This is a genomic window from Citrobacter sp. XT1-2-2, assembly GCF_023516235.1.
Taxonomy (GTDB): domain Bacteria; phylum Pseudomonadota; class Gammaproteobacteria; order Enterobacterales; family Enterobacteriaceae; genus Citrobacter; species Citrobacter werkmanii.
This window is the reverse complement of record NZ_CP097324.1, coordinates 4,310,238-4,367,908: the sequence shown is the minus strand read 5'-3', so window position 1 is coordinate 4,367,908 and position 57,671 is coordinate 4,310,238. Positions and strand designations below refer to the sequence as shown.

The window sequence follows — 57,671 nt, the reverse complement described above, 5'->3', positions numbered from 1 at the left end:
GTCAGGGGCGCGTACTGTCGATGCTGCCCGCCATGCTGCTCTATTTGCTGTTCTTCCTGGTCCAGACATCCCTGAAGTCGAACGGCGGCAAAGGTAAGCTGGATCCGGTGTTCTGGATGTGGACGGTTAACCTGGCGTATCTGGCGCTGGCGATTGTACTTAACCTCTGGGATACGGTGCCTATGCGCCGCTTGCGTGCCCGTTTTATGCGTAAAGGAGCGGTATAATGCAGCCCTTTGGTGTACTTGACCGCTATATCGGTAAAACCATTTTCACCACCATCATGATGACGTTGTTCATGCTGGTGTCGCTCTCCGGGATCATCAAGTTCGTCGACCAGCTGAAAAAAGCCGGGCAGGGGAGCTACGATGCGATGGGCGCCGGGCTGTATACCCTACTCAGCGCACCAAAAGATATCCAGATTTTCTTCCCGATGGCGGCGCTGCTCGGCGCGTTGTTGGGGCTGGGCATGTTGGCTCAGCGCAGTGAACTGGTGGTAATGCAGGCTTCCGGCTTTACCCGTATGCAGGTGGCGCTGTCGGTGATGAAAACCGCGATTCCGCTGGTGCTGTTGACGATGGCCATCGGTGAATGGGTGGCGCCGCAGGGCGAACAGATGGCGCGTAACTATCGTGCCCAGCAGATGTACGGTGGCTCGCTGCTCTCTACGCAGCAGGGTCTGTGGGCGAAAGATGGTGACAGCTTTGTCTACATCGAGCGGGTGAAAGGCGACGCCGAGTTAGGCGGAATTAGTATCTACTCCTTTAACGATAAGCGTCGTTTGCAGTCCGTTCGCTATGCTGCGAGCGCGACGTTTGACCCGGAGCAGAAGGTGTGGCGTCTGTCGCAGGTGGATGAATCTAACCTGACCGATCCAAAGCAAATCACTGGTTCGCAGATGGTGAGCGGGACCTGGAAAACTAACCTTACGCCGGACAAGCTCGGCGTCGTCGCGCTGGATCCTGATGCGCTCTCGATTAGCGGTCTGCATAACTACGTGAAGTATCTGAAGTCGAGCGGCCAGGACGCCGGACGTTACCAGCTCAATATGTGGAGCAAAGTCTTCCAGCCGCTGTCAGTGGCGGTCATGATGCTGATGGCGCTGTCGTTTATCTTTGGCCCGCTGCGTAGCGTCCCGATGGGCGTGCGCGTGGTGACAGGGATTAGCTTCGGTTTTGTGTTCTATGTGCTGGACCAAATCTTTGGCCCATTAACGCTGGTGTACGGCATTCCGCCGATTATCGGCGCGTTGCTGCCTAGCGCCAGCTTCTTCCTGATAAGCCTGTGGTTGATGCTGCGTAAGTCGTAATATCCGCCCCTCCCGTAGTGCGGGAGGGGCATTTCACTGCTAGCGTTTTCTGCCGCCCATCAAACTTCCCAACATGCCGCGAATTATCTGATTAGTGACCTGTCGCGCCGCGCTTTTCGCCACGCTCTGTACTACGCCATCGCGCTTACCGCCGCGTGGTCCGGTGCTGCCAAACAGAATATCTTTCAACCCCCCGAGAATACCGCCATCCACGTCGATCGCTTTCCCGTTGGCGGGAGGCGTATTTTGCTGCTCGGTGCTGGCCTGTACGCCTTGCTGTAAACGCTCATAGGCGGACTCACGGTCGACCTCTTCCTCATATTTTCCATACAATGAGGAGTGATTAATCAGCCCGTTGCGCTCGTCGTCGGTTACCGGTCCCATGCGCGAGCACGGCGCAATTACCATCGCCCGTTCCACCACTGAGGGGCTACCTTTGGCATCGAGGAAGGAAATTAGCGCTTCGCCGGTACCCAACTCCTGAATGGCTTTTTCAGTATCAAATGCCGGATTGGCGCGCATAGTTTGCGCCGCGGTTTTCACCGCTTTTTGATCTTTCGGCGTGAAGGCGCGCAGGGCATGTTGCACGCGGTTCCCCAACTGCCCGAGTACGTTGTCCGGAATATCGGACGGGTTTTGCGAAACGAACCACACGCCGACCCCTTTCGAGCGGATCAGGCGGATCACCTGTTCAATTTTATCCAGCAATACCTGCGGGGCGTCGTTGAACAACAAATGGGCTTCGTCGAAGAAGAACACCAGTTTTGGCTTCTCCAGATCGCCGGCTTCCGGCAGTTGTTCATACAGTTCGGAGAGCATCCACAGCAGGCTGGCGGCGTACAGTTTGGGCATCTGGTACAGCTTCTCGGCGCTGAGGATGTTGATTACCCCTTTACCGCTGGCGTCAGTGCGCATCCAGTCTTTGATATCCAGCATCGGCTCGCCAAAGAAGTGCGCCGCTCCCTGTTGTTCCAGCGACAGCAGTCCGCGCTGGATAGCGCCCACCGAGGCGCTGCTGATGTTGCCGTACTGGTTCTGGAACGATTTAGCGTTATCGCCGATGTACTGCGTAATGGCCCGCAGATCTTTGAAATCGAGCAGCAACAGACCCTGGTCATCGGCAATACGGAAGATAATATCCAGCACGCCGGACTGCACATCGTTGAGGTTCAGCAGACGCGCCAGCAGCAGCGGCCCGAGGTCAGATACTGTTGCCCGCACCGGGTGGCCTTTTTCGCCGAAGATATCCCACACCGTGACCGGATTCGCATGCGGTTGCCAGTCGGTAATGCCGATGTTTTTCAGGCGGGCGAGCAGCTTTTCAGAGGCTTGTCCTTCCTGCGCTACGCCGGTTAAGTCACCTTTTACGTCGGCCATAAATACCGGCACGCCAATCTCAGACAGCGATTCGGCCAGTTTCTGTAGCGTGACGGTTTTACCGGTCCCGGTCGCGCCGGTAATCAGCCCGTGACGGTTGGCCATGCCTGGGAGTAAAAACAGTTCGGTGTCCGGCGTGCGGGCGATTAGCAGGGGTGCGCTCATTGAGATTTCCTCCATTTATCCTGCCTGGAGTATAGGCAATATGAATGAAAGAAAGTATGAGCAAGGGAGATAAAAAATCTTAAAGCGTATGGCCGTGATAAATCTGATACCCCAAATCCACGGTGTTGTGGTTATGGTCGTTGTTCTTGATTTTGCTCAGCAACATCTGCGCCGCCATACGGCCAATGTCGAAACGCGGGGTGATCACGCTGGCGAGGCTTGGGATCATCTGCCGCCCCATTTCCAGTCCGTGAAAACCAGCAATCGAGATCTGTTCCGGAACGGCCAGCTCGCGTTCGCGGCACAGCAGCAGCGCGCCCATCGCAATATCGTCGTTGGTGCAAAAGACGCCGTCTAAATCCGGATGCGCGGCGAGCGCGTCCCGCATCATCTGGGTGCCGAGATGAATGGACGAAATAGAACGCGGATTAACGCGCAGTGGCGACAGACACCGCCGCGTCATGGCATCACAATAACCGCGATAGCGCTGTTCATCGCGGACGTCGTCTTTCGAACCCAGATAGAGGATTTTGCGGCGCGGGCGTTTATCCAGCATGGTGCTGACCATATCAAACGCCGCCTGACGGTTATCAAAGCCCACCTCCATGTCCAGACGGTCACCCTGAATATCCATCAGCTCGACCACCGGAATATTGGCTGAACGCAGAAATTTAACCGTGCGCAGAGTGTGATATTTCTCGGACAGAATAATGCCGTCGATATTGTACGACAGCAGGTTGATCACCGACTCTTCCTCGGATTCCCGGTCATAATTGTAGTTGGCGATCAGCGTCTGATAGTTATGGTCCGAGGTGACCGACTCAATACCGGCCAGAATGTCAGCGAACAGCTGGTTTTGAAACGAGGGGATCAGCACGCCGAGCGTATAGCTTTGCGCATTCAGCAGCATCGCGGGCGCGCGGTTGGGGATGTAATTAATCTCCTCCATAATCTGCGCAATGCGTTCACCGGTTTCCTTTGCGACCTTTTTCGGCGAGCGAATGTAGCGGCTCACCGTCATTTTGGTCACGCCCGCCAGTGTGGCGATATCTTGCAAAGAAATTCTGTGGTTCCTCATTTTCTCTCCCGTGCCGGGGAGCGCTGACCTGTGCTCCCCGGTGATGACCGTCTTAATGCAGGATGGCGTTCAGCGCCAGTACGCCCAGCAGACCCATAATGGAAATCAGCGTCTCCATCACCGTCCAGGTACGCAATGTTTCCCCAACGCTGAGATTAAAATAGCCTTTAAACAGCCAGAATCCCGGATCGTTAACGTGGGAGGCAATCACGCTGCCCGCGCCGGTTGCCAGCACCATCAGCGCCGGGTCGGCGTGAGTAACGTTAATAATCGGCAGCACCACGCCTGCGGTGGTGATCGCCGCCACGGTCGCAGAACCGAGCGCGATACGCAGCAACGCGGCGACCGTCCAGCACATCAGCAGCGGAGAGAGCGACGTGCCGGTCATCAGGTGCGAGATATACTGCCCCACGCCGCTGTCGACCAGTACCTGCTTAAACGCACCGCCGCCGGCAATGATGAACACAATCATCGCGATTGCGCCGATAGAGTCGCCAATGATATCCATAATTTGCTCGATCGTCCGTCCGTTACGTCGACCAAGGGTAAAAATGGCCAGCACGATGGCGATAAACAAGGCGACCGCAGGGTTGCCGATAAACTCAAAGAATACACGCACGCTGTTGGACTTCGGCAGCGTAATTTCACATACCGCCGCCACCGCCATCAGTATGACCGGGATAACCGCCGCAAAGATACTGTTCCAGAACGACGGCATCTCTTCTTCGGTGAACAGATGCGGGTTGAATAACCCTTCCGGCGGCGCTTTCTCAAAGCGGGTCAGCAGTTTAGAAAACAGCGGCCCGGCGACAATTACCGTCGGGATGGTAATAATAAAACCGTACAGCAGGGTGGTGCCGAGATTGGCCTCGAAAATGGTGGCAATCGCGGTGGGGCCCGGATGCGGCGGCAGGAAACAGTGGGTTACGGACAGCGCCGCCACCATCGGCACGCCGACATACAGCAGCGGCAGACCGGAAGAGGCCACCACCGTAAATACCAGCGGCAGCAGCAGAACAAAGCCGACTTCGAAGAACATCGCCAGACCGACGACGAGACCGGTGATCACCAGCGCCCACTGCACACGTTTCTTACCGAACGTGTCAATCAGCGTGGTGGCGATGCGCTGGGCTGCGCCGGTATCGGAGATCAGCTTGCCGAGCATCGCGCCAAACCCGAGGATCATCGCCAGCCCGCCGAGCGTACCGCCGATCCCATTTTGTATAGAGTGCAGAACGGCCTGAGCATCCATCCCTTCGGCAAAACCGACAACCGCCGCCACCAGGACCAGCGCAATAAAGCCGTTAACTTTAAAGCCAATCATCAGGACCAGAAGCAGCGCGACGCCTGCCGCAATTATTATTAATGGCATAATCGTTTCTCTTATATCCCCGTCATACTTCAAGTTGCAGGTGTGTTGGCTGCGCTCACTCACCCGAATCACTTACTCGAGTAAGTGATTCGGGTTCATTCACTTGCCGCGTTACTCGACCTGCGGCCTCGCCCCTTCGGGGCCAGCGCAAGCGCTGTTCAAAATGCTTTTGGCATTTTGTCCTGCAACTCGAATGATTTCGGGTGGGTGCCAAAATGCAGCGCCTGGGCGCTGCGTGATGTTGCGTTGTGTTGTATCAGACGGCGACCAGCATGCCGCCATCGACGAACAACAGGTGACCGTTTACAAAATCGGATGCTTTGGAAGAGAGAAATACCGCCGCGCCAATCAGCTCCTGCGGATCGCCCCAGCGCGCGGCTGGCGTACGTTTGCACAGCCAGGCGGTAAAGGCTTCATCCTCGACCAACGCTTTGGTCATCTCGGTTTTGAAGTAGCCCGGCGCGATACCGTTGACCTGGATATTGTGGCGCGCCAGCTCAACGCACATTCCGCGGGTGAGCATTTTTACCGCGCCTTTGGAGGCAGCGTACGGCGTAATGGTGTCGCGGCCCAGTTCGCTCTGCATGGAACAGATGTTGATGACCTTCCCGGCCTGGCGCTCCACCATGCGGCGAGTGACCGCCTGCGAGACCAGGAACACCGCCGTCTGGTTAACGGCAATCACATCGTTCCAGTCCTGTTCCGGGAACTCGGTAAAGGGATGGCGGCGCTGGATACCGGCGTTATTCACCAGCACATCAATTTGGCCAATGTCTTTTTCGATATGCTCGATGGCGGCATCAATGTCCTGTTTCTGCGTAACATTAAATGGCGCGGCAACGGCGCGGATCCCTTCCTGCTGCAGTTTGGCGACGGCGGCCTCCGCGCGCTCTGGCGTAATATCATTGGCGATAATCTGCGCGCCATATTTACCCAGGCCGGTCGCCAGTAAATAACCAATACCCTGAGCCGAACCGGTGATCAGAATGTTTTTGCCGTCCAGTGAAAAAAGATCGTTCATCATGTTATTCCTTATTTTGTTTCTGCAAAAACGAGCTGGACCTTTGCCGCCTGGGTTTTGTCCCCGGCGAAGATCAGCGCTTGTTCAAGCTCGGTAAATGGATATTCGGCGCTGAGTAACGGCAGCGGATCGATAACGTTATTTGCCAGCCACGACACCGCGGTGTTGAACTCGGTGGCAAAGCGGAACGAACCTTTGAGCGCGATCTCTTTGCCGATCAGCATCATCATCGGGAAGTCCGGCACCGCGCCGCCCATGCCGACCTGCACCATCACGCCTTTTGCGCGGGTCACTTCCAGACAGGTGGTGATTGAGGACGGATGACCGGAGACTTCGAAGCTAACGTCGAAGTAGCCTTTCTCTTTTTTCCACTCCTCGAGCGAGTCCTGCTGCGGGTTAATCAGCGTGTCGGCCCCCATCTGCTGGGCCAGCGACAGCGAACGCGGGCTGATATCAGCACAGACAATTTCTGCCGCACCGAGCGTTTTTACCGCGCTGACGATCAGGCAGCCGATAGGACCGACGCCGGAGATAAACACGCGCTTGCCCTGCAGGTCGCCCGCTTCATGCGCGGCGTGGATCGCGACCGCTAACGGTTCGGCAAAGGCCATGACTTTTTCATCGGCCTCTTGGGGGTAGGGAATACACTGCGCGGTATCGACGGTTTTAAACCGGGTAAAACCGCCGTCGACATGGGGAAAATACATGGCGCTACCAAAAAAGCGCATTTCCGTGCACTGGTTTTCTTCATGTTGCAGACAATATTTACAGTGGCCGCACGGCTTCGACGGATTAATCGCCACTGACTGACCTTCATGTAATTCTTTGGAGTCGCTGTGCACCACTTTACCAATAACTTCATGGCCTAAAATCATCGGCGCTTTAACAGTGAAATTACCGACTTTTCCTTCCTGATAATAATGTAAATCGGACCCGCAAATACCTCCGCGGGTAATTTTTACTAGTGTCCCTTTATTATTCCACTCAATATTCTGGTCGGTAATGGCAACAGTTTTCTTACCCGCGACAACGCAGGATTGGGTTTTGACTTGCATAAATGCCTCACTGGTCAGGTAGTAACCTCGACAGCATTTAAGCGGTTTTAATTATTATTATTTGTGAAGTAAGTCACGCTGGAAAATTGTTACACTACAATGTTACGCATAACGTGATGCGCCTTGTAAATCTGTGTGGTCGTGCCGAAAAAAGGTGAATTCTGCAATGTGCAAGGCGTAGTATCGCCTCATGGAATATAAATCTGGAGTTTTTTGATGGCCGGGGAAAGTTATATTTTGATGGGCGTTTCGGGGAGCGGTAAATCTTTAATTGGCAGCAAAATTGCCGATGTATTATCGGCTAAATTCATTGATGGCGACGATCTTCATCCAGCCAAAAATATTGATAAAATGTCTGAGGGTATTCCATTAACCGATGAGGACAGGCTTCCCTGGTTAGCGCGATTAAATGATGCCTCATACAGTTTATATAAAAAGAATGAGACCGGATTTATTGTCTGCTCATCATTAAAAAAACAGTACCGCGATATATTGCGGCAGGGCAGCCCGAATGTGCATTTTCTGTGGCTGGATGGTGATTACGAGACCATTCTGGCACGTATGCAGCGTCGGGCAGGGCATTTTATGCCGGTGGGCTTGTTAAAAAGCCAGTTCGACGCGCTGGAGTGTCCGCAGGAAGATGAACGCGATATTGCCCGCATCGATGTGAACCATGACATCGAGCATGTGACGGAACAGTGCCGCAAGGCGGTGCTTGCGTTTCGTAGCGGGCAATAGGCCCAGCCCCTTGCGGGACTGAGCCCTGCATCAGAAGTCGGCTTTCAGCACCACGCGGTAGCGGGCTTTGCCGTCGCGCACGTGCTGGATAGCGTCGTTAATTTGCGACATCGGGTACAGTTCGGTAGTCGGCGACACCTTGCTGCGCCCGGCAAACTTCATCAGTTTACGCAGCTCGAAGGGCGTACCGGTCGCCGAACCGGAGATGCTACGATCGCCGGCAATTAAGGTAAATGCCGGCACCGGCAGCGGTTTCAGCACCGCACCGACGGTATGGAAGTTACCGCCGTAAGCCAGCGCTTCAAAATAGGGCTGCCAGTCGAGGTCGACGTTAACCGTGTTAATGATGAGATCGAACTGGCCCGCCAGCGCTTTTAGCGCATCCGGATCGCGGCTGTTGACCACCTTATCCGCTCCCATCGCCAGTACCTCCTGCTCTTTCGCCGGATTGGAGCTGAACGCGGTCACCTCGCAGCCCATCGCGTGTAACAGTTTAATGGCGATATGCCCCAGGCCGCCGATGCCGATCACCCCGACGCGGCTGGTGGCAGTGATGTGGTGCATCAGTAGCGGTTTGAACACCGTGATACCGCCGCACAGCAATGGGCCAGCCGCCGCCAGGTCGATGCTTTCCGGCAGCGGGATCACCCACTGCCAGTCGGCCCGCAGCTTCTCGGCAAAGCCACCGCGATTGAGAATCGTGGGAACGGAACCTTGCAGGCAGTTAATCTGATTACCGCTGATACAGGCGTCGCAATGCCCGCAGCTGCGCGCCGTCCAGCCAACGCCGACGCGCTGGCCAACTTTCAGACCCTTATCCTGCGCCGCGCTGCCGAGCGCCGCCACGCGACCAATCACCTCATGCCCGGCAACCAGCGGATACTGAGAGAACCCCCATTCGTTGTCGATCATCGACAAATCGGAATGGCAGATACCGCAGTAATCGACCTGTACCTCGACATCTTCCGGCTTAAGCTTGCCCGCATCATATTCATAGAGTTCGAGTTCGCTGCCCGCCGATTTTGCGGCGTAGCTTTTTATCATCGACATCGTGTTTCCCTCAGTGTGGTGTTGAATTGGAAGTGTAGAGCATGGGGAAACGGGACGCTTCGCAGAACGGGGGCTTAAGGAGGTTATTGCGGGGGCTAAACCGTGATGTTGATTGCAGCTCCGAAAGGTAATGCTGAAATTTTCAACACTTAGCGAGCCAGACACACGCTGACGCTTGCATGGTGGCGCATGACAGGTATAATCCACAACGTTTTCCGCATCCCTTCCGTGCCGGAGTGGCGAAATCGGTAGACGCAGTTGATTCAAAATCAACCGTAGAAATACGTGCCGGTTCGAGTCCGGCCTTCGGCACCAAAAGCATGTAAATGGACCTCAACTGAGGTCTTTTTTTATGTCTGAACTCCGCGCTACACAAGTCTTTTCCAGCTTTTTTCCCCAACTGAAGTCAACCTGAGTCCACCCACATCAACAAGCTTGTGAGTATACTAATGAGTATATTTGCCGATTCGATATTGCTTGTATACTCACGAGATACCAATGGAAGGAGGTCCATTATGGCCCTAACGGATACTAAAGTTCGTTCTGCAAAACCTGAAGACAAAGAGTATTCACTTGTTGACGGCGACGGCATGCTCTTACTTGTAAAACCTAACGGCTCTAAGTATTGGCGATTTCGTTTCCGTTTTGGTGGTAAACAACATTTGATGGCATTCGGTGTTTACCCGGATGTTTCGCTGGCTGATGCCAGGAAGAAAAGAGAAGAGGCCAGAAGGTTGGTAGCTGCTGGTATCGATCCTCGTGAGCATAAACGTGCTGTGAAAGAAGAGCAGGCGAAAGAGATTATTACTTTCGAGAAGGTTGCCAGAGAGTGGCTCGTGACCAACCAAAAATGGTCGGAAGATCATGCTAATCGCGTTAAAAAGAGCCTAGAGGACAATATCTTCCCGGCAATTGGTGCTTGCAACATTGCTGAACTGGGTACCCGTGATCTGTTAATTCCAATTAAAGCCGTAGAGATATCTGGACGTCTTGAAGTGGCTTCCCGTCTTCAACAGCGCACCACGGCTATCATGCGTTATGCAGTGCAAAGCGGGTTGATTGATTACAACCCGGCGCAAGAGATGGCTGGGGCGGTTGCTTCCAGTAATCGGCAACACCGTCCGGCGCTGGAGTTAAAGCGCATCCCTGAATTACTTCAGAAAATAGATGACTACACCGGCAGGCCACTAACCCGTTGGGCAACCGAACTCACTCTGCTTATCTTTATTCGCTCCAGTGAGCTGCGTTTTGCTCGCTGGTCGGAGATCGATTTCGAAACGTCAATGTGGACGATCCCGCCTGTGCGAGAGCCTATTCCCGGCGTGAAACATTCTCAAAGAGGGTCAAAAATGCGTACACCTCATCTGGTGCCGCTTTCAAAGCAGGCGCTGGCGATCCTGAAGCAAATAAAACAGTTCTGTGGCGAACATGAGCTGATCTTTATTGGCGATCATGATCCGCGTAAGCCAATGAGTGAAAACACCGTAAACGGTGCGCTACGGGTCATGAGATATGATACTAAGGTTGAGGTTTGCGGGCACGGCTTCCGCACAATGGCCTGTAGTTCGTTAATTGAGTCAGGACTATGGTCGAAGGATGCGGTGGAAAGGCAGATGAGCCATATGGAACGCAACACAGTACGAGCAGCTTATATCCATAAGGCGGAGTTTATTGACGAACGTAAGCTGATGCTGCAGTGGTGGGCGGATTTTCTGGATGCGAACCGGGAGAAGGGGATTACGCCGTTTGACTATGCAAAGCTTAGACGGTGATCAACAATGCCTTCTTCTGCAATGTATGCATCGTTCTATATATACAAGGAGCCACTCGGCCTTGATAGAGACACAGCTTGCTCATGTGGATAAGAATGCGATTCGCGGTACGTACAACCATGCGCATTATCTAGAGGGAAGACGGGAGATGATGCAGTGGTATGGAGATCACATTGATGGGCTTGCTAGCGCTGAAAACGTATTTGCTGGCTCGTTTAACAAAAAAGCATAAAAATTTTTTGGGCCTCAGCAATAGCTGGGAAAGGAGATTACTTTATTTGAAAAGTCAGAAATGCAAGATAATTATCTTTATAAAACAGCTTGTTATAGGGAGTTTTTTCTTACCTTATTATTCTATTTTATTGCTGACTACAGTTCATCTCTTGTCTGTAGAAGGAATACTGTAGATAAAATGCTATTGACGATACTCTATTTTTACTTCATGATGCTTCTACCAACTCACTTTTACTACAGTATCAAGTGTACAGACAGTGATGTGAGTGGTGCGACAGGAGGCAACCTGTCGCGTTGACTCAAACCCAAAGCGTCTAAAACTAGGATTGGAGGTCGTTCATATGGCAGTTTATCAAATTTCTTATGATCTGCAAAAGCAGATTATCACATTTCGCGTAACAACTGAATCACGCCAAGCAGGACCTGATGCTAACTCCATGACTTTACATGGATCATTGTCTCTCACCAAATTGCTGAGCAAATTCGCGAAAATGTTCTGGTTATGGTGGTGATTTAGTAACAAGAGTTAAAGCGGCAGGAGTGAGCACGGATTATCAACGAAAGGGCCAGAATGGGTTCAAAACCCCCGGCCCTTGAATCCTACTTGACGACAAGTGCATCAGGAATGGTGCACCTAACCGAGGTCTTTATGCCAACAACGTTAATAAAGTTAGGTGATGTCGCTACTATCCGGTCTGGCTATACATTTCGAGGGGCGATAGAGCCAGTACCTGACGGAGATGTACGCATATTACAAATTAAGGACCTCGAGCTGGATTGGCAGAGAGATTATGAAGCTTTACCGGCGATTAGTTGGGAGCAACGTGTTGAGCCGCCTTTCCTCAGACAAGGTGAAATTGTCGTTGCCGCCAGGGGGAACCGGAACGTCGCGGTTGTCTGTAGCAGTGACATCCCAGTGGTAGCTACCAGCCAGTTTCTGATCGTTACCCTTCGAAGGGAAGAGCGCGAGATAGCTCCTGAATACCTGTGTTGGGTACTTAACCACCCGATGACACAACAGATGTTTAATCGCAGTGGTACAAACATCCAGCTTATTACTAAAGCAGCATTGTTGGATGTGGAGATTCCTGTTCCATCTGCGCATACGCAACGACAACTTATTGAGCTTCAACGAGTCTGGCAGGAAGAAGATAAACTTATCAGTAAGTTACAAAATAATCGCCACCAACTTGAGCTTGGCATTTTGCAAAAATTACTTAAGGATAAATAGGTTATGAGCAACAAAATAGATCAAGACCGTATTAACAGGGTGCTATGGGGCATGTGCGATATCTTCCGTGGCACTATCAGCCCTGATACCTATAAAGACTTCATCCTTACTATGTTGTTCCTGAAGTACATTTCTGATGTGTGGCAGGATCACTATGATGGATACAAAAAAGAGTATGGTGACGAGCCGGAACTGATCGAAGAAATGATGAAGAACGAACGATTCGTTCTGCCAAAAGAGGCCAGTTTTTATGCGCTGTATGAGCGTCGTAATGAACCTGGTAACGGCGAGCGTATCGACGAGGCCCTTCACGCGATTGAAGAAGCCAATGGTACTAAGCTGAAAGATGCAGGGAAAAGCGTTTTCCAAGATATCTCTTTTAACACAGATAAACTAGGTGAAGAGAAGCAAAAGAACGGGATTCTCAAAGACCTGCTAGTGGAGTTCGCTAACCCAGAGCTGAACCTTAAGCCTAGTCGCGTGGGCGGGCTGGACGTAATCGGTAATGCGTATGAATACCTGATCGGAAAGTTTGCTGCAAACAGTGGTCAGAAGGCGGGTGAGTACTATACCCCACCGGAAGTGTCTGAACTTATGGCTGAACTCTTAGAGCCACGACCGGGAGATACTATTTGCGATCCCGCCTGCGGTTCTGCGTCCTTACTGATGAAATGTGGTCGTAAGGTAGTGCAGCATCATGGCTCCAAACAGTATGAACTCTATGGCCAAGAAGCCATCGGTTCAACCTGGTCATTGGCGAAAATGAATATGTTCCTGCATGGTGAGGATAACCACAAAATCGAGTGGGGCGACACCATTCGTAATCCGAAGTTGTTAGATAAGAATGGCGATCTAATGCTGTTTGATGTGGTTACCGCTAACCCGCCTTTCTCGCTGGATAAATGGGGGCATGATGAGGTAGAAAACGATAAATTTGGTCGTTTTCGTCGAGGTTTGCCGCCAAAAACTAAGGGTGATTTTGCTTTTATTCTGCATATGATCGAGACCATGAAGCCGAAAACGGGGCGTATGGGAGTAGTGGTTCCACATGGTGTGTTGTTCCGGGGTTCTAGCGAAGGTAAGATCCGCCAAAAGCTGATTGAAGAAAATTTGCTTGATGCAGTGATTGGGTTACCTGAAAAACTGTTTTACGGGACGGGTATTCCAGCTGCAATTCTGATCTTTAAAAAGCAGAAAGTAGACGATAACGTGTTGTTTATCGATGCCAGCCGTGAGTTTAAACTGGGTAAGAATCAAAACCAGCTCACTGGTGATAATATTCGTGACATTGTTAGTGCTTATCGAAATGGTGATAATATTGATAAGTATGCCCATATTGCCAGCCTGCAAGAGATCCGCGATAACGACTACAATCTGAATATTCCCCGTTATGTCGATACCTTTGAAGACGAAGAGCTAATTGATCTAATGATTGTACGTGCCGAGCGCGAGCAACTTAAAGGACAGATGGCAACGTTGGAAATAGAAATGGCTAAGTATCTGGAGGAACTAGGATATGGTGCCTAAGGGATGGGGTATTTTCATGCTAAGTGAAATTTGCAGTAAGCAAATTTCATATGGAATTGTTCAGACGGGGGACAACTTACCTAAAGGTATTCCTTGTCTCCGAGTTATTGATTTAACTAAAGATTACATTAATCTTGATGATATGATCAAGACCTCATTAGAAATTCATCAGGCTTATAAAAAAACAATCCTCGAAGAGGGGGATATTGTGCTGGCCCTACGTGGTGAGGTGGGGCTGGCTCATCTTATTGATGAAAGTCTTTCTGGCATTAATATCACTAGAGGATTAGCTAGAATAGCAGCAGACAAAAGTAAAATAGTTCCAGAGTTTCTTTTATGGGCGCTGCGCTCAACAAAATTCCGAACTGACTTGATGCGCAGAGTAGGGGGGTCCGCTTTACAAGAAATTTCTCTTTCAGAGTTGAGAAAAGTCGAAGCATTAGTGCCACCATTATCAGAACAAAAGAAAATTGCTAAAATCCTTTCTACTTGGGATAAGGCAACCACAATTACTGAGAAACTGTTAAGCAATAGTCAGCAGCAGAAAAAAGCACTGATGCAGCAACTACTCACAGGAAAGAAACGCTTGGAGGGGTTCAATCAGGCGTGGAGTACAGTTAAAGTAAGTGAAATGGGAAGTATTTTTTCCGGAGGTACGCCGGATACTACTGAGAAAGAGTATTGGAACGGGAATATTAGCTGGTTAACACCTACTGACGTGACATCCCTGAAGAGTCGATATGTGTTTAGTACAAATAAGACAATATCAGAAAAAGGTTTAAAAAACAGTTCGGCCAAGAAGCTTCCCAAGGGAACATTACTTATTTGTACAAGAGCAACTATTGGTTCGATGGCTATTTCTACAACAGAAATAACTACCAATCAGGGATTTAAGAATCTAGTTCCTAACTCTAATTTTTCTGTTGATTTTCTTTACTATCTTTTTAATTTCAATGTTAAAGAGTTAGTTAGGAAGTCGTCTGGTTCGACATTTTTAGAATTGTCAAAATCGGATTTTGAAAAATTGACCTTTTTATGTCCATGCTTAGATGAACAACAAAAAATTGCTTCTGTCCTGATTGTGGTTGATAACCTGATTGCGGTACAACAACAAAAAATTAGCTACTTAAAACAAGAAAAAAAGGCGCTGATTCAGCAATTGCTCACGGGTAAACGCCGGGTGAAAACGGATGCGGCGTGACGGATAAACATCTACCTCAAATCCCAGTGGGTGAGTTCCTGCTGTTTCAAAGTGACGATGGCCGCGCCCCCGTGTTGAGTGTCGTTTTCAGTCAGACACGCTTTGGCTTACTCAGGCAGAAGAGGTAATCAAGAAAATGGCGGATAATAAAACCCAAGCTGAATATGACCTTTTTGCCTAACAACAGCGTCGTTTGAAAGCAGCAGAAGGGGAGGCAGGATATTACAGCGTTGCTGCAGTGGAAGGTCGATCCTAAAGATAAGGGAGTAAAATGAGCACCCAATATGCCCCAAAATTTCAGGAAGAATACAGTGCTAAGCTTCCGGCTTTGGCGCTGCTGACTAACCTTGGCTGGTCTTACCTTTCTCCTGAAGAAGCTCTGGCTGCCCGAGCAGGCAAACCTGATCAGGTTTTGTTGACGCACCTGCTCAGGGAGCAACTGGCAAAGCGTACTTTTACGTATGGTGGAAAAGAATATTCTCTTTCCGACAAGGCTATTGATAATCTGATTGCTGAAGTCAACAGCCCTGCCTTGAATCAGGGGCTACTCACTGCCAATGAGCGTCTCTATAACCATTTGATGTACGGTATTTCCGTTACCGAGTTTATCGATGGTAAAAAGGCAAACCCAACCATTGCCTTAATTGATTGGCACCATCCAACGAATAACAGTTTTGTTTTTACTGAGGAATTCACGGTAACGCGTGCTAACGGCGTTGAATCACGTAGGCCAGATATCGTCTGTTTTGTGAATGGTATTCCATTGGTGGTCATTGAAGCCAAGCGTCCGGATGGAAACGCAAAAAAAATGCCAACCATTGGTGAAGGGATATCACAAACTCTCCGTAACCAGCGCCACGATGAAATTCCACGCCTGTTTGTTTACAGTCAGTTACTGTTGTCGATTAATGGCCATGATGGCCGTTACGGTACCTGTGGAACGTCGGCTAAATTCTGGGCCACCTGGCGTGAAGAGGACCTTTCTGATGCTGAAATGTATGTCATCAAGAATCAAAAGCTTCTGCCTGAACAGCTAGATAAGCTATTTGGTCATCGACCAGTAGCTGTTGGGGATTGGTTCCAAGGTTTGGTCGCTGCGGGAGAGTTGGCTGTGACCGGGCAAGATAAGCTGTTAATCAGCCTATTATTGCCTGAACGTCTGCTGGACATGATTCGCTTTTATACGCTGTTTGATAAAAAAGTCGGCAAGGTTGTTGCTCGCTATCAGCAAGTTTTTGGTATCAAACGCTTGATTGAGCGTATCAATACCAAAAGACCTGATGGTAGCCGTGAAGGTGGCGTTATTTGGCATACCACCGGTTCGGGTAAATCGTTGACGATGGTATTTCTGAGTAAAGCGCTGATCTTGCATGAAAGCTTAAAGCAATGCCGCATTGTGGTAGTTACCGACCGCGTCGATTTGGAAAACCAGCTTAGCCGTACCTTTATCTCCAGTGGAGAGCTCTCTGGGAAGAGGGACAAGTCAGCGGCGATCGCGACATCCGGCAGGCGTTTGGCAGAACAAATTGGTAAGGGCACTGAGCGTATTATCTTCTCGTTGATCCAGAAGTTTAATACCGCCATCAGGCAGCCTGAATGCATCAATACCAGTTCAGATATTATTGTGTTGATTGATGAAGGCCACCGTAGCCAGGGGGGTGAAAACCATATCCGCATGATGCAGGCGTTGCCGAAAGCCGCATTCGTTGCTTTTACTGGTACTCCATTGCTGAAAGATGATAAAACGACCAATAAATTTGGTTCTATCATCCATGCTTATACGATGCAGCGAGCAACGGATGATAAAGCCGTAACGCCACTACTTTATGAAGAGCGCATTCCCGATCTGGATGTGAATGAACGTGCTCTCGATAGCTGGTTTGAGCGAATCACCGAAGGATTAAGCGACCAGCAAAAAACCGATCTTAAACGCAAATATGCAAGTAAAGGGCAGATCTACACCGCAGACGATCGTATTCGTCTGATTGCATTAGATATTGCCAATCACTTCGTGAAAAACATCGACGAAGGTTTAAAAGGTCAGCTTGCTTGTGACAGTAAAGCCGCTGCCATCAAGTACAAGAAATATCTGGATGAGGTCGGGCTGTTTGAATCCGCGGTGGTGATCAGCGCCCCTGACACTCGTGAAGGTAACACCGAAGTTGATGAATCTACCACACCTGAAGTTGTTAAATGGTGGAAAGAGAATGTCGGTCAACAGGATGAACAATCCTACACCAGAAATGTGATAGACCGCTTTGATAAAGACGATTCGCTGAAATTGCTGATTGTGGTCGATAAGCTGCTAACCGGCTTTGATGAGCCCAAGAACGCAGTGCTTTACATCGATAAGCAGCTCAAAGGACACAACCTGATTCAGGCGATAGCACGAGTTAACCGTTTGCACCCTAAGAAGAAATTCGGACTGCTCATTGATTATCGCGGCATTCTTAAAGAGCTGGATACCACCATAGAGAAGTACCAGAAACTCGCATCCCGCACCCAGGGTGGTTACGAGATTGATGATCTTGCCGGGCTCTATAATCAGATGAGCACCGAATACAAACGTCTACCGCAGCTTTATAAAAACCTGTGGGCGATTTTTGACGGTGTGAAGAATAGGCAAGATACCGAGCAACTGCGTCAGGTATTGGTACCACGCATTGAAGAAAAAAATGGCGAACTGGTAGATGTGCACCTGAAAATACGTGAAGACTTTTACGAGGCACTGACTGAATTTGCCAGTTGCTTAAAAGTTGCATTGCAATCAGCCACCTTCTTTGAAGACAAGAGCTTTAGTGAAGATGATCGCCGTCATTACAAAGAGACGGTGATGCAGTTCTCCAGTTTACGCCAGTTAGTGCAGCAAGATGCCGGTGAGCGTATCGACTATGATGAATATGCCGAGCAGGTCAAAAAGTTACTCGATAAGCATGTTGTTGGTGTAGAAGTTCGGGAACCTGATGGTGTTTACGAAGTAAACAAGATGGGACAAGCGCAGCCAGAAAAGTGGAGCGAAGATAAAATCCGTAACGAAACCGACATCATAAAAACGCGTGTTACTCGTATGATCGAACAAGAACTGCGTGATGATCCCTATGCGCAGGAGGCATTCTCTAAGCTATTACGGCAAGCTATCGAAGAAGCTGAGAAGTTATTCGAGCATCCGCTCAAGCAATATATGCTTTTCCGGGAGTTTGAAGAGCAGGTGCAGGAACGCCGTTTGAATGATATTCCAGATGCATTCGCCGGTAACCACCATGCTCAGGCTTATTTTGGCGTATTCAAGAAAATTCTGCCAGAGGTCTTCTCGATTACCGATTCGCAAGTTCAGGATAAGTGGATAAAACTGGCGTTTGATGTGGATCGTTCAGTTGAAACCTCGGTGGCCGAAAACTCGATAAACCCGCAGAACATTGAAGCAGATATCAGGAAAAAGCTGCTGCCATTGATGTTTAAAGAATGCAAAGCTATTGGCGGCGGTATGGACCAGGCGAAGAAGATCGTCGAGATGATTGTACAAATTACCCGTGTCGGATTGAGTGGAGTGTAAGCTGTGCCCATTCATACGCAAACGCAGGCTATGAGCTTTATCTACGGAGACGAGTGGATCAACTTTGATCGTGAGCCTCGTCCCTATGCAAGAAGCCGCGTGTTGATTAAGGTGCATCCTGATTGCCGGGTGGTTGTCTCTGCACCTGAAGAGGCTGATGATCTGGCCGTCCTGACGGCAGTGAAAAAGCGAGGACGCTGGATTTACCAGCAGCTTCGAGATTTCCGCAAACAGCTTGAGTATATTACGCCACGGAAGTATATCAGCGGCGAGAGCCATTATTACCTTGGCAAACAATACTTGCTGAAGGTAATTGAAGAACCTGCGGGGGTACAACGCGTAAAAATGTTGCGCGGAAAGCTGGAAGTTACCTTGCGTCAGAAGAGCCATGAAAAGGTCCGGCAACTTCTTATTGATTGGTATAAAACCCGTGCCAAGGATGTTTTCGCCAAACGGCTTGAGGCCATGCTCGAGCAGGCTCTGTGGGTCAACGCTCTGCCACCATTGCGCATTCTCACCATGCAAACACAGTGGGGGAGTTGCTCACCTAACGGTCGGCTCACCCTTAACCCAAACCTGGTCAAAGCTCCCCGGGAATGCATCGACTATGTGATTTTGCATGAGCTCTGCCATCTGGCCGAGCATAACCATAGTGAACGCTTCTACCGGCTCATGGGACAGGTAATGCCGGACTGGGAGAAGACCAAGAAGAGATTGGATGGGATGGCTGGGATGATATTTTCTGATTTATGATGTGGAGATGAGGTTTACCTTAGTCAGTTAAATTGGTAACAGTGGGTACATATACATGTTCATCACGCTAAGCTACCAACCTATCCAATAAAAACATTATCAGGGATGTTTCTATGGCTGTTCCTACCTACGATAAATTTATTGAGCCATTGCTACGCTATTTGGCTGATAAACCCAATGGCGTACCGGCTCGCGATGCGCACGAAGCCGCTGCTGATGCACTTAATCTTGATGATAATCAGCGGGCAGAAGTGATTGCCAGCGGTCAGTTAGTTTATAAAAATCGGGCTGGTTGGGCACATGACCGCCTGAAGCGAGCCGGTTTATCGCAAAGTTTATCCAGAGGAAAGTGGTGCTTAACGCCAGAAGGGGTTAATTGGGTACATGCCCATACCCAGCCACTCACTGACGGGGAAGTGAACCATCTGGCGTTTAATTTCATGAACGTGAAGCTAAAACAGCAGCCAGATGCTGTCGATCTTGATCCAAGACCAGTGGTACTGAATCAGGAAGAGCTGGCAAAAAGCAGCCCGGATGATCGACTTGATCAGGCGTTAAAAGAGCTACGGGACGCGGTTGCTGATGAGCTGTTAGAAAATCTGTTGCAAGTCTCCCCAGCACGTTTTGAGGTTATCGTCCTGGATGTTCTTCATCGTCTGGGATATGGCGGACATCGGGATGACCTACAACGTGTGGGAGGTAGCGGTGATGGTGGCATCGACGGTATCATCTCGCTCGATAAACTGGGACTCGAAAAGGTTTACGTACAGGCTAAACGCTGGCAGAACACAGTTGGCCGCCCGGAACTCCAGGCTTTTTATGGTGCGCTGGCGGGACAAAAGGCCAAACGTGGCGTGTTTATCACCACTTCCGGTTTTACTTCTCAGGCACGAGATTTTGCCCATTCCGTTGAGGGCATGGTTTTGGTTGATGGTGAACGCCTGGTTCATTTGATGATTGAGAACGAAGTCGGTGTTTCTTCCCGTTTGGTTAAAATGCCCAAGCTAGATATGGATTACTTTGAGTAATGAGTGAATCCGAGCCGGAGCGACAGCTCCGGTTATTTGTTTGGAAAGATTTTTCTTTGAGAGCTGGTCTTTGTGCTTCTGAATGGTTGACTCGAGCTGAATGCCTCTAGAATAACCTTGAACAGGAGGAAAATGAACTGCATCACTGCAAGGGAGAATGTATCCCCCAACGCTCTCTTTGCTTATCTGACACTTCCCCCGAATGAGCGTTCTTCCTTGCTGTAGGACTTGGTGCGTTCTTTGGCAAAGTATTCCAGATGGCGCCATAGTTCCAGTAACTGTTGACTATAGCGGTCCACCCGAAGACGCTCCAGATAGTGTGGCGTGTTGTTGAGGGAAACAAGCGTTCGGTATTCAGGAAATTCGAGCAGACCCAGCGCACTCAGCCAGGCCTCGCAGATGTAACTCCCCAGGTTATGGCCTTCCTTTGAATAATTCCCTAAGCCGTTGAAGGTATCTTTGTTAACAAATATTGCAGCGTGGTAATGCGATTTGTCGCGCTCTCCAGTTTCACGTACCCAGACATATCTCAGGTTCGTTGGACATACCTGGAGGCCTTCCCGCTTACGTCGTTTCTGATGGGCTGTTATACGGGCTCTCAGTGCATCAGTGAAACGTTCCATTAACCCTGCCTTCAGGTCAGGCGTACTGGTAATGCTATCATCGTTATCGCGATACTCAGGCAGTCTGAGAACGAAGGTGAATACGCATGTTCTGGCATGGGCATTTGTCGCCAGGTAGGTGACATCTCTGATACGTTTCATATAACCAGAATTCAGTGGGCCAAATTTACTATTGGTCATAAGTGTTACTCCTTTTTGTTTGTTTCAGGCGAGCGAATTCCCTGCCATAACGAATGGCAGTGATGAATACACGAATGGGGATTAATGTGTCAGAGGGTGGAAAGGCAGAGTGCTGTCGGATATTTATCAACAAACGCAGATGCGATTACTGGTGGTGAATGTTTAACTGACAGATATTCATATGATGTTGAATGAGATTTACCTTAACCATTATCCGTTATCGCAATTTATTAACCACCTTACCAGGGAGCCCGTGCGGGAATTATTTATATGCGTTATGAGGACCCTTTTGTGTAATTTTGAAGAAGGCATTAAAATCATACTTCATGATAATGCCTCCCTGACTAGTATCTCATTTAAACATTAACTCAAATTGTTTCGTTAACTTTCAGTGTTAATTACCATTGTTTAACAGTATACTCTCACCCTGTATACTTAACCCTGTAAAAGAGTATATTGTGAATAGATACCATGAGTATATAAGTGCATGCATGAGTGTGTATATAATATATATACTGTACGGATAATCACGATAAATATATAACAAAGCCTTCTCTAGTGCGGGGCCATATATTTAACGCGCTCATTTTTTACTCCAGGGTTAGCCATATCAGAACACAACAAAAAAAATACTTATTTCGAGGTTCGTTCTGACAGATATAATCAGTTACCGCGTGAATCCGCAATACGTTGCTGCATCCAAGTTTCGACTTCACTCTTCAGCCAGCGGGAACTGCGACCCAGCTTGATGGGCTTCGGGAACTGGCCTTCGCTGATGAGTTTGTAGAACCATTTATCCGTCATTTCGGTGTAGGTGGTGATGAATGTCATATCGACAAGCTGGTCGTTCAGCAATGCGGGGGATGTGTTCATGGGGAATCTCCTTTACGTTAAAAGTGAAAGGAGGAATGACTGTTCTCAGTGTTGTGTTGCAGCCTTCCTCAGAGGATGGGAAGGTCGTGTAATAAAATAATGATTATGTAATGCTCGCTCTGTCAGCCCCGCAGGCAGGAAGGCATCTGACTTACAGAATGTAAGCAGGCAAGCACCACAACACACTCATCTGGCTGATTTACATTAATTTATAATAAAGTAGGTCACTTTTAAAAGTGTATTCCATGCCTATAAAACCACCGATTCAAACTGGTCCAGCGGGCCACAGGTACAATCCTGACAGGCAGAGGCATGTGAGTTGGCGGACAGACGAAAATCTCCGAGCGATTTGTAAACCACTCCATACAAGGTACTATTAATTTATTTAACTAATATAAAGTAGGTTACTATTGCATGATAGCACTGCTGTCTGACAGGAACATCTTTGCGGCATTTCAGAAAGCAGGCAGTGAACCGGGTTACCTGGAACGCTTTTATTGATGTAATTATCATGACGATGAGAGGGAGAGGATGGGTTATAAATACAAGGCAACAATGTATTACTCTGATGATGAAACAGAAGCATTTCTCCGGGAGAAAGCATTAAAGACAAATGGAAAGAAAAGTGCGTCACACTACCTTTACTCCCTGGTATCGCGTGAAAGAGAAGTCGCCGACACAACCCGCAGTAAAATGGATACGTCGGCGGGAGTGCACATTTACCCTGAGTATACTGCTGTCCATCGTTATGATGTTTCAGGGGATATATCCTTCCCTTGTTTGATGGTAACAGGCAAAGATGAAAAATCGCGAATAAGATTCGTACACAAGGATATAATGAAAGCAATCGATCAGGAAATCGATTTTGATATTAACAAAGCCTCTCTAAAGAATCCCCATCAGACATACAACAATGACGATCTCCTTATAGTCATAAAAACAGATATACATTGTTCTTACAGCGACAACATAACGACTGAGCACCATTGTCAGGGAACATTTATAGCCAGTTGTATTATCATCAGGGTCAACAGAGTTGAATGGGAGAAATGGGGTGGAAAGTATGATTTTGAAAATATCAGATATATAAAATACAGAGATCTTTCAAACCCAAAAGTAAACAAACATACCGGGTTATGCCAGGTGGCAGAGTATGCACCTCAGGACAAGGCCGGCGCATTTTTTATCCCTGTACGAAAAACAGCTAAAGCATTTCCGTCTGACAGACTCCCTCCCATTTTGATAAAGGGCATTGACATCAACGCCAATAAGGACAGGCTCAGGCTAAAAGCGATGAATGCCTCTCAGAAAAAACGGCATTTCGGATAAGTTTCAGTCTGATGTTTTTAGCTGTAAATATATTCAGACCGATATTACCCCCGTGAGTACGGTAGCCCGTATCGCTGCCGCCTGTTGTTTAACTCACGGAGGTCAATGTGTCAGACAGTACCCATACCGGGCAGGTTTCCGATGCCCTGAAGCAGTCCCTGTCCTGTCTTCCCGGCGGCCTGCCGGATGCGATGGTCGAACGAATACTCCGGTGTGTTCACTACGAGCCGGTGATTGGCATTATGGGAAAATCGGGAGCCGGAAAATCCAGCCTGTGCAATACCCTTTTCAGTCCGCCACCTGCCAGCGTGGATGCGGCCAGGGGCTGCACCCGACGCGTTAACCGGTATCATATCAGGCGCGGGTCACATACTCTTTATATTGCAGATTTTCCCGGCATTGCCGAAACCCCGGAACTCGACAGACAGTATCGTCGGCTGTACCGGGCATGGTCCTCAAAACTGGACCTGATTGTCTGGGCGCTGAAAGCAGATGACCGGGCCTGGAAAGATGACCTGCGCTGCTACCGTGAACTGCTGAACGCGGGAGCAGAGCCGGAGCATTTTCTGTTTGTCCTCACACAGGCCGACAAAATGGAGCCCTGTCGCGAATGGGACAATTCAAATCATCAGCCTTCTGCAAACCAGTCTGAAAACCTCGCCACCAAAACAGAGCTTGCCATGACGCTGTTTGCCGCAGTCCATCCGGTCATTGCGGTATCCGCCACGGAATACTACAACCTGGAGCTGTGGGCGGAGGCACTGATTCAGGCCCTGCCAGTTAACAGCTGCAGTGCCGTTTCACGCCACCTGAACGCAGAGTTACGCACTGAACGTGTTCAGCATACCGCACGGGAAGGGTTCGTCAGTGTCGCCGGAACGATTTTTGACGAAGCGGCTTCAGTTGTGCAGACCTCAGGGAAACTGGTGCGTCAGTTACAGCGACTCCGTCGGCGGTTTCTGTCCCTTATTCATGTCGTCTGGCATCTTCTGTTCTGATTTTACCTTTCTTTTATCACTGCCGTTTCGATCTGTTTCGACGATCGAAATCGCAATGCATGATAGTCAATGACTATTGAAAGAAATTTATTGATCGTTATTAGTGATAGATATCAACGATCGGTTTGCGCATATCGATCTGAATTAACAATTATCCCGCCTTCTGATTAGCCAGTACGATCTGTGCTGTCCATGAAGATATCCCCGGTTATTAATTCTATTTAATCAATTATTTATAAAGGAATATTATATGCTTCATTTTATCTCCGTGATGACGGGTGCCTGTATTCACAGGGAGACCCTGAAATGAAATCATATCCATTACTGCGTCAGGATATGTTTGCCTGGTGCCTCGCGGCCGTACTCCCTGCAATCTGGGTCGTGCTGTTCCTCAATTTTCCACAGACAGTCGCACTTGTCATTTACATGGCTGTTGCCCTGGCCTGGGTGTTGCTGGACCGGACAAACCTGATGAAGCAGGGCATAACGCCCCCGTCCTTTGTCTGGTTCTGGTTCCCGGTGGTGTACCTGCGCCAGCGTGACCAGATACAGGGCAAACCCTGGCGGCTGATGCAGGTCTGGCTGCTGTGTACCGTGCTGTCATTCGTGGCGATATACCTGCTTAACCAGCGGTCTGGTACGGAAAACCTGGCGCAGAGTGCCTGCAGCGTGGTGACAAAAATTCTGCGGGACGAGGGATTTGATGAACGCTGTATTCGCGTAACCGATATGCAGGAAGAAGTAAAAGGCCGTTTCTGGCGGGCACAGGCCCTGCTGAACACCGGTGTAAAGGAGCCGGTGACCATTGAGGTCAGGGGCCGGGATATTTATGTCGTTTTACCCGAAGCAGGAGAGTGACGAAAATGAAAACCGTGAAAACCATTATCCGACATCTGCTGATGAGTGCAGCCGTGTTATTCACCGCGACATCAGTTTTGCATGCAGCGACGACGGACGCGCTCCCTCAGGCTCATGCCCCGCGCTGTGCAAAACCGGTGTTTTACGCACAGACTACGAATCACAAAAAAGAGGTGGAGATTTGCATTGTCACGCCGTCGGTCTCGTATTCATTCGGTAAGATTGGTACAAAAAGCAAAGAAATGAATCTTACTGTTCCTGCGGGTAGCACCACTTACGCGTACCAGAACAATCAGGTCATCAGTATTCAGGATTTTACGGTCAGAAATGGCGATACCAGTTATCAGGTTTCAGCTGGTTCGAATGATTCCGGAGAGCCATTTGCTTCCCTTTATGTCTATAAGGGCACCCCGGAGACAGGAAAACTGCTCGCAGAGATAAAACTTGACCCGGATACGGTAGCTAACAACATCAGCCATTCACTGGCAGAAGAGGGGGTTATACAGGCTGACAGCCTCTGATAGCAGCATCTGCCGGATGACATCAATACGGTTTTATGCCCCATGATACAGCCGGTTGATTGCGAGAAATCTAAATGAAGTGAGTTAGCAGTACAAACCAGCAAGAGTGCTTTTACCTTTAACTGGCAATCCGTAACGGCTGTTCGGTGCTGCTTGTAAAAAAGAATCTGCAACCTTCGCCGGTGAATACTGAACCGGTGATACACCACTGCACTGACAGGGCTGTTCCTCCTTCGGGAGGAACAGCCCTTTTCTTTTCCTGCCATATAAGGAGTTAACCATGCGCTTAGCCAGTCGCTTCGGGCGAATTAACCAAGTACGCCGCGACCGCCCTTTAACCCGCGAAGAACTGATGCAGGTCGTTCCCAGTGTTTTCGGGGAAGACAAGCATGCATCACGTTCTGAGCGTTACAGCTATATCCCTACCATCACCCTGCTGGAAAACCTGCAACGCGAGGGCTTTCAACCGTTCTTTGCCTGCCAGACCCGTGTTCGGGACCTGAGCAAACGTGAACACACTAAGCACATGTTGAGGCTGCGCCGTGCCGGACAGATTACCGGTCAGCAGGTCCCGGAAATCATTCTGCTGAATTCTCATGATGGTTCATCAAGTTACCAGATGCTGCCCGGTATCTTCCGCAGCGTCTGCACCAACTCCCTGGTCTGCGGCCAGTCCTTTGGCGAGATACGTGTCCCTCATAAAGGCAATGTGGTGGAAAAGGTCATCGAAGGCGCTTACGAGGTTCTCGGGGTCTTTGACCGGGTGGAAGAGAAACGCGATGCCATGCAGTCACTGCTGCTTCCACCAGCGGCACAGCAGGCGATGGCGAATGCGGCACTGACATACCGTTTTGGTGAAAAACACCAGCCAGTGACCGCTACGCAGATACTGACTCCCCGACGGTATGAGGACCGTCAGGATGACCTGTGGACCACGTACCAGAGACTGCAGGAAAACCTGCTCAAAGGTGGTCTGCCCGGGCGTACCGCGAAGGGTAAACGCAGCCACACCCGTGCCGTGAACGGCATTGATGGCGACGTGAAGTTAAACCGCGCTTTATGGGTGATGGCTGAGAACATGATGGATCTGTTGAGCCAGTAACCGGAACGCTTCCCACGAAATACCCCTTTCTTCAGTTCATTTCACATAGTCATACACAAGGAAAATCAACATGACGAGTAACACACTGCCACTGTTCACACCCGCAGACTCCGTCCCCGTCGCAGCTCAAAACCAGATTGCCGCCACACAGGTCGCCGATGAGAACCGCATCAGCTTCTGGCCGCAGCAGTTTGGCAGCATACCGCAGTGGATAACCCTCGAACCCCACATTTTTGGCTGGATGGACCGGTTTTGCAGGGGCTACTGTGGCGGGATATGGAATTTCTTTACCCTCAACAATGGTGGTGCGTTTATGGCCCCGGAGAGCGAAAACGATGAGAAATGGACACTGTTTAACAGCATGAACGGTAACGGCGCAGAGATGAGCGCTGAGGCTGCCGGGATAGCCGTCTGCCTTATCACTTACAGTCATTACGCCTGCCGCACCGAATGCGATGCCATGACAGAGCACTATTATCGCCTGCGGGACTATGCCCTGCTGCACCCGGACTGCCACGCAATTATGCGTATCATTGATTAGGGGAATTACCATGACAAATCCGGCCCCCTTACCCACGTCATCGCAGCCTGATATGTTCCCGTCACTGACCTCACCACACCAGGAAGTCCCCCTGTCCCCGTATGCCCGGCGAACGTTGCGGCGGGCAATGAACCTGCTGGAGCGCCAGTTGCGTGAACCCGGTGTGGCCTTCACCTCCGCCGGTGCCACCCGGGACTGGCTGCGCCTGCGCCTGGCAGGGGAAGAGCGCGAAGTGTTTATGGTGCTGTTCCTCGACAACCAGAACCGCCTCATTGCCCACGAGATACTGTTCACCGGCACTATCAGTCATACCGAAGTCCATCCCCGGGAAGTGGTGAAAGCCGCCCTGAAATATAATGCAGCCGCCGTCATCGTTGCCCACAATCATCCGTCAGGCCTGGCAGAACCCAGCGAGGCAGACCGCCGCCTCACGGAACGTCTTAAGCAGGCACTGGACCTGGTGGATATCCGCCTGCCGGACCATCTGGTGGTTGGCGGCATGGAAGTAGTGTCATTCGCTGAACGCGGCTGGCTGTAAGGAGAGCAGCGATGAAGATTATCAGCAAACGTCAGGCGATGGCGCTATATCGCCAGCATCCTGAGTCCAGGCTGTTTCGCTTCTGTTCCGGGAAATACGCCTGGTCCGGCAGCATCTGCCACTATGCAGGGAAGGAGGTCCAGGATATCAGCGGCGTCCTGGCCGTGTTCGCTGAACGTCGCCAGGACCGCAACGGCCCGTATGTCGTTCTGCGCAGCGTCACCCTCAGTTAACTCATATTCAAGGAGCACGACCTTGTTGAATAAAACACTGCCGGCAAATCATCATATTTCTGAACCGTGGTGGGGACTGAAACGTAATATCACCCCGTGCTTCGGTGCACGGCTGGTACAGGAAGGCAACCGGCTGCATTATCTGGCCGACCGCGCCAGCATCACCGGGACATTCACCGACGCGGATTTACGCCATCTCGACCAGGCGTTTCCTGTGCTGTTCAAACAGCTGGAGTTGATGCTGGTTTCCGGTGAACTCAGTCCCCGCCATCACCACTGCGTCACGCTGTATGCAAAGGGACTGACCTGCGAGGCTGACTCACTCGGATCGCATGGTTATATCTATATAGCGATTTATCCGACACCATCAGTAAGGTCATAACCCACGCAACACCTTTCTTTTTACCCCTTCAACAACGAGATACCCCTTATGCAAACACAACCCGTATCCCCGGCACGGGAGGCTTCTCCACGTCTGTCACCCGTGGAGATTTGGCAGCGACTTCTGAGCCACCTGCTGGACAAACACTACGGCCTCACGCTAAACGACACGCTATTTGCTGATGAACAGGTGATTCAGGAGCACATAGACACCGGGATCTCACTGTGCGACGCCGTGAATTTTATCGTGGAAAAATATGAACTGGTGCGCACCGATCGTCACGGTTTCAGCGCAGAAACACAGTCACCACTTATCACCAGCATTGATATCCTCCACGCCCGTAAGGCCTGCGGACTGATGATACCCAATGGCTACAAAATGGTGACTGACATCACCACCGGCAAATACAGTGGGGTGACCCGATGAAACTGTCTCTGACTGTGGAAGCTGATGCCGTCAATATACTGGCCCTTAACATGGGGCGGATCGCTGTTGATATCGACGGAATTGAGCTGGCCAATCTGATCGATGTAGTCTGTGATAACGGTTGCATATTACGCTTTACAGAAGCCCCTGGGGAACCAGGGGCTGAAGATCCGCTCCTGCCTGTCACTCGCTTTAACGGTATCCGGTGCAGCACCGCACATATCACCGAAGCCGACAACAACCTGCTGTTCACGCTTTCGCATCAATATGAAGACCATGGTGACAGCGAATGGATTATGTATACCGGCTCCGGCTATCTGTTGCATCTGGATGCGTGGTCGTTTCCGGTATTACGCCTCAAACGTCTCGGTTTGTCGAAAACCTGTCGTCGCCTGGTGGTGGCGCTTATGCGCCGTTACGCCGCCAGCATTGTTCATCTGGATGCCTGTGGCGAAGTGCTGCCAGGCTTTGCCACCTTTGACTGGTAACTCAACAACAATCACAACAAGGAGTTCTAATGCCAGAATTAACCACTGAGGTCGTTCCCAACATTCTGATTGGCTGGCTGCAGGACAATATAGATTGCGGTACGGGGAACATCTTTGGCAACGACGAAAACAACACCGACTCAGCAAAGTTGTTGCCCTGGATTAAGTAGGCACGAAATGATGTTCGTGACCTCCGACACCTCCAGCTTCTGCAACAGGCCAGTACAGATTAGCCTCCGAACCTTACTCATCACCCACATACAAACGCCAGCCCTCACCGGCTGGCGTTTCACTTTATATAAAGGAAATTACTGATGTCAGAACTAACTCTCACCGAACCCGAAGTGTTAACCAACCATACCGATGTGATTTGCTCTACCAGTATTGAGCGTATCGTCACCGGACGTAATACCGCGATTGCACAGATTGAAGCGCTAATACAACAGCTTGACGATATCTCTGCCCTGACAGGCAGTGTAGGAGGAGGCAAAGCGAACGAATGGGGAGTACGGCAATACCGTTACGACTGCTTGTTGATGGAAAAACCAGAATCAGCGATGAAAGCCATTACCCGAAATATCGATCGCAGCATCTGGAAAGACCTGATGAATAAGTCGGGAATGCTGGCGCTCATGGACGCACAGGCCCGCGACGAGTGGTACAACAGCCTGGAGAAAGACGATATTCCCACTGTTAGTGAAGAGAATATTCTCAGCACGTTTAAACAATTGCACCAGAGCAAAGGTGACGTATTTGAACGTGGGGCGATAAATGTGTTTAAAGGTCTGAGCTGGGACTACAAGAGTAACAGCCCGTGTAAGTTTGGGAAAAAGATTATCGTTACAGGGCTGGTGAAATATGATCGTTGGGGATTTGGGCTTAGCTGGGGATGGCAACGTGATCGTCTGGCGGATCTTGAACGCATGCTGATGATCCTGGACGGAAAGCCTGTTCCTGACAACCGAGCTGATGTCACCCGCCGTCTTGGAGATCACATCCATGAGAACAGACACAGCAATCGTTATGAGGACGAGATGTTTACAATCAAGTATTTTCAGAAGGGAACAGCCCATATAACCATGAAACGTCCTGATCTGGTGGATAAGCTGAACGATATCATCGCGAAGCACTATCCGGGAATGCTGGATGCTAAGTATGTGTAAAAGGTCTTCTCTTTTGGAATGGTCTTTCAATTCTTCCATGCTTATGTCAAATTTTATTTGAAAACACATAAATGTGTATTTACGTTTTTTTGTGTTTTAATGCTTGTCATCAATCTCATCAAAAGAGCGATGCCATGTTACAGAACAACATCAAACAGCTTCGTACTCAATTGTCGATCACTCAGCGCGAGCTGGCGTATATGGTCGGCACCAGCCAACAGCAAATCCAACGCATCGAAACCGGAAAGGTCGCAGCAAAGCTGGGCATTGCACAGGCAATATGCAATGCTCTGGATAAGCCTTTAAACATCGTATTCCCGGAAAGCGATCAGTTGATTAACGACTTTCACAAGAAGCGCCGTAAAACCGATGATGATCTTGAGGCGATAGCTACTAGCGGTATTGAAATAGATAGCGGTCTCTGGACAGTAAAACTCTGGCTACAGGGACAGCAGGACTATTTATTATTGCCCATTTCTGCTGCGGATAAGCGAAGGTTTTATTATTATTTTCAGGAAACAGCTAGCCCGAATATAGAGCGGTTCTTTGTCTTTGACTCGGACCAGTATCGCTATGCGTTAAATATGCGCGAAGTAGTATTTCACCAGTTCTTGTCTGATGGTCTACCGCCAATCGTTGCTGAAGACGATGATGATTACGAAGATGATTATTTTAATATCCTTATCACCTTGGTGAACGGTGGCCCAGTGATTCCGCTGAGCGTTGAGCCTGATGCACCACAAAACGAAATGGCGGATGATATCGGTCAGTTGAATGCGTTCTTTGAAAAGCTGGACTGCGAGCCTGAAACCACAGATCGTTATATGTTAACCGATGAAGACGGTGAAGATGCTTTTATCCGTATTGGTTCTATTGCCATGGTGCGAGTCGTACTTGACGCGCTGGAGCCTGTGGAAGAAGATGAAGAGTAGTTTTTAGCTAGCTGTATTCACAGGGAATTGCGTTGAGTATACATGTGAGTATACATTGTGGTTCATTGTTTTTATAAATCAATTTATTTCAATATGTTATATCTTAAATCGCGGTGCGGCCTTCGCAATCGGTTCTTAAGTATAACTATTTTTTATGGCCATGGGCTGTGATGTAAAAGAAAGATCGATATTTCAGTTTATACCGGCACTGTTTTCAGGTGAAAAGTTCAATTTGGCCCTCCCCCCTTCTTTTAAACCTTCACCTCAGCGAGAGTTTTGCGTCTCGGTGGCACGATTATTAAACTTCGCTATTATTATGTAATATATCGCACAAAATACGACTCGATTCCAGTACCGGAAGATCCTTGTTTAATAACGACGAACGCATCGGTAACCTGTTCAATAGGTTCTCGGTTTGTGAGGCGAGATAGGCAACTAGAGGGTGCGCATTTTGGTCGGCTGAAATCATACGAACGCTGTATTGTGTGATTGTATCTTTGCGACAGATTCCCGAGCAGTAGTTGGTTGTACCCGTATACCTGAAATCTTTAATTGAAAAGCTAAACATGCGCATTATTTTGTGAGCGTCACTCTGTTCAGCGTAATTATCCGCTATCCGAAATTTCACTGTATTTTCTTCAATATCATATTGATAAAGTAGTCGATGCTGCTTAAACAGTAAGATAAGCAGTAAGCGATTTATCCTGCTGAACTGTTCCGTCACCTCGATAAGGTCGTTTATCATTAAATTGGACTGCTTTTTCATTTTCCTATGAGAATGCTCCGTACATCTACTGGCACGAAGTGGCGGCCTCTCTATGCCTTTCTGCAATTGAGCGTTAATTACTTCATGATCAATAACATAATGAATATGCTTAATCGCAGGTTCCAGTGCCTCAATGGTAAACAGTTCGGTATAACCATCGCCTGCATCAATGCCTGACTGATAATTGGTTAACAGAAAATGCAGCATTTTTTCTAGTTTAAAAACCTCTGACTGCGGCACGATAATTTGGTAAGAGCGCTCAAAATCCACTTCGCCCCAGGTTCGTGTTAGTGATTGAATGCGGTTATAGATGTTATTAGCTTTACCAATTTTCATCATCTTTTTGGCCGGGAAAATCAATAAATAGAGAAAGGAAAGGTTGTCCATAAAGCACCTCTGGTTGCGGTATTAAAGAAGGCAATGATAAAAGATTTCTCTTGTTAGGCGTAGCGCGCTGCGATAATGCGGTACGGCTGCCACTGGTAAAGGCTAGTAGAAGTAAGTTTGTTTAATGCCTTGAACACCGTTTTTACATGCTCAAGGCGCGAGCGGGGAACCGGGCATTTAGAAAGCGTACAACTGCGCTATGAAAAAATCACTTGGTGTATCGTAGATGGCAATATTCAATATACTGACGCTGGAACGAACGTACTACGGCATAAAGCAAAGATGGCGCAATACCCCATAATAAAGGCGCCCGCAGGCGCCTCAATGACAATCACACGCTCACCCCTTCGACGCTTTCCCCGCAATCACTCCGATAAACTCCAGCACCTGCTTTTGCTTGCGCGCGGAGAGTTTTTCCACGGCGCTCAGGGACTTCATCTGTTCTGACTCTTCGGGTTCGGCGGTGCGTGCGGCATGCACTTCTGGATCAAATGAAACTGCAATACTATGCGTATCAGTCATGGTGACTATTCTCCGATAATAGTTACTGCGATCAGCGATGCGCAGGTGTTGGAGCACCTACGCATCGCGCTAATAAAATCCCTGTAAATTCCCCCAGTATCTTGAGTGAAGTCCAGATGTAAATAAGATGAAATAAGCGCGAATAGCACGCTTTTGGAATAAATAGAAAACGCCTTCATCCCAATAAATCCGGTATTATTCAGCGTATAAATTCATTACCTTCCACACGCCTCAATATCCCCGCGCTCCAGAAAACAACGCCTGTTTCCATCTGGTCAAAAATGCGATCTAACTCACTGAAGCAAATAGCAAACTCTGAAACAACACCGTTTTGTACACTTTGCTTTACACTTTTAGTGATGTGTATCACAAATAGTAACCCGCGAAGTGATCCGACTCTCACAAAATGGGGTGTACTCATTCACCAATACAAAATGAGAACAGCCTGGAAAGTTAAGTTTTCAGTATTTCCGGTCGCAGGTAACGCTCAACAGCGAACGACAAAACAACACGCAAAAAAAAACTTGTTGAATATGAATAGGTAAAAAAATGACGTGTGATTTGCATCACTCACATTTACAGATTTTGGAATTATTGCCAGTGATTAATGTTGCTCGAGCTATTTCCATAATCAATTAAATCTTGCATAGTGCCTCCACATTATTTCTCCCCCTGGCTCAGGAGGCGAATAGTTATATTTCATCAGACTTTATTGATGAACCAGGTATGCTTTACTTCACATTAATACGTACATGACCACTGTTACTGGAGAAACAAAATGAATTATCCGGCAGAACCCTTCCGTATTAAAAGCGTTGAAACTGTATCTATGATCCCGCGTGATGAACGCCTTAAGAAAATGCAGGAAGCGGGTTACAATACTTTCCTGTTAAATTCGAAAGATATTTATATTGACCTGCTGACCGACAGTGGCACCAACGCAATGAGCGACAAGCAGTGGGCCGGAATGATGATGGGTGATGAAGCGTACGCGGGCAGCGAAAACTTCTACCATCTGGAAAGAACGGTTCAGGAGTTGTTTGGCTTTAAACATATTGTTCCGACTCACCAGGGCCGCGGCGCTGAAAACCTGTTATCGCAGCTGGCTATTAAACCTGGGCAATATGTTGCAGGGAATATGTATTTCACCACTACCCGTTATCACCAGGAAAAAAATGGCGCGGTGTTTGTCGATATCGTTCGTGACGAAGCGCACGATGCCGGTCTGAATATTGCATTTAAAGGTGATATCGATCTTAAAAAATTACAAAAGCTGATTGATGAAAAAGGCGCCGAGAATATTGCCTATATCTGCCTGGCGGTGACGGTTAACCTCGCGGGCGGGCAGCCGGTATCGATGGCAAACATGCGTGCGGTACGTGAACTGACAAAAGCACACGGCATTAAAGTGTTCTACGACGCCACCCGCTGCGTAGAAAACGCCTACTTTATCAAAGAGCAAGAGCAGGGCTTTGAGAACAAGAGCATCGCAGAGATCGTGCATGAGATGTTCAGCTACGCCGACGGTTGTACCATGAGTGGTAAAAAAGACTGTCTGGTAAACATCGGCGGTTTCCTGTGCATGAATGATGACGAAATGTTCTCTGCTGCCAAAGAGTTAGTCGTGGTGTACGAAGGGATGCCATCCTACGGCGGCCTGGCCGGACGCGACATGGAAGCCATGGCGATTGGCCTGCGCGAAGCCATGCAGTATGAGTACATTGAGCACCGCGTGAAGCAGGTGCGCTACCTGGGCGACAAGCTGAAAGCTGCTGGCGTACCGATTGTTGAACCGGTGGGTGGTCATGCGGTATTCCTCGATGCGCGCCGCTTCTGCGAGCATCTGACGCAGGACGAGTTCCCGGCGCAAAGCCTGGCTGCCAGCATCTATGTAGAAACTGGTGTACGTAGTATGGAGCGCGGAATTATCTCTGCGGGTCGTAATAACGTCACCGGCGAACACCACAGACCGAAACTGGAAACCGTGCGTCTGACGATTCCACGTCGCGTTTATACCTACGCGCATATGGATGTGGTGGCCGACGGTATTATTAAACTTTACCAGCACAAAGAAGATATTCGCGGGCTGAAGTTTATATACGAGCCGAAGCAGTTGCGTTTCTTTACCGCACGCTTTGATTATATCTAAATAATCATTATGGCCCCATCTGGCGATGGGGCTTTTTTGTCTTCTTTTTCCATGAACAGGAAGCCTTTGCGGTGTCCGTTACCGTGACAGAACTATAAAAAGTAAACCCTGACTCCGACATTTTTATTATCCGCATGATGTACAAATGACAGCTGTAATTATAACGAATAGTCTACAGGAACATTTATCATGGATATTAATGCCATTGAGCGACAGAGTAGTACCCCCGGACTGATTAGCGGAACCATGTTGGTTATCGCGACCGTAGTGGGTGGAGGAATGTTTTCCCTGCCGATTGCGATGGCTGGCGTATGGTTCCCCGGTGCGTCGGTTATTCTTCTCTTTATTGCCATCATGATGTTATTAACCGGCCTGATGCTGGTTGAAGTTAACCTGCATTATGGCGCTGGTGCCAGTTTTAATACCTTTACCCAGGATTTATTAGGCCGTAAGTGGAATATTGTGGTGGGTATCGCTTTCGGCTTTGTGCTGTATATTCTGACCTATGCCTATATCTCCGGTTCATCGGCGGTGATGGCGCAAACCGTATTTAAATACAGCGGAGTGCGTTTTCCGGCAAATATCTCGGTGATTATCGTCAGTATGCTGGTTGGGGCGATTGCCTGGTACAGTTCCTTGCTGGTTGGACGCATCACTACCGTGCTGATTATCGGTAAATTTGTGGCGTTCTTTGCCACCTTCTCCGGGCTAGTGGGCCATATCGAAGTGGCAAAACTCGTCGACAGCGTGGCGGTGGCGCTGCCCAATTCGCAGTATCTGCCGTATATCCTGATGACGCTGCCGTTCTGCATTATCTCATTTGGTTTTCACGGTAACGTGCCGAGCCTGGTCAAGCTGTATGGCACGAGCGGGATTTCGAATATTACGCGCTCTATTATCATCGGCACGCTGTTTGCCCTGCTGCTGTATATCTTCTGGTTAGCCGTTACGATGGGCAACATTAGCCGTTCCTCGTTCCCGCCAATTATCGCCAAAGGCGGCAATATCGACGTGTTTGTCGAGGCCATCAGCGGGCTGTTCACCAGCCGTTATATGGATCTGATCCTGACCTTCTTCGGCAACTTCGCGGTAGCCAGTTCCCTGCTGGCGGCGACGCTTGGCCTGTTTGATTACATCGCCGATCTGTTTCATTTCCCGGATGACGGCATGGGCCGCCTGAAAACGGCGCTGGTGACTTACTTCCCACCAGCCGCCGTGTGCTTTTTCTTCCCGAACGGTTTTGTGCACGCAATTGGTTACGCCGGTCTGGCCTTTACCATCTGGAGCGTGATCCTGCCGCCGTTCCTGGTGAAAGCGGCGCGGAAGCGTTTTCCGACCGCCAGCTATACCGCGCCGTGTAATAACACCGTGCTCAATCTGGTGATTGTCTGTGGGGCGATTGTTTATCTGACGGTTGTTCTGGACGTATTTGGTCTACTGCCAACGTTTCGTTAGACGGAGTCAAAATGAAAAACGTGTTGTCTGTTCAGTCGTCAGTCGTTTATGGCTATGCCGGAAATAAAGCCGCCGTGTTGCCGATGCAGCTTTCGGGGATCGATGTCTGGCCGTTTTACACCGTGCAGTTTTCCAACCACACCCAGTACGGGATGTGGCAGGGCATGGCGATGCCGCACGGCGAGTTGAGCGCCATCATCAGCGGGCTGGATGACCTGCAAAAGCTGGCTCAATGTGATGCCGTATTGTCAGGGTATCTTGGAGATAAACGCCATTGCGAAGAGGTCAAGCACGCGGTCACCACCATTCGCCAGCGTAATCCGCAGGCGCTCTATTTTTGCGATCCAGTAATGGGCGACCCGCAAAAAGGCTGCATTGTCGCGCAGGGCGTGGAGTCCTATTTTGTCGATGACGCCATTCAACTGGCCGACATAATGGGGCCGAATCTCTATGAGCTGGGCGTGCTGACGGGCAGACAACTGCGTAGTTTTGACGAGGTGGTGGAAGCGGCGCAGCAGCTGGTGGCATGGGGCGTGAAGAAGGTACTGGTGAAGCATCTCGGCGACTGCTCGCGTGACAAACAGGCGTTTGAAATGCTGCTGGTGACGGCGGAACAGACGTTACACATCGCCCGGCCGCTGTATAGCTTTGCCAAAATGCCGGTGGGCGTAGGGGATCTGATTTGCAGCGTGATGCTGGCCTCACTGCTCAATGGTTATGATGACAAGCTGGCGCTGGAGCGGACCACCAGTGTTGTTGACGCGGTGATGCGACTAACGAAAGAGCGCGACTCGTATGAACTGCGGCTGATAGACGCGCGTCACCAGATAATGGAGCCGCAGATTCGCTATCAGGCAACGGTACTGTAGCGCCGCAAGGAGGCTCTATGTTTCTGACATTGCTACGATTTCAGCATCCGCTGGTCTACCGTTTTGCGTGGCTTCGTCTGTGGGTCAGGGTGTTAAGAGCGTGCGGGCTGCGCAAGTGAAAGGGGGCCAGTTGCCGGATGCGGCGCTTGCGCCTTATCCGGCCGACAAATGAGCGTGAAACGCAGACATTACACGCGGAAGTAGCGTGGTGGGATCAACGCAGAAAAGGCGTCGAACTTCTTCACCATCTTTTTCCAGAACAACATAACAACAATCCTCGATTTGAAACATCGGCGCTATTTTAGTCAGCGCCGACAAATCGTAAAGCCTGTCACCTCGTTCCGATCCCGGGGCGGTGTAAACCTTTATGGTCACCGCTTCGTCAAATACGATTGCCGCGAATTTGGCGGGGTTGACAACGGGTTACGCCATAAACCAGTAATAAAAGAGACCGACTTTCAGGCCGAGGATCACAATGTAGGCGCAGCAGTATTTCATGGTGCCAGACATTATCTGGTTGGCCTGACCGTCCATTTTGGTGGCTGAAACTGCGATGGCGATGCTCTGCGGCGAAATCATTTTTCCGCCCGTTGCGCCGGAGGTATTGGCCGCCGCCAGCCAGTTGGGATCGATATGCAGCTTACTGGCGGCAATAGTTTGCAGCTTACCGAACAGAATGTTCGAGTTGGTATCGCTGCCGGTCACAAACGTGCCCAGCGCGCCAATCACCGGGGCGAGGAAGACGTATGAGCTGCCGGTCAGATCGACAATCGACTGGGCCAGCGTGGAAATAATTCCGCTGAGATCCATCACCGTGGCCAGCGCGACGATCGCCATAATCGCCACAATGGAGTTTTTAAGCTGGAAAATGGTTTTGATAAACACTTCCAGCATCCCACGTGCCGAAGCCCCCTGAATAAAACCGCCGATAATGGTCGCAAAGATGATCAGCATCCCCGGCGTGGTCACCCATTCCACTTTCAGCGCCAGGGTTTTGCCGTCGGCGAGCGTGAAATGCAGTACTGAGGCCAGTTGGGACGCCGCGGCTTTTATCGTCGGGAACAGCGGTGAACACAGCAGGATAAAGACAAAAATAAACAGATAGATAGAGCCCACGCGGAACAACACTTTTGCCGAGCGCGGCGTGGTTTCGCGGGTATGACTGACCTCAATGCGCCATTCGGGATCGGTTTTTCCTTTGCGCAGGCGGCTGACTATCGCGACGGCAAACAGGCTGACCAGGCTCCCGGCAAAGGCAGGCAATTCCGCGCCAAGATGGATAGCAACAAAATATTGCGGAACCAGCGTGGTGATGCCGCACATCAGCGTGATCAGAAATACGCCGCGAATGGCTTTCAGGCCACCGCCAATTATGCAGACAATGACAAACGGCAGCAGGATATTAAACAGCGCCAGTTGCAGAATAATAGTTCCGCCTAAGGTATAAACCGGCAGATTAACCTGTTCCGCCAGAATAGAAACCGGGATCCCGACCGCGCCGAATGCGGTGGGAACGGTATTTGCAACCAGAGAGGCGATCGCCGCCTTCAGCGGGTTGAATCCGAGCGCAATAAGAATGCCGATTGGAATGGCGACCGCCGTACCATAACCCGCCGCAGCTTCCAGGAATCCGCCAAAGCACCATGAAATCAGCAGCACCTGAATACGCTTATCTTCGCTAATGCTGGCGAGAATATCGCGCAGAATATCCAGCGCTTTGGTCGCCTGCATGACGTTATAACTGAAGATAGCGCCGAGGATCACTATCACGATCGGCCATAATCCCTTCAGTGCGCCATAGCCTATTGCGGCTTTCAGATTCTGTACGGGCATTTCCCAGAATAGTGCTGATAACGCGGCAGTGAAAACTAAAGAGATTAGCACGGAATAATGGATGGCCATTTTTAGTTTTAATATTAAAAATACCATCAGTAGTAACGGAGAGAGTGCCAGGGCAAACATAAAATATTCGTTCATTGCTATTCCCGATTGGTTTATTAAACCTGATTTATATTTATGGCGGGGAGGCTACATTGCTGGATTAATAAAAGCTGTAAACTGAATCGCTTCAGTGGATAAAGTAATTATGATTTGTGGTTTTGTAACTATTGTAATCTTTTAATTAAAATTTAATGTCGAGTAAATATACTTAAGAGTAAGCGAAATACCTATAAGTAGTTATTTAACAACATGTTTGATAATGGTAGTGACGAGAATAGTTATCTCCTGAAACTATTCTTAAGGTGTTAATAATGCTGCGGTTTTAAATATAAAAATGTGAGCGATGCCGAAATAAATAAACCTGGGTATTGCATGTCCGAGTCGATTAGGGGATTATTTTGTTTTGTCATACAAATTAAAATACAGACATTTGCGATTGTCCTGATATAAGAAACGGAGAATCGCCATCAAAGGAAAACGATCTGAGCATCATTATGAACCCAGGCATTAGTAAAACGAGCAAACCGAAAAACTGGGTGTGAAACACGATTGAACCTTTGCTTGATATAGCAATATCAAGCGCAATAAACAGAAATGAAGCAATGGAGTGGTTATTGTGAATGTAAATTTCTTTGTTACCTGCATTGGTGACGCACTGAAATCACGGATGGCACGAGACTCCGTATTGCTGCTGGAAAAACTGGGTTGTCGCGTGAATTTCCCCGAGAAGCAAGGGTGTTGCGGTCAGCCAGCCATCAACAGCGGTTACATCAAAGAAGCGATCCCCGGGATGAAAAACCTGATCGCCGCGCTGGAAGACAACGACGATCCGATTATCTCTCCGGCAGGCTCCTGCACCTATGCGGTAAAAAGCTACCCGACCTATCTGGCCGATGAACCTGAGTGGGCGATCCGTGCTGAGAACGTTGCCGCGCGTATGCAGGATCTCACTTCCTTTATCGTCAACAAACTGGGCGTGGTGGATGTCGGCGCCAGTCTGCATGGCCGCGCCGTATATCACCCCTCCTGTAGCCTGACCCGCAAGCTGGGTGTGAAGGAAGAGCCGCTCACACTCCTGAAAAATGTGCGCGGGCTGGAGCTGCTGACGTTTGCCGATCAGGACACCTGCTGCGGCTTTGGCGGAACATTCTCGGTCAAAATGGCTGAAATATCCGGCGAGATGGTGAAAGAGAAAGTTTTCCATCTGATGGATGCGAAGCCGGAATACTTGATTGGCGCAGATGTCAGCTGCCTGCTGAACATTGGCGGTCGACTGCAACGGGAAGGTCAGCCGGTCAAAGTGATGCATATTGCTGAAGTGCTGATGAGCCGCTGAGGGGAAAGAAATGTCGATAAAAACCAGCGATCTAGAATTTAAACTGCGCATTCGCCAGCAGATTGAAGACCCGATCATGCGCAAAGCCGTGGCCAATGCGCAGGAGCGTATCGGCGCGAATCGACAGAAAATGGTCGAGGAGTTAGGCCACTGGGAAGACTGGCGCGATCGTGCCAGTCAGATCCGCGATCACGTTCTGAGCAATCTCGACGCTTACCTGTTTCAACTCTCCGAGAAAGTGACGCAAAACGGCGGGCACGTCTATTTCGCCAAAACCAAAGAAGAGGCTACCCGCTACATTCTGCAGGTCGCACAGAATAAAAATGCGAAGAAGGTGGTGAAGTCCAAGTCGATGGTGACCGAAGAGATCGGCGTCAATCATGTGCTGCAGGATGCCGGAATTCAGGTGATCGAAACCGATCTCGGCGAATACATCCTGCAACTGGATCAGGATCCGCCTTCGCACGTCGTGGTCCCGGCCATTCATAAAGATCGTTATCAGATCCGCCGTGTGCTGCACGAACGTCTGGGCTACGACGGCCCGGAAACGCCGGAAGCCATGACCTTATTCATTCGCCAGAAGATCCGCGAGGATTTCCTGAGTGCCGAAATCGGCATTACCGGCTGCAACTTTGCCGTGGCGGAAACTGGCTCGGTGTGTCTGGTGACCAACGAAGGCAACGCGCGCATGTGCACCACGCTGCCGAAAACGCATATTGCGGTGATGGGTATGGAGCGTATCGCACCGACGTTTGCCGATGTGGATGTACTGATCACTATGCTGGCGCGCAGCGCCGTGGGCGCACGTCTGACGGGCTACAACACATGGCTGACCGGCCCGCGTGAGGCGGATAACGTTGACGGACCGGAAGAATTTCATCTGGTGATTGTCGATAACGGGCGCTCGCAGGTGCTGGGCTCAGCGTTTCGTGATGTGCTGCGCTGCATCCGCTGCGGAGCATGTATGAACACCTGTCCGGCGTATCGTCATATCGGCGGGCATGGCTATGGCTCCATCTATCCAGGTCCCATCGGCGCAGTGATCTCTCCGCTGCTCGGCGGCTATAAAGATTTTAAAGACCTGCCATATGCCTGTTCACTGTGCACGGCCTGTGACAGTGTCTGTCCGGTGCGGATCCCGCTGTCAAAACTGATCCTGCGGCATCGCCGGGTGATGGCCGAGGAGGGCATTACCCCGAAAGCCGAGCGACGGGCGATCAAAATGTTCGCTTATGCTAACAGCCATCCAGGGCTGTGGAAGGTCGGCATGATGGCCGGGGCCCACGCGGCGAGCTGGTTTATCAATGGCGGTAAAACGCCGCTTAAGGTTGGCGCTATTGGAGACTGGATGGAGGCGCGCGATCTGCCTGATGCTGACGGCGAGAGTTTCCGCAGCTGGTTTAAGAAACATCAGGCGCAGGAGAAAAAAAATGGATAACCGTACCGCATTTTTAAACACCGTCGCCCAGGCGTTGGGTCGCCCGCTGCGTTTCGAACCGCACGCGGATGCCGCGCCGGTTAACAACTATGCCAACGAGCGCCTGACCGAACTGAGCCCCGAGCAGCGCTGCGAGGCGTTTATCCAGTTTGCCAGCGAGGTGATGCTGGCCCGCTGCGAACTGACCCGCGAGGATCAGGCCGCAGACGCGGCGCTCCGCCTGTGTGAGGAGCTGGGGCCGCAACCGGTAGTACTGAGCGGCGACAGTCGGCTGGTGGAACTGGGCATTACCGAACGCTTACAGCAGGCATGCAACGCTGTGGTCTGGGACCCGGCGCGCGGTAGCGAAAATATTACCCAGGCCGAGCAGGCGAAAGTCGGCGTGGTCTATGCCGAGTATGGCCTGACCGAGTCCGGCGGCGTGGTGCTGTTTTCCGCGCCGGAGCGCGGGCGTTCCCTGAGCCTGTTGCCGGAGTCGTCGATTTTCGTGCTGCGTAAAAGCACCATCCTGCCGCGCGTGGCGCAACTGGCAGAAAAACTGCATCAGAAAGCGCAGGCCGGTGAGCGTATGCCGTCGTGCATTAACATTATCAGTGGACCCAGTTCGACGGCGGATATTGAGCTTATCAAGGTGGTTGGGGTGCATGGCCCGGTGAAGGCGGTGTATCTGATTATTGAGGATTGTTGAGGCAGGATGGAAAACCGCTCTGGCGCTACAGGCCAGAGCGGGACAGACGTTATGCAATCATGCTGATGATCAACACGATTATCAGGCCCACCACGGAGTTCACCAGTTCCAGCAGACCCCAGGTTTTCAGCGTATCCTTCACCGACAGGTCAAAGTAGCCTTTGAACAGCCAGAACGAGGCATCGTTGATGTGGGTCAGGGTGTTGGAGCCTGCCGCCGTTGCCAGCACCAGTAACGCCGGATCGACGCCCACCAGTTGACCGGTTGCCGGATCGAGGATGGCTGCGCTGATAATTCCCGCCGCCGTCATGGCTGAGACCACGCCCTGACCGGTTGCCAGACGAATTAATACGGTTATCAACCACGCCATGATGTACGGGGAAATATTGCCGTGCGACATCAACATACCGATGGTATCGCCAATGCCGGTGTCGATGATGGTCTGCTTCAGTACGCCGCCCGCGCCGATGATCAGGATCACCATCGCGATACTTTTCACCGCGTTTTCAAAGGCGTTCATGACCCATTGCATATCATGACCACGCGCGGTACCAAACAGCACGAAGGCAACAATCATGGCGATGAACATTGCAATCGGTGAAGAGCCGAGGAAGTTGACCACTTCCCACGCTTGTGTCCCTTTTACCAGCCAGATGTTGGCAATGGTGGTGGAGATCATGATGATCGCCGGGATCAGCGGCACCAGAATAGACACGCCGAATGACGGCAGATTGTTCTGGTCAACCGGGACGTCGGCTTTCATGAATGACGGCGTCGGACGATCGAGGTTGCCGAGGAATTTCGGCAGGATAAGTCCGGCGCAGATTACGCTCGGAATGGTTACCAGAATACCGTAGATGTAGACCATGCCCATGTCAGCGCCGTAGGCATTAACCAGCGCCACCGGGCCAGGCTGCGGCGGGAACAGGGAGTGCGCGGTGGTGGCGGCGGCAACGGCGGGTATCGCCAGCTTGAGGAAGGGGATCTTCGCTTCCGCAGCAATAACGATCACCAGCGGCGCCAGCATAATAAACGCTACTTCATAGAACATCGCCAGGCCGAAGATCAGACCAATAATGATCACCGATAACTGCACATAGCGCAGGCCGAGGCGCGCCAGGAGCGTATGGGCAATCTGATGCGCCGCCCCGGAATCAACCATCAGCTTACCGATGACCGCCCCGAATACCACGATAATCGCCAGCTCTCCCAGCGTGCTGCCGAAACCGGATTTCATGGTGTGCAGCAGCTCCATTAAATCCATACCCGCCAGCATGCCGACTGAGAGCGCCGCCAGCAGCAGGGCGACCATCGAGTTTATTTTGAATCTTAGATTAAGTACCAGCATCAGACCGATGCCGAATACGACCCACAGAATATTGAGAACGTGCATAAAACGTCTACCTTCTTTTGGTTGAACCATTATGATTTTGGTTGAGATGTTACATATATTGGTTAACCATTGATGCGATAGATGTCACATTGCGTTACATGTTTACATGTTCACCGTGTATTTTTGCGCCGCACATAGGATCAAAACGACCTTCATTGTGATTTGGTTAACCAATTTCACCATTGAGGTTGACATGTAATAACAAAAGGAGGAATTTATGCGCCATATCGTCGAGTCCATAATGTAAACGAGGAACAAAACATGGAACAGACATGGCGCTGGTATGGCCCTAACGATCCGGTCACCTTAGCGGATGTGCGTCAGGCGGGTGCCACGGGCGTTGTCACCGCTTTGCACCATATCCCGAACGGGGAAGTGTGGACGGTTGATGAGATCCTAAAGCGCAAAGCGATTATTGAGCAGGCGGGCCTGGTCTGGTCGGTCGTCGAAAGCGTGCCGATCCACGAAGACATTAAAACTCGTTCTGGCAACTATCAGCAGTGGATCGCCAATTACCAGCAGAGCCTGCGTAACCTGGCTCAGTGCGGCATTCGTACCGTGTGCTATAACTTTATGCCGGTTCTCGACTGGACCCGTACCGATCTGGAATACGTCCTGCCGGACGGCTCCAAAGCGTTGCGTTTTGACCAGATTGAATTTGCCGCCTTTGAGCTGCATATCCTCAAACGTCCGGGCGCGGAAGCAGACTACACCGCCGAAGAGATTGCTCAGGCCAGTGAACGCTTCGCAACCATGAGCGATGAAGACAAAGCGCGTTTGACCCGCAATATCATCGCCGGTCTGCCGGGTGCGGAAGAAGGCTATACCCTCGATCAGTTCCGTCAGCATCTTGAGCGTTACAAAGATATCGATAAAGCCGCGCTGCGCGAGAATTTTGCCGTCTTCCTGAAAGCGATCATTCCGGTGGCAGAAGAAGCTGGTGTGCGTATGGCGGTACACCCGGACGATCCGCCGCGCCCGATCCTCGGCCTGCCGCGTATTGTTTCCACCGTGGAAGATATGCAGTGGATGGTGGATACGGTCAGCAGCATGGCGAACGGTTTTACCATGTGCACCGGCTCCTACGGCGTTCGTGCGGACAACGACCTGGTTGACATGATCAAACAGTTTGGTCCGCGCATTTACTTCACCCATCTGCGCTCCACGCTGCGTGAAGATAACCCGAAAACCTTCCATGAAGCGGCGCATCTTAACGGCGATGTTGACATGTACGAAGTGGTGAAAGCGATCGTCGAAGAAGAGCAACGTCGTAAAGCTGAGGGCAAAGAGGATCTGATCCCCATGCGACCGGATCACGGTCATCAGATGCTTGACGATCTGAAAAAGAAAACCAACCCCGGTTACTCCGCGATTGGTCGCCTGAAAGGGCTGGCGGAAGTGCGTGGTGTTGAAATGGCTATCCAGCGCGCTTTCTTCAGCCGTTAAAGCAGATTTGCCGGTCACCTGTCTGGCCGGCTTTTTCCTTTTCTCTTCCGTTGGTATTCCAACGGCTTCTGGAGTTCACGATGACAACGACAATTGCCAGTAGCAACCTGCCGGTTGCGCGTCCGGCGTGGGACAGTTCTCGCCTGCAATCCCGTATTGTTCACCTGGGATGCGGTGCTTTTCACCGCGCGCATCAGGCGCTGTACACCCACCATCTCTTAGAAACCACCGACAGCGACTGGGGTATCTGTGAAGTTAATCTGATGCCGGGTAACGACTGCGTACTGATTGAAAACCTGCGCAAGCAGCAACTGCTGTATACCGTGGCGGAAAAGGGCGCGGACAACACCGTGCTGAAAGTGATTGGCTCGATGAAAGAAGCGCTGCACCCGGATCTTGACGGTTGCGACGGTATTTTACAGGCCATGGCGCGCCCGCAGACGGCGATTGTCTCGCTGACGGTCACGGAAAAAGGGTACTGCACCGACGCTGCCAGCGGCCAGTTAGATCTCAATAACCCACTGATTAAGCACGATCTGGCGAACCCGACCGCGCCGAAATCGGCGATTGGGTACATCGTACAGGCGTTGCATCTGCGTCGCGAGCAGGGGCTGGCGGCCTTTACCGTGATGTCCTGCGATAACGTGCGTGAAAATGGTCATGTGGCGAAAGTCGCGGTGCTGGGCCTGGCGCAGGCACGCGACCCGCAGTTGGCGGAGTGGATTGCAGCTAACGCCACCTTCCCATGCACCATGGTAGACCGCATTGTTCCGGCAGCGACGCCAGAAACGTTGCAGGAAATTGCCGACCAGTTGGGCGTTTACGATCCATGTGCTATCGCCTGTGAGCCGTTCCGTCAGTGGGTGATTGAAGACAACTTCGTCAACGGTCGCCCGGACTGGGATAAAGTCGGCGCGCAGTTCGTTGCCGATGTAGTGCCGTTTGAAATGATGAAATTGCGCATGCTTAACGGCAGCCACTCTTTCCTCGCGTATCTGGGCTATCTTGGCGGGTATGAAACTATCGCCGATACCATGACCAATCCCGCGTATCGCAAAGCGGCGTTTGCGCTGATGATGCAGGAACAGGCGCCGACGCTGGCGATGCCGGAAGGCACCGATCTCAACGCCTATGCGACGCTGCTGATCGAACGTTTTAGCAACCCGTCTCTGCGCCACCGCACCTGGCAAATTGCGATGGATGGCAGCCAGAAACTGCCGCAGCGCCTGCTGGATCCGGTGCGTCTGCACCTGCAAAACGGCAGCGACTGGCGTCACCTGGCGCTTGGCGTCGCGGGCTGGATGCGTTATACCCACGGCGTGGATGAGCAGGGGCAGGCCATTGATGTTGTTGACCCAATGCTGGCTGAATTCCAGCGTATTAACCAACAGTACCAGGGGGCTGAACGTGTGACGGCGCTGCTGGGGCTGAGCGGGATTTTTGGCCATGATTTAGCGGAAAACGCCGACTTTGTTGAGACGGTTATCGCCATGTATCAACAACTGTGCGAGCTGGGCGCGCGTGAGTGTGTTGCCGCGCTAAGCGCTGACGCTTAATTCCCCGAACTATGACGGGTCAATCAAAATACTGATTTGGTTGACCCGTTTTCTGTTTTTGACTTGCCGCAAATGCTATAGTTCGATACCTATTCACCGTATCTGATTACACGCTTCTGACGGACATAACACGATGAAATCGAACACTTCTCAACAAAGACCCTACCAGGAAGTGGGTGCCATGATCCGCGATCTGATTGTCCAGACGCCGTACCAGCCCGGTGAGCGTTTGCCGCCGGAGCGTGAAATTGCTGAGATGCTTAATGTCACTCGTACGGTGGTGCGCGAAGCATTAATCATGCTGGAAATTAAAGGACTGGTGGACGTGCGTCGCGGCGCCGGAATCTACGTGCTCGACAATGCGGATGCGCAGAGTATCGACAGTACGGATGTAAATCACTGCAACGATGCCGGTCCGTTTGAACTGCTGCAGGCGCGCCAGTTGCTGGAAAGCAACATCGCTGAATTTGCCGCGCTGCAGGCCACTCGCGAAGACATCGTCAAAATGCGTCAGGCGTTGCAACTGGAAGAGCGTGAGCTGGCCTCCAGCGAACCGAATGGATCAGAAAGCGGTGACATGCAGTTTCATCTGGCGATTGCGGAAGCCACGCATAACAGCATGCTGGTGGAGTTATTTCGCCAGTCATGGCAGTGGCGTGAGAACAACCCGATGTGGATCCAGCTTCATAGCCACCTCGATGATACTCATTACCGTAAAGAGTGGATGGTCGACCACAAGCAGATCCTGGCGGCGTTAATTAAAAAGGACGCCCGCGCGGCGAAGCTGGCAATGTGGCAGCATCTGGAAAACGTCAAACAACGGCTGTTGGAATTTTCAAATGTCGATGATATCGACTTTGATGGCTATCTGTTCGAGTCCTGGCCGCTGGATAAAGTTAACGCCTGATTTTCCTTCTTCAGCCACACGGACAGCTTCGGTCCGTGTGGTACTTTCCCTCGTGATTATTCCCCTTTTATCGTGCTGAATTGGACATAAAAAATTTTGTCTGGCGCCTCAGCCGGGATTTTTTCGCCGTCTTTACACGACGTAAATTGATTTATATCAATTAAAAACAACTTAATTTTGCATGCGAAAAAATGGGTTATTTACCTTATTTTTACCTTTTCGTGCTTATTTTTAGACAAAACAGGTCAGCATTAAGTGAGAATCAAAGTGATTCCGGCAGTGGTTTGGGTAGAACCGCTTTGCATAACAGTACATAAAAACAAGCAGTTCGCATAAAAGTAGACATTAATAACGGTATGTAACTTATTGGCTGTAATGATGTTTTGATTGAATGTAATAATTCATGTCAATGCTTCATGCGTTTTTAATCAAATGAATAAAAATGAATATATGTAAAGTTAAAATTACACATTATTCTATAAACAAGTTATCTTTCACTTGAAATATCGTTCCATTTTACCTCGCTTTATTAACAGTTTTATTACGATTGTGAATGTTTTTTACCGTTGACATGTTTTTACACTGACTGCATATTTCATCGCCATAAGCGTCTTATTGCGTTCAGGAGATGATGACGATGCCTTCTCGAGATTATCCCGATATTCGAAAAGCCAGGGGTACCCGATCAAAAGATATGGTTCTTTTAAGTGCCCGTGTTGATAATTCTCTGTGGGAATATGTCCGAACGCTGGCATTTGAAACGCGAAAAAGTAAACAAGATATTATCGCTGAGGCGTTAATGCTACATCGCTCTATTAACCAGGGTGAGAATCAAGAGTAAACCTGGCTGACCTTATTCCGGATTTTGAATGAAATCTGAGTAGTGAATTATTTATTGCCACTTCATTATTGCCTTTATTGGTGTGTTTTTGATTTCTCCCCTTGGTATTCAGGGGGCTTTTTTATGAGGACTTTCTGCCTTCATAACAAAGTTGATAGCAAAATTCACAATTAAAAGTGAGTAAAAATATGAAAAAGTCAGCAGTGGTATTAGCAGTGATGGCATTAGGCATCACTTCCGCTCATGCAGCGGAAATTTATAATAAAGATGGCAACAAACTTGATTTGTACGGCAAAGTAAAAGCGGTCCACTCCTGGACTGACGGCACCGATGCTGACGGCACCTACGCACGTCTGGGTTTTCGCGGTGAGACTCAAATCAACGATCAACTGACTGGCTATGGTCAGTTTGAAAGTCAGTTTGATGCCGCTAAAGCAGAAGGTTCTCAGAATGGTGTTAATACACGTCTGGCGTTTGCTGGTCTGGATTATGGCCATGACGTTAGCTTTGACTACGGTCGTAACTACGGTATCGCTTACGACGTGGGAGCTTACACTGACACTCTTTCAGAGTTCGGCGGTGACTCCTATGAAAATACTGACCGCTTCCTTACTACACGCACTTCTGGCGTTGCAACACTCCGCACCAAAAATCTGTTTGGTGCCGTTGATGGCCTGAGCCTTGGCGCGCAATATCAGGGTCAGGATGATACCGATAAGGATCCAACGAAACAGCATGGCAATGGCTACGGCTTCTCCCTGGGCTACGATAATATCGCCGATTCCGGCGTGTCTGCGATTGCGGCCTACACCACCAGTTCTGTGACTGCTCAGCAGAAACAGAATGGTTGGGATGGCGAAAACGCAGAGTTCTGGGGGGCTGGCCTGAAGTATGATGCTAACGCCATCTACGTAGCGACGATGTATGGTGAGTCCCACAACCTGATTCAGGATGCGGACAAAGCTGAGCACTTTGAAGCGATGGCTGCGTATGTGTTTGATTTTGGTCTGCGTCCGAACGTGGCTTATGTCCATACGCGTGACAACAATAATAATGACCTGACCGAATATGTGGCGCTGGGTACGGACTATTACTTCAACAAAAATATGGTTGCTGATGTAGGTTATAAAATTAACCTGCTTGATGGCGCTGACGGCGACAACCAGGTTGTTGCGGGTCTGACCTATCAGTTCTAATTTGTTGTGATAATATGTAAAAGGCGTCTTTTGTAAGACGCCTTTTTTACATCTGCCTGCTTTTAATGGATCAAATTAAACCGATCAGGATTATTAATACGAGTGATTTTTTTAAACCAGAATATATGTGTTTTCTGAAGATGGTGTTGATGTTGAATTAACATGTCCATTTTTACGCATTTTAAAGTGAGTTTATAAATTTCCTGATGAGTATTTTGTTGGTTATTTATACATTTATTAAATGTTGACATTAAATAACGGACTGGTTTGAATAGACCTGGTAATGAATTTATACCCTTTTAGGGTTAGCGAATCGCTGTTTATATAATTGCGTGAGGCTGATAATCGCAGCAAAAAACAACGCAACGGCACCACGCAGCGTGGCGCTAATGATGGCCTGAGCGCCGCTTCCCTGCAGATTAATATTGCGCGGCACGCTAAGTTGACGGGCGAGCGGCATCACCAGCAAGGTGGTCCCCTTAAAGATTCGCCAGCGTCAGCAGGGAAGGAATTTGCGACAGCAGATATAACAGCAGCCCAATAGAACCGCCGACCAGCGTGCCGTTGACGCGAATAAACTGCAAATCTTTGCCAATGTTTAGCTCAATTTGCTGTGACATATCGCGCGCATCCCAGCTTTTCACCGTGTCGCTAATGTGGCGCGTCAGGAAGGTGGCAAACTCCGGCGCAACCTTATGCGCGGCCTGCTCCAGATGCCCATTCAATGAAGCGCGCAGGGCGCTGTCGGCAACCAGCGTTTCGCCGAACCACTGCCCGGCATTGGCAATGCGCTGCTTCACGCGAGAATCATCGGCGTTGATATCGGTTTTCAGCCACTGACGCAGGTCTGCCCACAGCTCGCCGAGATAACGGTTGAAGGCTTCGTCTTCTTTCAGATAGCTTTTGAGGCTTTCCGCTCGCACGGCCATTTCCGGATCGTGTTTGAGCTTATCGATGAGCTTAAACGTCGCGCGATCGAAGGCGTGGCGGATCTGATGGGCGCGATCGTGGCTGATGTCATCCAGCAAAGAGTTTACGGCGTCAGAAACCAGTTCGGCGCTGTGCTCGCCCAGCCATTCTGTCGGCAGGATCTTCGCTTTCAGCGGATGTTCGGTCTCCAGCCAGTGCACGATCTGCCGGGCGATAAATGCCCGCGAGCTATCGCGTTGTAACAGAGAGATCAGTTGGGCGATCAGCGTGTCGAGCAGCACCTGATGGCGATTGTTTTTGGTCATGCTTTCCAGCATCAATGCGCTGGTTTCAGAGAGATCAACTTTATCGATGGCCTTGTGCACTGCCCGCTTGATCAGCCGCTGAATGCGGGCGTCGTCGGTCAGTTCGAGAAAACCGCTCATAATTTGCAGCAGGTGCTGGCCGATACGCCGGGCGTTTTCCGGCTGGCTGAACCAGTTCCCGATCAACAGCGCCGGTTCATGGCGGCGGATCAGCGTGACCAGGGACTGAGTGTCGAGAAATTTTTCCTGCACAAACTGACCGAGATTTTCCCCGATCCGATCCTTATTGCGTGGGATAATCGCCGTATGTTGCGAGATAAAAGGGATCGGCACCCGGCGAAAAAGCGCCACCACGGCAAACCAGTCCGCCAGTGCGCCGACCATCGCCGCTTCAGCGATCGCTTTGATTCCGAGCACCCAGAAGTTAGGCGGCAGAAACAGCGTGATAACGAAAGTGGCGGCGGCAATCAGCAGCAATGAGAGCGCCAGTCGTTTGGCGCGTTTGAGTTCAGCAATTTTATTCATAGGCTTAAGAATAGAGCCAGACGACAGGATCGTGCAAAAAATGTGGTGCGGCCCTCGTTTTTAGGCGACCAGATCTTACTCCGGGATCCAGTTGTCCCAGGCAGGTAAGGGACCGAGTTCCGCTACCAGAAAATCGATAAACGATCGTACCTTGGGGTTGCTGTACTTACTGGGAAAATAGAGCGCATACAGAGCATGAGTTTCACAGGTGATGGTGCCGTCGAGCATCAACGGTGTTATTTCTTCTTTTTGAATATGATCGCCAATCAGGTAGGTCGGCAAGTACGCCACGCCCTGATCTTCCAGTACCGACTTCAGTAATACCAGGCTGCTATTGGCCTGGATCGGCATATGCAGTTTGAGCTGATGCAGACGATCCTGTTCATCAGCCACTTTCAGCACTGGCGTGAGACCCGGATACACCAGGCAATCATGGTTGACCAGATCGCTGCGGCGCTGGGGCATGCCTTTTTTGGCAAGGTAGCCGGGTGAGGCGCAGTACGCCCAGCGGACAGGCACCAGCTTGCGCATGGCATAGTTCTGCGGCGGCGCGGTAGAAATGCGCAGAGCGATGTCGAAATCCGTTTCGTTCAGATTCACGAAGTTATCGTTGAGATCGATATATAAATTCACATCCGGGAACTGAGCGCGATATTTATCCACCAGGTTCACCAGTCGGGAATAACCAAACGCAATTGAGCAGGTTATACGTAATTCACCCTGTGGACTGTGGTAATAACCGGAAGTGGTATTCAGCGTTTCATCGAATTCTTTCAAAAGCTTATTAGCGCGGTTGAAGAGATATTGCCCGGCGTCGGTCAGGGTAATACTGCGGGTGGTGCGTTTAATTAACGTCGTCCCCAGCGTGTCTTCCATCGCGGCCAGGCTTTTACTGACCGCAGACGGCGAGACATTGAGCTGCGTCGCGGCTTCCGACAGCCCCCCGCAATCGACGATTTTCGTAAAAAATTCCAGATGCTTGAGTGAAATCGGCGTACTCATAGTTTCCTTTAATTCACAAGTGATTTGCAAAAACGGTACGAATAGGCCGTTACATTCGGCTTTTAAACATGCAACTATTGAATCACAGGAAACAACTTACTGGCAAAATGAAAAAATAACAACTTAGGTGAGTTACGTCACAAAATAACAGGAGGCGCAACGGCAACTCATCACATTGTGAATTTAATCTCATTAATTATTATTCTAAAGGTACCGATTATGTGGTCACGACTCGAACCCTACAGATCGTCGATTATTTTATTAGTTGCTCTGGTGATTGGCGGCTTATTAGGTATTTATGCCCCATCGTTGGCAGGTAAACTCCAGCCAATAGGTCAGATATTCTTAAACCTGTTATTTATGATTATTGTGCCGCTGGTGGGGATCAGCGTTATGTCTTCGATCGCCAGTATGACCGACCTGAAAAGGCTGGGACGCATTATGGCGATTATCTTTATTGTTTCGATCGCGATGGCCTTTATTCCGGCGGCCGGGATCGTCGCGCTGGCGCTCTGGTATAACCCGGCGCAGGGCGTCACTATCGATCTCTCGCAGTCCGTGCAGGCGGGCAGCGGCAAGATGGATTTTGTGAGCATGATTACCACCAGCGACTTTATTGGACTGTTTTCTAAGTCCAATATCCTGGCGCTGATCGTGATGGCGATCATTGCGGGTGTGGCGATTGGCCAATCGGATCAGGCTGGGAAACGCATTGCCTCACTGCTGGAAGATGCCAACACGGTGATCATGAAGATCGTCTCAATCATCATGAAGGTTGCGCCGATTGGTCTGGGCTGCTACTTCGCCGCCACCATGGCCAGCCAGGACTCTGCTCTGCTGCTAACCTTTGCCCGCGCAATTGGCCTGTTTATGGTTGCTACGCTGGTCTACTTTGTTTTTGGCTCTATTCTCTATTCGTACATTGGCGGCGGTATTCCGGCGGTGAAAGCCTTTTGGCGTAACGCGATTGAACCCTCTGCAACCGCGCTGGGGACCTGTTCTTCGCTGGGTACGCTCCCGGTGACGCTGCGCGCCGGTAAAGCGATGGGGATCAACCCGGAAATCGTTGATGTCTCCATTCCGCTGCTGGTGAACCTGAATAAAGGCGGCGTGGCGATGATAGCCGCACTGAAAATTGTCTTTATCTATTCCGTGCTGGGTATGGAGTTCACCACCGAAACCTTCTTCCTGACGATGCTGATTGCGGTGCTCTCCGCCATTATCGTCGGCGGCGTACCCGGTGGGGCGTTCCTTGGCGAGATCTTTATCGTCACCACGTTGGGTCTGCCGATGGAAGCGATCCCGATGCTGGTGGTACTGGGCACCATTACCGATGCGCCAGCTACATTGATTAACGTCATCCATGATTTGAACGCGGCACAGATTGTCGAACGGTTCGCTGGAAAAAAGCAGACCAACACTGAAATAAACTCTACTGCTGCGGTGGTATAGGTTTTCACACGGATTAAGAACAGGAGAAGTTATGAAAGACGCTATGAAGCTTGAAACGCATCTGGTCGTTGCTGGTCGCGACAAACGCTATACCCAGGGAGCGGTGAATCCGGTGATCCAACGCGCCTCTTCGCTGGTGTTCGATACCGTGAAGGATAAGAAATTTGCCACCGCCAACCGTGCTAACGGCGAACTGTTTTACGGTCGTCGCGGAACCTATACGCATTTTGCCTTCCAGAAAGCCATGAGTGAGCTGGAAGGCGGTGTCGGCTGCGCGCTGTATCCGTGTGGAGCCGCAGCGGTGACCAATGCGATTCTGGCGTTCGTCCAAAGCGGCGATCATATTTTGATGACGGGCGCAGCCTACGAGCCAACTCAGGATTTTTGCAATAAGATCCTGAGTAAATTTAACGTAGAAACAACGTATTACGATCCGTTGATTGGGGCTGGGATCGTTGATCTTCTGCGTCCGGAAACGAAGGTGGTGTTCCTCGAATCACCAAGTTCTATCACGATGGAAGTCCAGGATGTACCGGGAATGGTGAAGGCTATTCGCGCGGTGAATCCGGAGATTGTCATTATGATCGACAATACCTGGGCGGCGGGTGTTCTCTTCAAAGCACTGGATTTCGGGGTGGATATTTCCATTCAGGCAGGAACCAAGTACACCATAGGCCATTCGGATGGCATGCTGGGAACGGCGGTGTCTAACGCCCGCTGTTGGGACCGTTTGCGAGAGAACTCCTATCTGATGGGGCAAACGCTGGATGCCGACACAGCCTACAACGGTAGCCGCGGATTACGTACGCTGGCGGTACGTCTGAAGCAGCATCAGGAGAGCAGTATTCACATTGCTCGCTGGCTGTCGGCAAGGCCGGAAGTGGCGCGGGTGAATCATCCTGCATTAGCGGAATGTCCGGGACACGAGTATTTTCAACGTGACTTTGCCGGAAGCTCAGGCCTGTTCTCGTTTGTGCTGAAAAAGAGACTGACCGACGAGCAGATGGCGAATTTCCTCGATAATTTCTCGCTGTTCCATATGGCCTATTCTTGGGGCGGTTTTGAGTCACTCATTCTGGCGAATCAACCGGAAGAGCTGAACAGCATTCGCCCGGCCGGAGAGGTTGATTTCAGCGGCACGCTGGTCAGGGTGCATATTGGTCTGGAAGATGTTGACGATCTGATTGCCGATCTGGAAGCGGGGTTTGCGCGCATCGCGTGAGGTGACAGACTCGCTGCCGGATGGCGTTGATCCTTATCCGGCCTACGTAAGCCAGTAGGCCGGATAAAACGCCTGCATGACATACGCGGTGACGTTATATTTACAATCAAATTAACTCATAATTAGTCATTTTAGATCATTTTTTATCAAAGATAATCTTAATCACAATTTTTATCATCCCTCCTGGATAGCATAGTTACTGATTTTTAGGGTTACTGGCACAGAGGGGATGATGAGTTATGAAGCTGAAAGATTTATTCACGAGGACACCAACTGAACGCCGCCATTATGGCGTTGCCGTGTTAGTCGGCATCGTGTCTGGCGTACTTTCTGCATTTGTTAAGTGGGGGGCCGAAGTTCCTCTTCCACCCAGGACATTTTCTCTGGGAAGAAATGAGTTTAATCCTCCGTACCTTTTTCTCAGAGACTATTTGGGGATTGATCCCACGCAAACGGTCTATACCTTTTCTGAACATGTGATTAATCCGGTTATGGTTACGCACATCATATTTTCATTAGTGTTTGCAGTCGGGTATTGCGTTGCAGCTGAAATTTTTCCAAAAGTTAAACTTTGGCAGGGGGTACTGGCAGGTTTAATCGTGACGGTGGCAGTTCATGGCATGTTCATTCCCGCACTACATCTTTCGCCGCCCTTGTCTCAGCTGCCATTTGATGAATATGTGTCGGAAATTATTGGGCATATTTTCTGGTTTTGGGTCATTGAAATGATTCGCCGCGACCTGCGTAATCGGATCACGCATGAACCCGATGCGGAAGTTCCGTTATCTCTCGTCAGATGATTAAAAGTAGATGCACTATGATGGATTGCCCCCGACCGCTAAACACAATATCAGTGTTCACGAATGGGGGTAGTTCGTAGAAGGTTAACTCTCTGCGGCTAATGCGGTTGCCTCATGCTGACGTACGCGCTTCAGTAAGCCTGCCAGCGTGAACACGACGGCAATACCTGCCACCACCGCCAGCAGATGAAACGAAATCCTGCCGCCGTTGAACCATAACCAACGCCCAATTTCGACAGAAACCGCCATCACCGTCAGGATCACCATATTCAACGACGCCGAAACCGTACCCTTCGGTAAGTTGTTGGAAAATAGTGTAAAGCGGAATAACGTTGGGAAGATCATTCCAATGCCAAACGCATACAGGCTGGTCCCCAGTACTGACCACAACCACACGTGCGGCCACAGTAAATTGCCAGCAATCAATACCGCCAGCCCGCTCAACTGAATGGGAACCGCTCGCCAGATAAAGCGTGGCCGGGTCGGATCCTTCACGAAGCGGACGACCACCATATTGGCGACGATCACCGCGCCAAACACCGGCGCCTGCGCCCAGGCAAACTGGGATGTGGTCATGCCGCCAGCATCAATGAGGATCACCGGTGAGACTGCCACCCAACTCATCATCGGGATATAGCTCAACGACAGCGTGGCTGCGCCAAACAGGAACACCCGGTTGCGGAAAACGTCGCGAAAATCACGTAAGACGCTGCGCGCACTGAACGGCACCGCGCCACGCTGGACGGTTTCTGGCATTGCTAACGTGAGTCCAATGAGTGCGATAAGCCCCATGACGGCGATAATGGCAAACAAGATCTTCCAGTGTACAAAATGCATCAGCGCTGCTCCGGAAAGCGGGCCGATAACCGGCGCCACCAGCACAATGGAGGTGAT

General features: G+C 50.2%; 53 protein-coding genes, 1 tRNA gene and 4 pseudogenes (2 of these 58 cut by a window edge). 42 read left to right on the top strand and 16 right to left on the bottom strand.

Going from position 1 to position 57,671, the window contains the following annotated elements:
- On the top strand, positions 1–227 hold the final stretch of the coding sequence (gene lptF, locus M4I31_RS20790) for an LPS export ABC transporter permease LptF (protein WP_038636786.1). The gene continues 874 nt to the left of window position 1, outside the view; only the last 227 of its 1,101 coding nucleotides appear in the window; the start codon falls outside the window, past its left edge; the stop codon is at positions 225–227.
- Positions 227–1,309: an LPS export ABC transporter permease LptG gene (gene lptG / locus M4I31_RS20785; RefSeq protein WP_038636788.1), complete on the top strand. Its 1,083-nt coding sequence runs from the start codon at positions 227–229 to the stop codon at positions 1,307–1,309. Before lptF ends, lptG begins: the two co-directional genes overlap by 1 nt.
- Positions 1,310–1,348: 39 nt before the next feature.
- Here the strand turns inward: lptG and M4I31_RS20780 are convergent, their stop codons facing one another.
- The 5 genes from M4I31_RS20780 to idnD all read right to left on the bottom strand — a co-directional run bounded on the left by M4I31_RS20780 (position 1,349) and on the right by idnD (position 7,377).
- Complete coding sequence (locus M4I31_RS20780) at positions 1,349–2,851, bottom strand: helicase HerA-like C-terminal domain-containing protein (protein ID WP_085048488.1); 1,503 nt, start codon at positions 2,849–2,851, stop codon at positions 1,349–1,351.
- A gap of 79 nt (positions 2,852–2,930) precedes the next feature.
- Positions 2,931–3,929, bottom strand: a complete 999-nt coding sequence (locus tag M4I31_RS20775) for a LacI family DNA-binding transcriptional regulator (RefSeq protein ID WP_085048403.1) — start codon at positions 3,927–3,929, stop codon at positions 2,931–2,933.
- Positions 3,930–3,981: 52 nt separating this feature from the next.
- On the bottom strand, positions 3,982–5,301 hold the full coding sequence (idnT, locus tag M4I31_RS20770; RefSeq protein WP_038636794.1) for a gnt-II system L-idonate transporter: 1,320 nt from the start codon (positions 5,299–5,301) through the stop codon (positions 3,982–3,984).
- A 256-nt stretch (positions 5,302–5,557) separates the two neighbouring features.
- Complete coding sequence (idnO, locus tag M4I31_RS20765) at positions 5,558–6,322, bottom strand: gluconate 5-dehydrogenase (RefSeq protein ID WP_085048402.1); 765 nt, start codon at positions 6,320–6,322, stop codon at positions 5,558–5,560.
- 11 nt (positions 6,323–6,333) lie between these two features.
- Positions 6,334–7,377: an L-idonate 5-dehydrogenase gene (gene idnD / locus M4I31_RS20760; RefSeq protein ID WP_085048401.1), complete on the bottom strand. Its 1,044-nt coding sequence runs from the start codon at positions 7,375–7,377 to the stop codon at positions 6,334–6,336.
- Between the two features lie 216 nt (positions 7,378–7,593).
- Here idnD and idnK point away from each other — a divergent pair, with 216 nt between their 5' ends.
- Positions 7,594–8,115 (top strand): gluconokinase, encoded by a 522-nt coding sequence (gene idnK / locus M4I31_RS20755; protein ID WP_085048400.1) that lies wholly within the window; start codon positions 7,594–7,596, stop codon positions 8,113–8,115.
- Positions 8,116–8,145: 30 nt separating this feature from the next.
- On the opposite strand, the gene M4I31_RS20750 is transcribed toward idnK, so the two are convergent.
- Positions 8,146–9,165 carry an NAD(P)-dependent alcohol dehydrogenase gene (locus tag M4I31_RS20750; protein ID WP_085048399.1) on the bottom strand — a complete coding sequence of 340 codons (1,020 nt, stop codon included), beginning with the start codon at positions 9,163–9,165 and terminating at the stop codon, positions 8,146–8,148.
- 230 nt (positions 9,166–9,395) lie between these two features.
- Between M4I31_RS20750 and M4I31_RS20745 the strand changes: the two genes are divergently transcribed.
- From M4I31_RS20745 to M4I31_RS20705, 10 genes and pseudogenes are all read left to right on the top strand, one after another.
- Positions 9,396–9,480, top strand: a tRNA-Leu gene (locus M4I31_RS20745).
- A 200-nt stretch (positions 9,481–9,680) separates the two neighbouring features.
- Positions 9,681–10,937, top strand: coding sequence for an integrase arm-type DNA-binding domain-containing protein (locus M4I31_RS20740; protein ID WP_200005804.1), 1,257 nt, complete (start codon positions 9,681–9,683; stop codon positions 10,935–10,937).
- Positions 10,938–10,995: 58 nt separating this feature from the next.
- Positions 10,996–11,169 (top strand): annotated as a pseudogene (locus tag M4I31_RS20735) (integrase); the annotation flags it as partial.
- Positions 11,170–11,820: 651 nt separating this feature from the next.
- Positions 11,821–12,402, top strand: coding sequence for a restriction endonuclease subunit S (locus M4I31_RS20730; protein WP_200005803.1), 582 nt, complete (start codon positions 11,821–11,823; stop codon positions 12,400–12,402).
- A gap of 3 nt (positions 12,403–12,405) precedes the next feature.
- Positions 12,406–13,929, top strand: a complete 1,524-nt coding sequence (locus M4I31_RS20725) for a type I restriction-modification system subunit M (RefSeq protein ID WP_200005802.1) — start codon at positions 12,406–12,408, stop codon at positions 13,927–13,929.
- Positions 13,930–13,945: 16 nt separating this feature from the next.
- A complete protein-coding gene (locus M4I31_RS20720) occupies positions 13,946–15,130 on the top strand; it encodes a restriction endonuclease subunit S (RefSeq protein WP_233618156.1) in 1,185 nt (394 codons plus the stop codon).
- Positions 15,127–15,248, top strand: a pseudogene (locus M4I31_RS24135) (hydroxyacid dehydrogenase); the annotation flags it as partial. The gene M4I31_RS20720 and the pseudogene M4I31_RS24135, both read left to right, overlap by 4 nt.
- A gap of 153 nt (positions 15,249–15,401) precedes the next feature.
- Entirely contained in the window at positions 15,402–18,683 is a 3,282-nt protein-coding gene (locus M4I31_RS20715; protein ID WP_250856825.1) for a type I restriction endonuclease subunit R, read from the top strand.
- A gap of 30 nt (positions 18,684–18,713) precedes the next feature.
- Positions 18,714–19,436, top strand: a complete 723-nt coding sequence (locus M4I31_RS20710) for a M48 family metallopeptidase (protein WP_061584405.1) — start codon at positions 18,714–18,716, stop codon at positions 19,434–19,436.
- 113 nt (positions 19,437–19,549) lie between these two features.
- Complete coding sequence (locus M4I31_RS20705) at positions 19,550–20,464, top strand: restriction endonuclease (protein ID WP_061584400.1); 915 nt, start codon at positions 19,550–19,552, stop codon at positions 20,462–20,464.
- A gap of 182 nt (positions 20,465–20,646) precedes the next feature.
- Here M4I31_RS20705 and M4I31_RS20700 read toward each other — a convergent pair whose 3' ends face one another.
- Positions 20,647–21,267: an inovirus Gp2 family protein gene (locus tag M4I31_RS20700; protein ID WP_250856824.1), complete on the bottom strand. Its 621-nt coding sequence runs from the start codon at positions 21,265–21,267 to the stop codon at positions 20,647–20,649.
- A 663-nt stretch (positions 21,268–21,930) separates the two neighbouring features.
- Positions 21,931–22,140, bottom strand: coding sequence for an AlpA family transcriptional regulator (locus tag M4I31_RS20695; RefSeq protein WP_250856823.1), 210 nt, complete (start codon positions 22,138–22,140; stop codon positions 21,931–21,933).
- Between the two features lie 531 nt (positions 22,141–22,671).
- Between M4I31_RS20695 and M4I31_RS20690 the strand changes: the two genes are divergently transcribed.
- From M4I31_RS20690 to M4I31_RS20625, 14 genes are all read left to right on the top strand, one after another.
- Positions 22,672–23,469, top strand: a complete 798-nt coding sequence (locus M4I31_RS20690; RefSeq protein WP_250856822.1) for a hypothetical protein — start codon at positions 22,672–22,674, stop codon at positions 23,467–23,469.
- A gap of 107 nt (positions 23,470–23,576) precedes the next feature.
- Positions 23,577–24,467, top strand: a complete 891-nt coding sequence (locus M4I31_RS20685; protein ID WP_250856821.1) for a GTPase family protein — start codon at positions 23,577–23,579, stop codon at positions 24,465–24,467.
- A gap of 306 nt (positions 24,468–24,773) precedes the next feature.
- The gene (locus M4I31_RS20680) at positions 24,774–25,325 is read left to right on the top strand and encodes a hypothetical protein (RefSeq protein ID WP_250856820.1); all 552 of its coding nucleotides are present in this window, start codon (positions 24,774–24,776) and stop codon (positions 25,323–25,325) included.
- Positions 25,326–25,330: 5 nt separating this feature from the next.
- A complete protein-coding gene (locus M4I31_RS20675; protein WP_250856819.1) occupies positions 25,331–25,846 on the top strand; it encodes a hypothetical protein in 516 nt (171 codons plus the stop codon).
- A 280-nt stretch (positions 25,847–26,126) separates the two neighbouring features.
- Positions 26,127–26,948, top strand: coding sequence for a DUF932 domain-containing protein (locus tag M4I31_RS20670; protein WP_250856818.1), 822 nt, complete (start codon positions 26,127–26,129; stop codon positions 26,946–26,948).
- 70 nt (positions 26,949–27,018) lie between these two features.
- Entirely contained in the window at positions 27,019–27,489 is a 471-nt protein-coding gene (locus tag M4I31_RS20665; protein ID WP_250856817.1) for an antirestriction protein, read from the top strand.
- A 52-nt stretch (positions 27,490–27,541) separates the two neighbouring features.
- Positions 27,542–28,027 carry a DNA repair protein RadC gene (radC, locus tag M4I31_RS20660; protein WP_250856876.1) on the top strand — a complete coding sequence of 162 codons (486 nt, stop codon included), beginning with the start codon at positions 27,542–27,544 and terminating at the stop codon, positions 28,025–28,027.
- 11 nt (positions 28,028–28,038) lie between these two features.
- A complete protein-coding gene (locus tag M4I31_RS20655; protein WP_250856816.1) occupies positions 28,039–28,260 on the top strand; it encodes a DUF987 domain-containing protein in 222 nt (73 codons plus the stop codon).
- Between the two features lie 22 nt (positions 28,261–28,282).
- Positions 28,283–28,642 carry a type IV toxin-antitoxin system YeeU family antitoxin gene (locus M4I31_RS20650; protein WP_286531200.1) on the top strand — a complete coding sequence of 120 codons (360 nt, stop codon included), beginning with the start codon at positions 28,283–28,285 and terminating at the stop codon, positions 28,640–28,642.
- Between the two features lie 48 nt (positions 28,643–28,690).
- Entirely contained in the window at positions 28,691–29,068 is a 378-nt protein-coding gene (locus tag M4I31_RS20645) for a TA system toxin CbtA family protein (RefSeq protein WP_250856815.1), read from the top strand.
- On the top strand, positions 29,065–29,556 hold the full coding sequence (locus M4I31_RS20640; protein WP_250856814.1) for a DUF5983 family protein: 492 nt from the start codon (positions 29,065–29,067) through the stop codon (positions 29,554–29,556). The genes M4I31_RS20645 and M4I31_RS20640 overlap by 4 nt, the downstream gene beginning before the upstream one ends.
- Before the next feature lie 29 nt (positions 29,557–29,585).
- The gene (locus M4I31_RS20635) at positions 29,586–29,726 is read left to right on the top strand and encodes a hypothetical protein (protein ID WP_250856813.1); all 141 of its coding nucleotides are present in this window, start codon (positions 29,586–29,588) and stop codon (positions 29,724–29,726) included.
- Positions 29,727–29,870: 144 nt separating this feature from the next.
- Complete coding sequence (locus M4I31_RS20630) at positions 29,871–30,719, top strand: DUF4942 domain-containing protein (protein WP_250856812.1); 849 nt, start codon at positions 29,871–29,873, stop codon at positions 30,717–30,719.
- 134 nt (positions 30,720–30,853) lie between these two features.
- The gene (locus tag M4I31_RS20625) at positions 30,854–31,651 is read left to right on the top strand and encodes a helix-turn-helix transcriptional regulator (RefSeq protein ID WP_250856811.1); all 798 of its coding nucleotides are present in this window, start codon (positions 30,854–30,856) and stop codon (positions 31,649–31,651) included.
- A 298-nt stretch (positions 31,652–31,949) separates the two neighbouring features.
- Here the strand turns inward: M4I31_RS20625 and M4I31_RS20620 are convergent, their stop codons facing one another.
- A complete protein-coding gene (locus M4I31_RS20620) occupies positions 31,950–32,804 on the bottom strand; it encodes a GIY-YIG nuclease family protein (RefSeq protein ID WP_085048382.1) in 855 nt (284 codons plus the stop codon).
- Positions 32,805–32,963: 159 nt separating this feature from the next.
- Here M4I31_RS20620 and M4I31_RS20615 point away from each other — a divergent pair.
- Positions 32,964–33,079 (top strand): annotated as a pseudogene (locus M4I31_RS20615) (type VI secretion system tube protein Hcp); the annotation flags it as partial.
- Between the two features lie 64 nt (positions 33,080–33,143).
- On the opposite strand, the gene M4I31_RS20610 reads toward M4I31_RS20615, so the two are convergent.
- On the bottom strand, positions 33,144–33,326 hold the full coding sequence (locus M4I31_RS20610; protein ID WP_085048381.1) for a hypothetical protein: 183 nt from the start codon (positions 33,324–33,326) through the stop codon (positions 33,144–33,146).
- A gap of 778 nt (positions 33,327–34,104) precedes the next feature.
- On the opposite strand from M4I31_RS20610, the gene M4I31_RS20605 reads away from it, so the two are divergent.
- From M4I31_RS20605 to pdxY, 3 genes are all read left to right on the top strand, one after another.
- Positions 34,105–35,475 carry a tyrosine phenol-lyase gene (locus tag M4I31_RS20605; protein WP_038636869.1) on the top strand — a complete coding sequence of 457 codons (1,371 nt, stop codon included), beginning with the start codon at positions 34,105–34,107 and terminating at the stop codon, positions 35,473–35,475.
- 189 nt (positions 35,476–35,664) lie between these two features.
- Entirely contained in the window at positions 35,665–36,930 is a 1,266-nt protein-coding gene (locus M4I31_RS20600) for an aromatic amino acid transporter (protein WP_038636871.1), read from the top strand.
- Between the two features lie 11 nt (positions 36,931–36,941).
- Positions 36,942–37,799, top strand: a complete 858-nt coding sequence (gene pdxY / locus M4I31_RS20595; protein WP_038636874.1) for a pyridoxal kinase PdxY — start codon at positions 36,942–36,944, stop codon at positions 37,797–37,799.
- Positions 37,800–38,222: 423 nt separating this feature from the next.
- Here the strand turns inward: pdxY and M4I31_RS20590 are convergent, their stop codons facing one another.
- Positions 38,223–39,776, bottom strand: a complete 1,554-nt coding sequence (locus M4I31_RS20590; RefSeq protein WP_085048380.1) for an L-lactate permease — start codon at positions 39,774–39,776, stop codon at positions 38,223–38,225.
- Positions 39,777–40,356: 580 nt separating this feature from the next.
- Here M4I31_RS20590 and M4I31_RS20585 point away from each other — a divergent pair.
- From M4I31_RS20585 to M4I31_RS20575, 3 genes are read left to right on the top strand one after another with little or no spacing between them, the layout of a single operon-like run.
- Complete coding sequence (locus M4I31_RS20585; protein ID WP_042312620.1) at positions 40,357–41,076, top strand: (Fe-S)-binding protein; 720 nt, start codon at positions 40,357–40,359, stop codon at positions 41,074–41,076.
- 10 nt (positions 41,077–41,086) lie between these two features.
- Positions 41,087–42,514: a LutB/LldF family L-lactate oxidation iron-sulfur protein gene (locus M4I31_RS20580; protein WP_085048379.1), complete on the top strand. Its 1,428-nt coding sequence runs from the start codon at positions 41,087–41,089 to the stop codon at positions 42,512–42,514.
- The gene (locus M4I31_RS20575; RefSeq protein WP_038636881.1) at positions 42,507–43,202 is read left to right on the top strand and encodes a lactate utilization protein C; all 696 of its coding nucleotides are present in this window, start codon (positions 42,507–42,509) and stop codon (positions 43,200–43,202) included. Before M4I31_RS20580 ends, M4I31_RS20575 begins: the two co-directional genes overlap by 8 nt.
- A gap of 49 nt (positions 43,203–43,251) precedes the next feature.
- Here M4I31_RS20575 and gntP read toward each other — a convergent pair whose 3' ends face one another.
- The gene (gene gntP / locus M4I31_RS20570) at positions 43,252–44,595 is read right to left on the bottom strand and encodes a gluconate permease GntP (RefSeq protein WP_038636883.1); all 1,344 of its coding nucleotides are present in this window, start codon (positions 44,593–44,595) and stop codon (positions 43,252–43,254) included.
- Positions 44,596–44,856: 261 nt separating this feature from the next.
- Between gntP and uxuA the strand changes: the two genes are divergently transcribed.
- The 5 genes from uxuA (at position 44,857) to M4I31_RS20545 (ending at position 50,541) form a co-directional block, all read left to right on the top strand.
- Positions 44,857–46,041, top strand: coding sequence for a mannonate dehydratase (gene uxuA / locus M4I31_RS20565; RefSeq protein WP_085048378.1), 1,185 nt, complete (start codon positions 44,857–44,859; stop codon positions 46,039–46,041).
- Between the two features lie 80 nt (positions 46,042–46,121).
- On the top strand, positions 46,122–47,597 hold the full coding sequence (locus M4I31_RS20560) for a fructuronate reductase (RefSeq protein ID WP_085048377.1): 1,476 nt from the start codon (positions 46,122–46,124) through the stop codon (positions 47,595–47,597).
- Positions 47,598–47,730: 133 nt separating this feature from the next.
- The gene (gene uxuR, locus M4I31_RS20555; RefSeq protein ID WP_038636895.1) at positions 47,731–48,504 is read left to right on the top strand and encodes a Uxu operon transcriptional regulator; all 774 of its coding nucleotides are present in this window, start codon (positions 47,731–47,733) and stop codon (positions 48,502–48,504) included.
- Between the two features lie 637 nt (positions 48,505–49,141).
- The gene (locus M4I31_RS20550; RefSeq protein ID WP_042312608.1) at positions 49,142–49,345 is read left to right on the top strand and encodes a hypothetical protein; all 204 of its coding nucleotides are present in this window, start codon (positions 49,142–49,144) and stop codon (positions 49,343–49,345) included.
- Positions 49,346–49,533: 188 nt separating this feature from the next.
- Positions 49,534–50,541: a porin gene (locus tag M4I31_RS20545; protein ID WP_069324131.1), complete on the top strand. Its 1,008-nt coding sequence runs from the start codon at positions 49,534–49,536 to the stop codon at positions 50,539–50,541.
- A gap of 289 nt (positions 50,542–50,830) precedes the next feature.
- On the opposite strand, the pseudogene M4I31_RS20540 reads toward M4I31_RS20545, so the two are convergent.
- The 3 genes and pseudogenes from M4I31_RS20540 to M4I31_RS20530 form a co-directional block, all read right to left on the bottom strand.
- Positions 50,831–51,025, bottom strand: a pseudogene (locus tag M4I31_RS20540) (MFS transporter); the annotation flags it as partial.
- Positions 51,021–52,301 (bottom strand): DUF445 domain-containing protein, encoded by a 1,281-nt coding sequence (locus M4I31_RS20535; RefSeq protein ID WP_085048375.1) that lies wholly within the window; start codon positions 52,299–52,301, stop codon positions 51,021–51,023. The pseudogene M4I31_RS20540 and the gene M4I31_RS20535, both read right to left, overlap by 5 nt.
- Positions 52,302–52,376: 75 nt before the next feature.
- A complete protein-coding gene (locus tag M4I31_RS20530; protein WP_085048374.1) occupies positions 52,377–53,303 on the bottom strand; it encodes a LysR family transcriptional regulator in 927 nt (308 codons plus the stop codon).
- Between the two features lie 219 nt (positions 53,304–53,522).
- Between M4I31_RS20530 and M4I31_RS20525 the strand changes: the two genes are divergently transcribed.
- The 3 genes from M4I31_RS20525 (at position 53,523) to M4I31_RS20515 (ending at position 56,777) form a co-directional block, all read left to right on the top strand.
- Positions 53,523–54,755 (top strand): dicarboxylate/amino acid:cation symporter, encoded by a 1,233-nt coding sequence (locus M4I31_RS20525; protein ID WP_038636908.1) that lies wholly within the window; start codon positions 53,523–53,525, stop codon positions 54,753–54,755.
- 31 nt (positions 54,756–54,786) lie between these two features.
- Positions 54,787–55,977 (top strand): cystathionine beta-lyase, encoded by a 1,191-nt coding sequence (gene metC, locus M4I31_RS20520; RefSeq protein ID WP_038636913.1) that lies wholly within the window; start codon positions 54,787–54,789, stop codon positions 55,975–55,977.
- Between the two features lie 239 nt (positions 55,978–56,216).
- A complete protein-coding gene (locus M4I31_RS20515) occupies positions 56,217–56,777 on the top strand; it encodes a DUF1440 domain-containing protein (protein ID WP_085048373.1) in 561 nt (186 codons plus the stop codon).
- An 84-nt stretch (positions 56,778–56,861) separates the two neighbouring features.
- Here the strand turns inward: M4I31_RS20515 and mdtM are convergent, their stop codons facing one another.
- Positions 56,862–57,671 carry the 3' portion of a multidrug efflux MFS transporter MdtM gene (gene mdtM, locus M4I31_RS20510; protein ID WP_038636916.1) on the bottom strand. It continues 432 nt past the right edge of the window, so the window shows 810 of its 1,242 coding nt (coding positions 433–1,242); its start codon lies off the right edge, out of view — the gene reads right to left on this strand; it ends in the stop codon at positions 56,862–56,864.

What these genes read in the sequence shown, in the direction of transcription:
- lptG (WP_038636788.1), top strand. Translation starts at nt 227, where the DNA reads ATGCAGCCCTTTGGTGTACTTGACCGCTATATCGGTAAAACCATTTTC.
- M4I31_RS20780 (WP_085048488.1), bottom strand. Translation starts at nt 2,851, where the DNA reads ATGAGCGCACCCCTGCTAATCGCCCGCACGCCGGACACCGAACTGTTT.
- M4I31_RS20775 (WP_085048403.1), bottom strand. Translation starts at nt 3,929, where the DNA reads ATGAGGAACCACAGAATTTCTTTGCAAGATATCGCCACACTGGCGGGC.
- idnT (WP_038636794.1), bottom strand. Translation starts at nt 5,301, where the DNA reads ATGCCATTAATAATAATTGCGGCAGGCGTCGCGCTGCTTCTGGTCCTG.
- idnO (WP_085048402.1), bottom strand. Translation starts at nt 6,322, where the DNA reads ATGAACGATCTTTTTTCACTGGACGGCAAAAACATTCTGATCACCGGT.
- idnD (WP_085048401.1), bottom strand. Translation starts at nt 7,377, where the DNA reads ATGCAAGTCAAAACCCAATCCTGCGTTGTCGCGGGTAAGAAAACTGTT.
- idnK (WP_085048400.1), top strand. Translation starts at nt 7,594, where the DNA reads ATGGCCGGGGAAAGTTATATTTTGATGGGCGTTTCGGGGAGCGGTAAA.
- M4I31_RS20750 (WP_085048399.1), bottom strand. Translation starts at nt 9,165, where the DNA reads ATGTCGATGATAAAAAGCTACGCCGCAAAATCGGCGGGCAGCGAACTC.
- M4I31_RS20740 (WP_200005804.1), top strand. Translation starts at nt 9,681, where the DNA reads ATGGCCCTAACGGATACTAAAGTTCGTTCTGCAAAACCTGAAGACAAA.
- M4I31_RS20730 (WP_200005803.1), top strand. Translation starts at nt 11,821, where the DNA reads ATGCCAACAACGTTAATAAAGTTAGGTGATGTCGCTACTATCCGGTCT.
- M4I31_RS20725 (WP_200005802.1), top strand. Translation starts at nt 12,406, where the DNA reads ATGAGCAACAAAATAGATCAAGACCGTATTAACAGGGTGCTATGGGGC.
- M4I31_RS20720 (WP_233618156.1), top strand. Translation starts at nt 13,946, where the DNA reads ATGCTAAGTGAAATTTGCAGTAAGCAAATTTCATATGGAATTGTTCAG.
- M4I31_RS20715 (WP_250856825.1), top strand. Translation starts at nt 15,402, where the DNA reads ATGAGCACCCAATATGCCCCAAAATTTCAGGAAGAATACAGTGCTAAG.
- M4I31_RS20710 (WP_061584405.1), top strand. Translation starts at nt 18,714, where the DNA reads ATGAGCTTTATCTACGGAGACGAGTGGATCAACTTTGATCGTGAGCCT.
- M4I31_RS20705 (WP_061584400.1), top strand. Translation starts at nt 19,550, where the DNA reads ATGGCTGTTCCTACCTACGATAAATTTATTGAGCCATTGCTACGCTAT.
- M4I31_RS20700 (WP_250856824.1), bottom strand. Translation starts at nt 21,267, where the DNA reads ATGACCAATAGTAAATTTGGCCCACTGAATTCTGGTTATATGAAACGT.
- M4I31_RS20695 (WP_250856823.1), bottom strand. Translation starts at nt 22,140, where the DNA reads ATGAACACATCCCCCGCATTGCTGAACGACCAGCTTGTCGATATGACA.
- M4I31_RS20690 (WP_250856822.1), top strand. Translation starts at nt 22,672, where the DNA reads ATGGGTTATAAATACAAGGCAACAATGTATTACTCTGATGATGAAACA.
- M4I31_RS20680 (WP_250856820.1), top strand. Translation starts at nt 24,774, where the DNA reads ATGAAATCATATCCATTACTGCGTCAGGATATGTTTGCCTGGTGCCTC.
- M4I31_RS20675 (WP_250856819.1), top strand. Translation starts at nt 25,331, where the DNA reads ATGAAAACCGTGAAAACCATTATCCGACATCTGCTGATGAGTGCAGCC.
- M4I31_RS20670 (WP_250856818.1), top strand. Translation starts at nt 26,127, where the DNA reads ATGCGCTTAGCCAGTCGCTTCGGGCGAATTAACCAAGTACGCCGCGAC.
- M4I31_RS20665 (WP_250856817.1), top strand. Translation starts at nt 27,019, where the DNA reads ATGACGAGTAACACACTGCCACTGTTCACACCCGCAGACTCCGTCCCC.
- radC (WP_250856876.1), top strand. Translation starts at nt 27,542, where the DNA reads ATGTTCCCGTCACTGACCTCACCACACCAGGAAGTCCCCCTGTCCCCG.
- M4I31_RS20655 (WP_250856816.1), top strand. Translation starts at nt 28,039, where the DNA reads ATGAAGATTATCAGCAAACGTCAGGCGATGGCGCTATATCGCCAGCAT.
- M4I31_RS20645 (WP_250856815.1), top strand. Translation starts at nt 28,691, where the DNA reads ATGCAAACACAACCCGTATCCCCGGCACGGGAGGCTTCTCCACGTCTG.
- M4I31_RS20640 (WP_250856814.1), top strand. Translation starts at nt 29,065, where the DNA reads ATGAAACTGTCTCTGACTGTGGAAGCTGATGCCGTCAATATACTGGCC.
- M4I31_RS20635 (WP_250856813.1), top strand. Translation starts at nt 29,586, where the DNA reads ATGCCAGAATTAACCACTGAGGTCGTTCCCAACATTCTGATTGGCTGG.
- M4I31_RS20630 (WP_250856812.1), top strand. Translation starts at nt 29,871, where the DNA reads ATGTCAGAACTAACTCTCACCGAACCCGAAGTGTTAACCAACCATACC.
- M4I31_RS20625 (WP_250856811.1), top strand. Translation starts at nt 30,854, where the DNA reads ATGTTACAGAACAACATCAAACAGCTTCGTACTCAATTGTCGATCACT.
- M4I31_RS20620 (WP_085048382.1), bottom strand. Translation starts at nt 32,804, where the DNA reads ATGGACAACCTTTCCTTTCTCTATTTATTGATTTTCCCGGCCAAAAAG.
- M4I31_RS20610 (WP_085048381.1), bottom strand. Translation starts at nt 33,326, where the DNA reads ATGACTGATACGCATAGTATTGCAGTTTCATTTGATCCAGAAGTGCAT.
- M4I31_RS20605 (WP_038636869.1), top strand. Translation starts at nt 34,105, where the DNA reads ATGAATTATCCGGCAGAACCCTTCCGTATTAAAAGCGTTGAAACTGTA.
- M4I31_RS20600 (WP_038636871.1), top strand. Translation starts at nt 35,665, where the DNA reads ATGGATATTAATGCCATTGAGCGACAGAGTAGTACCCCCGGACTGATT.
- pdxY (WP_038636874.1), top strand. Translation starts at nt 36,942, where the DNA reads ATGAAAAACGTGTTGTCTGTTCAGTCGTCAGTCGTTTATGGCTATGCC.
- M4I31_RS20590 (WP_085048380.1), bottom strand. Translation starts at nt 39,776, where the DNA reads ATGAACGAATATTTTATGTTTGCCCTGGCACTCTCTCCGTTACTACTG.
- M4I31_RS20580 (WP_085048379.1), top strand. Translation starts at nt 41,087, where the DNA reads ATGTCGATAAAAACCAGCGATCTAGAATTTAAACTGCGCATTCGCCAG.
- M4I31_RS20575 (WP_038636881.1), top strand. Translation starts at nt 42,507, where the DNA reads ATGGATAACCGTACCGCATTTTTAAACACCGTCGCCCAGGCGTTGGGT.
- gntP (WP_038636883.1), bottom strand. Translation starts at nt 44,595, where the DNA reads ATGCACGTTCTCAATATTCTGTGGGTCGTATTCGGCATCGGTCTGATG.
- uxuA (WP_085048378.1), top strand. Translation starts at nt 44,857, where the DNA reads ATGGAACAGACATGGCGCTGGTATGGCCCTAACGATCCGGTCACCTTA.
- M4I31_RS20560 (WP_085048377.1), top strand. Translation starts at nt 46,122, where the DNA reads ATGACAACGACAATTGCCAGTAGCAACCTGCCGGTTGCGCGTCCGGCG.
- uxuR (WP_038636895.1), top strand. Translation starts at nt 47,731, where the DNA reads ATGAAATCGAACACTTCTCAACAAAGACCCTACCAGGAAGTGGGTGCC.
- M4I31_RS20550 (WP_042312608.1), top strand. Translation starts at nt 49,142, where the DNA reads ATGCCTTCTCGAGATTATCCCGATATTCGAAAAGCCAGGGGTACCCGA.
- M4I31_RS20545 (WP_069324131.1), top strand. Translation starts at nt 49,534, where the DNA reads ATGAAAAAGTCAGCAGTGGTATTAGCAGTGATGGCATTAGGCATCACT.
- M4I31_RS20535 (WP_085048375.1), bottom strand. Translation starts at nt 52,301, where the DNA reads ATGAATAAAATTGCTGAACTCAAACGCGCCAAACGACTGGCGCTCTCA.
- M4I31_RS20530 (WP_085048374.1), bottom strand. Translation starts at nt 53,303, where the DNA reads ATGAGTACGCCGATTTCACTCAAGCATCTGGAATTTTTTACGAAAATC.
- M4I31_RS20525 (WP_038636908.1), top strand. Translation starts at nt 53,523, where the DNA reads ATGTGGTCACGACTCGAACCCTACAGATCGTCGATTATTTTATTAGTT.
- metC (WP_038636913.1), top strand. Translation starts at nt 54,787, where the DNA reads ATGAAAGACGCTATGAAGCTTGAAACGCATCTGGTCGTTGCTGGTCGC.
- M4I31_RS20515 (WP_085048373.1), top strand. Translation starts at nt 56,217, where the DNA reads ATGAAGCTGAAAGATTTATTCACGAGGACACCAACTGAACGCCGCCAT.